Origin of the sequence: Methylophaga sp. UBA2689 (assembly GCA_002354555.1) — a bacterium.
Classification (GTDB): domain Bacteria; phylum Pseudomonadota; class Gammaproteobacteria; order Nitrosococcales; family Methylophagaceae; genus Methylophaga.
On the sequence record DELT01000106.1, the window covers coordinates 1 to 57,671 of the forward strand.

The 57,671-nt window shown below is 44.9% G+C and carries 53 protein-coding genes, 1 other RNA gene and 3 pseudogenes (1 of these 57 running past the window's edge); 25 read left to right on the plus strand and 32 right to left on the minus strand.

Annotated features, from left to right (window positions below):
• The 10 genes and pseudogenes from B3M51_RS13640 to dapA all read right to left on the minus strand — a co-directional run.
• Window positions 1-491 (minus strand): annotated as a pseudogene (locus tag B3M51_RS13640) (arginine decarboxylase); the annotation flags it as partial.
• A 109-nt stretch (window positions 492-600) separates the two neighbouring features.
• Complete coding sequence (locus B3M51_RS13645) at window positions 601-1,656, minus strand: succinylglutamate desuccinylase/aspartoacylase family protein (RefSeq protein WP_292482288.1); 1,056 nt, start codon at window positions 1,654-1,656, stop codon at window positions 601-603.
• Entirely contained in the window at window positions 1,656-2,561 is a 906-nt protein-coding gene (gene rimK / locus B3M51_RS13650; RefSeq protein ID WP_014706795.1) for a 30S ribosomal protein S6--L-glutamate ligase, read from the minus strand. The genes B3M51_RS13645 and rimK overlap by 1 nt, the downstream gene beginning before the upstream one ends.
• On the minus strand, window positions 2,558-3,055 hold the full coding sequence (locus B3M51_RS13655) for an ATP-dependent zinc protease (protein WP_292759934.1): 498 nt from the start codon (window positions 3,053-3,055) through the stop codon (window positions 2,558-2,560). The genes rimK and B3M51_RS13655 overlap by 4 nt, the downstream gene beginning before the upstream one ends.
• 197 nt (window positions 3,056-3,252) lie before the next feature.
• Entirely contained in the window at window positions 3,253-3,669 is a 417-nt protein-coding gene (locus B3M51_RS13660; RefSeq protein WP_292759936.1) for a pilin, read from the minus strand.
• Window positions 3,670-3,830: 161 nt separating this feature from the next.
• On the minus strand, window positions 3,831-5,282 hold the full coding sequence (locus B3M51_RS13665) for a PglL family O-oligosaccharyltransferase (protein WP_292759938.1): 1,452 nt from the start codon (window positions 5,280-5,282) through the stop codon (window positions 3,831-3,833).
• 632 nt (window positions 5,283-5,914) lie between these two features.
• On the minus strand, window positions 5,915-6,625 hold the full coding sequence (purC, locus tag B3M51_RS13670) for a phosphoribosylaminoimidazolesuccinocarboxamide synthase (protein ID WP_292759940.1): 711 nt from the start codon (window positions 6,623-6,625) through the stop codon (window positions 5,915-5,917).
• A 10-nt stretch (window positions 6,626-6,635) separates the two neighbouring features.
• The gene (locus B3M51_RS13675) at window positions 6,636-7,403 is read right to left on the minus strand and encodes an MBL fold metallo-hydrolase (protein WP_292759942.1); all 768 of its coding nucleotides are present in this window, start codon (window positions 7,401-7,403) and stop codon (window positions 6,636-6,638) included.
• Window positions 7,403-8,437, minus strand: a complete 1,035-nt coding sequence (bamC, locus tag B3M51_RS13680; RefSeq protein WP_292759944.1) for an outer membrane protein assembly factor BamC — start codon at window positions 8,435-8,437, stop codon at window positions 7,403-7,405. Before bamC ends, B3M51_RS13675 begins: the two co-directional genes overlap by 1 nt.
• 18 nt (window positions 8,438-8,455) lie before the next feature.
• Window positions 8,456-9,337: a 4-hydroxy-tetrahydrodipicolinate synthase gene (gene dapA, locus B3M51_RS13685; RefSeq protein WP_014706788.1), complete on the minus strand. Its 882-nt coding sequence runs from the start codon at window positions 9,335-9,337 to the stop codon at window positions 8,456-8,458.
• Between the two features lie 118 nt (window positions 9,338-9,455).
• Here dapA and bcp point away from each other — a divergent pair, with 118 nt between their 5' ends.
• Together bcp and B3M51_RS13695 are read left to right on the plus strand one after the other, a co-directional pair.
• Entirely contained in the window at window positions 9,456-9,923 is a 468-nt protein-coding gene (gene bcp / locus B3M51_RS13690) for a thioredoxin-dependent thiol peroxidase (protein WP_292759946.1), read from the plus strand.
• A gap of 219 nt (window positions 9,924-10,142) precedes the next feature.
• The gene (locus B3M51_RS13695; RefSeq protein ID WP_292759948.1) at window positions 10,143-12,287 is read left to right on the plus strand and encodes a methyl-accepting chemotaxis protein; all 2,145 of its coding nucleotides are present in this window, start codon (window positions 10,143-10,145) and stop codon (window positions 12,285-12,287) included.
• Between the two features lie 6 nt (window positions 12,288-12,293).
• Here the strand turns inward: B3M51_RS13695 and B3M51_RS13700 are convergent, their stop codons facing one another.
• Entirely contained in the window at window positions 12,294-13,886 is a 1,593-nt protein-coding gene (locus tag B3M51_RS13700) for a tetratricopeptide repeat protein (protein WP_292759950.1), read from the minus strand.
• A gap of 195 nt (window positions 13,887-14,081) precedes the next feature.
• On the opposite strand from B3M51_RS13700, the gene B3M51_RS13705 reads away from it, so the two are divergent.
• Window positions 14,082-15,107, plus strand: a complete 1,026-nt coding sequence (locus B3M51_RS13705; RefSeq protein ID WP_292759952.1) for a metal-dependent hydrolase — start codon at window positions 14,082-14,084, stop codon at window positions 15,105-15,107.
• Here B3M51_RS13705 and ald read toward each other — a convergent pair.
• The 4 genes from ald to B3M51_RS13725 all read right to left on the minus strand — a co-directional run bounded on the left by ald (window position 15,065) and on the right by B3M51_RS13725 (window position 19,226).
• Window positions 15,065-16,186, minus strand: coding sequence for an alanine dehydrogenase (gene ald / locus B3M51_RS13710; protein WP_414673458.1), 1,122 nt, complete (start codon window positions 16,184-16,186; stop codon window positions 15,065-15,067). The genes B3M51_RS13705 and ald overlap by 43 nt on opposite strands.
• 36 nt (window positions 16,187-16,222) lie before the next feature.
• Entirely contained in the window at window positions 16,223-17,590 is a 1,368-nt protein-coding gene (locus B3M51_RS13715; RefSeq protein ID WP_292759956.1) for an ATP-binding protein, read from the minus strand.
• The gene (locus B3M51_RS13720; RefSeq protein WP_292759958.1) at window positions 17,577-18,248 is read right to left on the minus strand and encodes a response regulator; all 672 of its coding nucleotides are present in this window, start codon (window positions 18,246-18,248) and stop codon (window positions 17,577-17,579) included. Before B3M51_RS13720 ends, B3M51_RS13715 begins: the two co-directional genes overlap by 14 nt.
• 264 nt (window positions 18,249-18,512) lie before the next feature.
• Window positions 18,513-19,226 carry a Crp/Fnr family transcriptional regulator gene (locus B3M51_RS13725; protein WP_292759960.1) on the minus strand — a complete coding sequence of 238 codons (714 nt, stop codon included), beginning with the start codon at window positions 19,224-19,226 and terminating at the stop codon, window positions 18,513-18,515.
• A 394-nt stretch (window positions 19,227-19,620) separates the two neighbouring features.
• Between B3M51_RS13725 and B3M51_RS13730 the strand changes: the two genes are divergently transcribed.
• Window positions 19,621-21,000, plus strand: coding sequence for a diguanylate cyclase domain-containing protein (locus B3M51_RS13730; protein WP_292759962.1), 1,380 nt, complete (start codon window positions 19,621-19,623; stop codon window positions 20,998-21,000).
• A 217-nt stretch (window positions 21,001-21,217) separates the two neighbouring features.
• On the opposite strand, the gene B3M51_RS13735 is transcribed toward B3M51_RS13730, so the two are convergent.
• The 3 genes from B3M51_RS13735 to B3M51_RS13745 form a co-directional block, all read right to left on the minus strand.
• Window positions 21,218-22,489 carry a Y-family DNA polymerase gene (locus B3M51_RS13735; protein WP_292759965.1) on the minus strand — a complete coding sequence of 424 codons (1,272 nt, stop codon included), beginning with the start codon at window positions 22,487-22,489 and terminating at the stop codon, window positions 21,218-21,220.
• 1 nt (window position 22,490) lies between these two features.
• On the minus strand, window positions 22,491-23,099 hold the full coding sequence (locus tag B3M51_RS13740; protein ID WP_292759967.1) for a LexA family protein: 609 nt from the start codon (window positions 23,097-23,099) through the stop codon (window positions 22,491-22,493).
• An 89-nt stretch (window positions 23,100-23,188) separates the two neighbouring features.
• Window positions 23,189-23,767 (minus strand): YqaA family protein, encoded by a 579-nt coding sequence (locus B3M51_RS13745; protein ID WP_292759969.1) that lies wholly within the window; start codon window positions 23,765-23,767, stop codon window positions 23,189-23,191.
• A 183-nt stretch (window positions 23,768-23,950) separates the two neighbouring features.
• Here B3M51_RS13745 and B3M51_RS13750 point away from each other — a divergent pair, with 183 nt between their 5' ends.
• Window positions 23,951-25,264 (plus strand): mechanosensitive ion channel family protein, encoded by a 1,314-nt coding sequence (locus tag B3M51_RS13750; RefSeq protein ID WP_292759971.1) that lies wholly within the window; start codon window positions 23,951-23,953, stop codon window positions 25,262-25,264.
• 9 nt (window positions 25,265-25,273) lie between these two features.
• On the opposite strand, the gene B3M51_RS13755 is transcribed toward B3M51_RS13750, so the two are convergent.
• Window positions 25,274-25,810 carry a hypothetical protein gene (locus B3M51_RS13755; RefSeq protein WP_292759973.1) on the minus strand — a complete coding sequence of 179 codons (537 nt, stop codon included), beginning with the start codon at window positions 25,808-25,810 and terminating at the stop codon, window positions 25,274-25,276.
• A 142-nt stretch (window positions 25,811-25,952) separates the two neighbouring features.
• Window positions 25,953-27,275, minus strand: coding sequence for a PQQ-dependent sugar dehydrogenase (locus B3M51_RS13760; protein WP_292759975.1), 1,323 nt, complete (start codon window positions 27,273-27,275; stop codon window positions 25,953-25,955).
• A 220-nt stretch (window positions 27,276-27,495) separates the two neighbouring features.
• Here B3M51_RS13760 and B3M51_RS13765 point away from each other — a divergent pair, with 220 nt between their 5' ends.
• Entirely contained in the window at window positions 27,496-27,813 is a 318-nt protein-coding gene (locus B3M51_RS13765) for an HPF/RaiA family ribosome-associated protein (RefSeq protein WP_292415248.1), read from the plus strand.
• A gap of 119 nt (window positions 27,814-27,932) precedes the next feature.
• Here B3M51_RS13765 and B3M51_RS13770 read toward each other — a convergent pair.
• The 5 genes and pseudogenes from B3M51_RS13770 to B3M51_RS13790 all read right to left on the minus strand — a co-directional run.
• A pseudogene (locus B3M51_RS13770) lies at window positions 27,933-28,067 on the minus strand (type I restriction-modification system subunit M N-terminal domain-containing protein); the annotation flags it as partial.
• Window positions 28,068-28,069: 2 nt separating this feature from the next.
• Window positions 28,070-29,032, minus strand: coding sequence for a DUF2971 domain-containing protein (locus tag B3M51_RS13775; protein WP_292759977.1), 963 nt, complete (start codon window positions 29,030-29,032; stop codon window positions 28,070-28,072).
• A 217-nt stretch (window positions 29,033-29,249) separates the two neighbouring features.
• Window positions 29,250-30,122, minus strand: coding sequence for a metallophosphoesterase family protein (locus tag B3M51_RS13780; RefSeq protein ID WP_292759979.1), 873 nt, complete (start codon window positions 30,120-30,122; stop codon window positions 29,250-29,252).
• Window positions 30,123-30,243: 121 nt separating this feature from the next.
• Window positions 30,244-31,269: an AraC family transcriptional regulator gene (locus tag B3M51_RS13785; protein ID WP_292759981.1), complete on the minus strand. Its 1,026-nt coding sequence runs from the start codon at window positions 31,267-31,269 to the stop codon at window positions 30,244-30,246.
• A 4-nt stretch (window positions 31,270-31,273) separates the two neighbouring features.
• Complete coding sequence (locus tag B3M51_RS13790; protein ID WP_292759983.1) at window positions 31,274-32,188, minus strand: GGDEF domain-containing protein; 915 nt, start codon at window positions 32,186-32,188, stop codon at window positions 31,274-31,276.
• 370 nt (window positions 32,189-32,558) lie between these two features.
• On the opposite strand from B3M51_RS13790, the gene B3M51_RS13795 reads away from it, so the two are divergent.
• From B3M51_RS13795 to B3M51_RS13825, 7 genes are all read left to right on the plus strand, one after another.
• Window positions 32,559-35,060: a TonB-dependent receptor gene (locus B3M51_RS13795; protein ID WP_292759985.1), complete on the plus strand. Its 2,502-nt coding sequence runs from the start codon at window positions 32,559-32,561 to the stop codon at window positions 35,058-35,060.
• Between the two features lie 82 nt (window positions 35,061-35,142).
• Complete coding sequence (locus B3M51_RS13800) at window positions 35,143-37,020, plus strand: phytase (RefSeq protein WP_292759987.1); 1,878 nt, start codon at window positions 35,143-35,145, stop codon at window positions 37,018-37,020.
• A gap of 10 nt (window positions 37,021-37,030) precedes the next feature.
• Window positions 37,031-37,732, plus strand: a complete 702-nt coding sequence (gene tolQ, locus B3M51_RS13805) for a protein TolQ (protein WP_292759989.1) — start codon at window positions 37,031-37,033, stop codon at window positions 37,730-37,732.
• Between the two features lie 7 nt (window positions 37,733-37,739).
• Complete coding sequence (gene tolR / locus B3M51_RS13810; protein WP_292759991.1) at window positions 37,740-38,189, plus strand: protein TolR; 450 nt, start codon at window positions 37,740-37,742, stop codon at window positions 38,187-38,189.
• On the plus strand, window positions 38,182-39,006 hold the full coding sequence (locus tag B3M51_RS13815; RefSeq protein WP_292759993.1) for an energy transducer TonB: 825 nt from the start codon (window positions 38,182-38,184) through the stop codon (window positions 39,004-39,006). Before tolR ends, B3M51_RS13815 begins: the two co-directional genes overlap by 8 nt.
• Before the next feature lie 14 nt (window positions 39,007-39,020).
• Window positions 39,021-40,994 (plus strand): PhoX family protein, encoded by a 1,974-nt coding sequence (locus tag B3M51_RS13820; RefSeq protein ID WP_292759995.1) that lies wholly within the window; start codon window positions 39,021-39,023, stop codon window positions 40,992-40,994.
• Window positions 40,995-41,100: 106 nt separating this feature from the next.
• Window positions 41,101-41,556 carry a hypothetical protein gene (locus B3M51_RS13825; protein ID WP_292759996.1) on the plus strand — a complete coding sequence of 152 codons (456 nt, stop codon included), beginning with the start codon at window positions 41,101-41,103 and terminating at the stop codon, window positions 41,554-41,556.
• A 12-nt stretch (window positions 41,557-41,568) separates the two neighbouring features.
• On the opposite strand, the pseudogene B3M51_RS14495 reads toward B3M51_RS13825, so the two are convergent.
• Window positions 41,569-41,685 (minus strand): annotated as a pseudogene (locus tag B3M51_RS14495) (AraC family transcriptional regulator CmrA); the annotation flags it as partial.
• 145 nt (window positions 41,686-41,830) lie between these two features.
• Between B3M51_RS14495 and msrB the strand changes: the two are divergent.
• The 3 genes from msrB (at window position 41,831) to B3M51_RS13840 (ending at window position 44,430) form a co-directional block, all read left to right on the plus strand.
• Window positions 41,831-42,292: a peptide-methionine (R)-S-oxide reductase MsrB gene (msrB, locus tag B3M51_RS13830; protein WP_292759998.1), complete on the plus strand. Its 462-nt coding sequence runs from the start codon at window positions 41,831-41,833 to the stop codon at window positions 42,290-42,292.
• Window positions 42,289-42,795 carry a peptide-methionine (S)-S-oxide reductase MsrA gene (gene msrA, locus B3M51_RS13835; RefSeq protein WP_292760000.1) on the plus strand — a complete coding sequence of 169 codons (507 nt, stop codon included), beginning with the start codon at window positions 42,289-42,291 and terminating at the stop codon, window positions 42,793-42,795. Before msrB ends, msrA begins: the two co-directional genes overlap by 4 nt.
• A 306-nt stretch (window positions 42,796-43,101) precedes the next feature.
• Window positions 43,102-44,430 (plus strand): APC family permease, encoded by a 1,329-nt coding sequence (locus B3M51_RS13840; protein ID WP_292760002.1) that lies wholly within the window; start codon window positions 43,102-43,104, stop codon window positions 44,428-44,430.
• Between the two features lie 406 nt (window positions 44,431-44,836).
• Here B3M51_RS13840 and ssrA read toward each other — a convergent pair.
• Both ssrA and smpB read right to left on the minus strand, forming a co-directional pair.
• Window positions 44,837-45,174: a transfer-messenger RNA gene (gene ssrA, locus B3M51_RS13845) on the minus strand.
• 64 nt (window positions 45,175-45,238) lie between these two features.
• Window positions 45,239-45,730, minus strand: coding sequence for an SsrA-binding protein SmpB (smpB, locus tag B3M51_RS13850; protein ID WP_292760004.1), 492 nt, complete (start codon window positions 45,728-45,730; stop codon window positions 45,239-45,241).
• 77 nt (window positions 45,731-45,807) lie between these two features.
• Here smpB and B3M51_RS13855 point away from each other — a divergent pair, with 77 nt between their 5' ends.
• The 3 genes from B3M51_RS13855 to B3M51_RS13865 are packed head-to-tail and all read left to right on the plus strand — an operon-like array spanning window position 45,808 to window position 47,970.
• Window positions 45,808-47,184: a sodium-dependent transporter gene (locus B3M51_RS13855; RefSeq protein WP_292760006.1), complete on the plus strand. Its 1,377-nt coding sequence runs from the start codon at window positions 45,808-45,810 to the stop codon at window positions 47,182-47,184.
• A gap of 32 nt (window positions 47,185-47,216) precedes the next feature.
• Window positions 47,217-47,657, plus strand: coding sequence for a type II toxin-antitoxin system RatA family toxin (locus tag B3M51_RS13860; protein WP_292357532.1), 441 nt, complete (start codon window positions 47,217-47,219; stop codon window positions 47,655-47,657).
• Complete coding sequence (locus B3M51_RS13865; RefSeq protein WP_292760008.1) at window positions 47,644-47,970, plus strand: RnfH family protein; 327 nt, start codon at window positions 47,644-47,646, stop codon at window positions 47,968-47,970. Before B3M51_RS13860 ends, B3M51_RS13865 begins: the two co-directional genes overlap by 14 nt.
• Here B3M51_RS13865 and B3M51_RS13870 read toward each other — a convergent pair.
• Window positions 47,967-48,779 (minus strand): ferritin-like domain-containing protein, encoded by an 813-nt coding sequence (locus B3M51_RS13870; protein ID WP_292760010.1) that lies wholly within the window; start codon window positions 48,777-48,779, stop codon window positions 47,967-47,969. The two genes, B3M51_RS13865 and B3M51_RS13870, sit on opposite strands and share 4 nt — an antisense overlap.
• Window positions 48,772-49,752, minus strand: coding sequence for an ABC transporter permease (locus B3M51_RS13875; protein WP_292760012.1), 981 nt, complete (start codon window positions 49,750-49,752; stop codon window positions 48,772-48,774). The genes B3M51_RS13870 and B3M51_RS13875 overlap by 8 nt, the downstream gene beginning before the upstream one ends.
• A 203-nt stretch (window positions 49,753-49,955) precedes the next feature.
• Between B3M51_RS13875 and B3M51_RS13880 the strand changes: the two genes are divergently transcribed.
• The 4 genes from B3M51_RS13880 (at window position 49,956) to B3M51_RS13895 (ending at window position 52,749) form a co-directional block, all read left to right on the plus strand.
• Window positions 49,956-50,315, plus strand: a complete 360-nt coding sequence (locus B3M51_RS13880) for a rhodanese-like domain-containing protein (RefSeq protein ID WP_292357538.1) — start codon at window positions 49,956-49,958, stop codon at window positions 50,313-50,315.
• 31 nt (window positions 50,316-50,346) lie between these two features.
• The gene (locus B3M51_RS13885) at window positions 50,347-51,096 is read left to right on the plus strand and encodes a hypothetical protein (RefSeq protein WP_292760014.1); all 750 of its coding nucleotides are present in this window, start codon (window positions 50,347-50,349) and stop codon (window positions 51,094-51,096) included.
• 77 nt (window positions 51,097-51,173) lie between these two features.
• Window positions 51,174-52,022: a DUF692 domain-containing protein gene (locus B3M51_RS13890; protein ID WP_292760016.1), complete on the plus strand. Its 849-nt coding sequence runs from the start codon at window positions 51,174-51,176 to the stop codon at window positions 52,020-52,022.
• Window positions 52,006-52,749 carry a DNA-binding domain-containing protein gene (locus B3M51_RS13895; protein ID WP_292482389.1) on the plus strand — a complete coding sequence of 248 codons (744 nt, stop codon included), beginning with the start codon at window positions 52,006-52,008 and terminating at the stop codon, window positions 52,747-52,749. The genes B3M51_RS13890 and B3M51_RS13895 overlap by 17 nt, the downstream gene beginning before the upstream one ends.
• A gap of 62 nt (window positions 52,750-52,811) precedes the next feature.
• Here the strand turns inward: B3M51_RS13895 and B3M51_RS13900 are convergent, their stop codons facing one another.
• Window positions 52,812-53,444, minus strand: a complete 633-nt coding sequence (locus B3M51_RS13900; protein WP_014707368.1) for a bifunctional 4-hydroxy-2-oxoglutarate aldolase/2-dehydro-3-deoxy-phosphogluconate aldolase — start codon at window positions 53,442-53,444, stop codon at window positions 52,812-52,814.
• Window positions 53,445-53,475: 31 nt separating this feature from the next.
• The gene (edd, locus tag B3M51_RS13905) at window positions 53,476-55,299 is read right to left on the minus strand and encodes a phosphogluconate dehydratase (RefSeq protein ID WP_292482391.1); all 1,824 of its coding nucleotides are present in this window, start codon (window positions 55,297-55,299) and stop codon (window positions 53,476-53,478) included.
• A gap of 428 nt (window positions 55,300-55,727) precedes the next feature.
• Here edd and trmB point away from each other — a divergent pair, with 428 nt between their 5' ends.
• Both trmB and B3M51_RS13915 read left to right on the plus strand, forming a co-directional pair.
• On the plus strand, window positions 55,728-56,414 hold the full coding sequence (gene trmB / locus B3M51_RS13910) for a tRNA (guanosine(46)-N7)-methyltransferase TrmB (RefSeq protein WP_292760019.1): 687 nt from the start codon (window positions 55,728-55,730) through the stop codon (window positions 56,412-56,414).
• A 79-nt stretch (window positions 56,415-56,493) separates the two neighbouring features.
• Window positions 56,494-57,671 carry the 5' portion of an OmpP1/FadL family transporter gene (locus B3M51_RS13915; RefSeq protein WP_292760021.1) on the plus strand. It continues 124 nt past the right edge of the window, so the window shows 1,178 of its 1,302 coding nt (coding positions 1-1,178); it begins with the start codon at window positions 56,494-56,496; the stop codon falls past the right edge of the window.

The following is a 57,671-nucleotide window of genomic DNA, read 5'->3' on the forward strand; positions in this document are numbered from 1 at the left end:
TTGCAGATAATCAGACTGTCATGATCACGTAATTGTGAAATAGCAATAATTAATTCGGCTTTACTGCCCGCTTCCAGACCATGATGATAACGACGACCATAATCGGCAATTTCTTCAATAACGTGGCATTGCTGATTTACCTTGATAGGGAATACGCCACGATAATCATTTTTGTAGCCCGCTGTTTTGATTGCCCGGGCAAAGGCTTCGTTCAATTGGGTAATACGCAGATCCAGCAGGTTTTCAATACGTAATACAGCGGGCATATCCAGGCCACGCTCTTTCATTCCATTAACAATATCGATTAATGGAACATGAATTGTCTTTTCACCAAATTGCAAACTGACGACCGCATTGCCATCGGCGGAAATATCAAAATAATCCGTCCCCCAATCACGCACACCATAAAGCTTACTGCTATGTTGCGCACTCCATTCTTCGGAGGCAACATCAGGTGAGTGTGTATCAAGGTTGGCATGGGTTTGTGTCATCAGTATGACCCCCTTTGGCTTCAGTTAAATCGCGGGATTGTCACTATTTTACGGATAAATTGCAAAAAAATTATGACAGTATCAATACGTAACGGATTGAATCATGGGCCTAGATAATTGGCTGCTCTTCCGGAGCGCTGGTATCAGTTGATGGATCCAGATTGGTATTGAACGCCTCAACACTGTCTGCAACTTCATCAGGACGGTTGAAACGCGCAATATGGAACAGCGCTTCACCCTCATTGACCAGAGGGATATTGGTTCTGCCGATGATGACACCACTACAGATTGCGAACACTTTGGTTTCCGATTTCTCATCACCATAAGGCGCCGCGACCATTCCCAGAATATCGCCTTTGGTCACATGGGCCCCCATGGGTACCAACATTCTGAAAATTCCGCTTTGTGGTGCTCTCACCCAACTGCTCGAACGCGCGACAAATGGTTCGACAGGTTTTAAATGTTTAGTACGGGATGCCGTCAACATGCCCAGCTTACGCATTACTGCCAATACGCCTCTGACACCAGCACGAATCGCCAGTTCATTAAACCGTAATGCTTCACCAGCCTCGTATACGATAACCGGCACATTGGCCTGCTGACAGGCATAACGCAAAGAACCTTCAATCAAGCCTGAATTTAAAATTACCGGGGCGTTAAAAGCTCTCGCCATTTCTTCGACTGCGGGATTCTCCAACGCTGCACGAATCTGTGGCAGGTTATCCCGGTGGATTGCAGCAGTATGTAAATCTACACCATGGGTACATTTATTCACCACCTCGCTCATAAACAGATTGGCGAGGCGTGCTGCCAGAGAACCTTCTTCAGAACCCGGAAAACAGCGATTTAAATCCCGGCGGTCCGGCAGATAACGTGTTTGATTTATGAAACCATATACGTTAACCACCGGGATGGTTATCAACGTCCCTTTAAGGCTTTTAAGCCGTTTACTTCGAACCAGCCGACGGATTATTTCCACGCCAACAATTTCATCGCCATGAACCGCACCAGAGACAAATAAAATAGGTCCTTCACGACGACCACGCATCACCTGCACCGGCATACTTAATGAGGTATGCATATACAAATCTGGCAGGGGTACATCAACTACTTTGTTCTGTCCGGGGCCAATTTTTTGCCCGGCAATAATCAACTCGTCAGGCATCAACCACGGCCTTTGGTTTTAGTCGTTCCCGAAACAGAATTCTTTTCAATAAAATCGATAATCAAACTGGCAATATCCTTACCGGTTGCTGACTCGATCCCTTCAAGCCCAGGCGACGAATTAACTTCCATCACTACAGGTCCATGATTGGACCGCAATAAATCCACACCACAGACATTCAGGCCCATGGTTTTGGCAGCTCTGACGGCTGTGGCCCGTTCTGCCGGTGTAATACGGATTAAATTGGCACTGCCGCCACGATGCAGATTGGAACGGAACTCGCCCTCTTTGCCCTGGCGTTTCATTGCGGCAACCACTTTCTCACCCACCACAAAACAGCGAATATCCGCACCGCCTGCTTCTTTAATAAATTCTTGAACCAGAATATTGGCTTTCATGCCCATAAAGGCTTCTATAACGCTCTCAGCCGCCCCGGCTGTCTCAGCAAGCACTACACCGATGCCCTGGGTACCTTCCAATAATTTAATCACCAGCGGAGCGCCACCAACCATCTTGATTAAATCATCAACATCATCTGGACGATGTGCAAACCCCGTTACCGGCAAACCAATACCGCGACGAGATAATAACTGCAGAGCGCGAAGTTTATCGCGTGAACGGCTGATAGCGACTGATTCATTCAGCGGATACACGTTCATCATTTCAAACTGGCGCAGTACAGCTGTACCGTAAAAAGTCACCGAAGCCCCGATCCGAGGGATCACCGCATCATAACCAGTCAGATTCTCACCCTTGTAATGCACTTCCGGTTTCATCGAGGTGATATTCATATAACAGCGCAACACATCCAGCACATCTACTTCATGACCTCGTGCCTCTGCTGCCTCGACCAGTCGGCGAGTTGAATACAACTTCGAATTACGGGACAAAATGGCTATTTTCATGCAGATTCTCCATCAAGCGCTTCATCTCTTGGCGCTTGGGTAGTGTCGTGGAATGCGGGGCTTGCTTGGTAGGACAATGCCGGATTAACCAATATATTACCAGTCGTCATGGCAGTACGTCCCAGTAACATTCGAAACAGCATGGTGTCACGATTGGTCAGGGTAATTTCAATCGGCCAGCTATGACCGCCAACGCTCAGTGGTGTCTCAATAACATAACGTTTTTCGGTGTGTCCACCCGAGTCAGTAACATTGCGTTCATCCTTAACCCGCGCCTCGCACCAGATTTCAGTCTCGGTATCCTGTTGATTGGGATGCACCCCAAATCTTACCCAAAGCTCACCATTCTTACCAACAGGCTCAACCGAAAATGCATGGATCGCCGAGGTTCTGGCCCCAGTATCCACCTTGGCTTTGATCTGATCGATGCCCAACTCGGGTAAGCTCAACCACTCTCGCCAACCAACGGTGATTATTTTTGAATGATTTTCCACGGGATCCCCCAATTAAGAGCTAATGGGGTAATTGAAAGCAATTTAGGAGTGTGTGTCAAAAAGGATTTTGGATATTACAGCTTAACGAAGTATTTTGAGTTGGTTATTAAATAGAACGAGAAAATTTGATTCTATTGAATTGTCAAAAACAAAAAAGCCCCGAACTATCGGGGCTTTTTTTTTGCTGTTTACAAGTTTTAGCACAAACCCGCTGCAACACACCCACCAGCTTTAGTCCATGTTACAGCTCCATTTGCCAAAACACCTTGCAACACATAAGTATCTGTATTAGGTACACCTGTGATAGATGGTACAGCAGTAATATTGGCTCCGTCAAAAGTAACACTAGCTACATTTGTACCACCCGCAGCACCAGTGATAGCAGACTGAACATCACCTGAAGAAGCAGGAACACATGATGCTAATGCTCCTTCTACTTGTGCACAGACTTCAACTGCTGTTTTAACACCAGAAGTTGCAAGCACAACTTCAGAGAATTTTGCTTTATTTGTGTATTGTTGATAAGCGGGCAAAGCGATTGCCGCCAAAATACCGATGATCGCGATTACGATCATTAACTCAATTAACGTGAAACCTTGTTGTGTTTTTTTCATATTTCTATCTCCGTAAGTAGACGACAAGCTTTGTGCTCGATATCAATGGAGCACTCTCTGTGCCAACTTATAATTATCTTAATAATCAATAACTTAAAACCATAACCTTTGTTTTCAATTTTCGTAAGTTACTAATCCACGTCAATTTGTGACGTTTTTTGTCAATTACTTGCTAAACAATCCTGATGTAGATCCTTTAAAACTTTATTTGCTGGGTAATAATCCAAACTTTTACGAATGGTCTGACAACGTCTATCAAGCTTTTCCAAAGAAAAATAACCATTGATGATGTCTTCAAAAAGTTTTAATTCTGGTTTTTTTTCCAGTTCTGATTCAAACCAATTAATAACCTGAACCAATTTTTCATCATCATTTCTTGCTATTGCATCGTGCAAGTGTGTACGCATAACAATTTGCTCTGAGTATGTTTTGTAATACAAATTGCTTAGCGCATGATTAAGGTTTTGAGGTTGCTGAGATTGTGACAAAAATTGATACAGCTGCTGTTGTGCCAGGGCGGTGTGTCCTAAAAAAAACACAGATATCGTTAAAATAAGAAGAGCTAATCCTCGAATTGATTTATTTGCTGCAAGACTAAGTGAATTTTGCTTAATCATGAGGTAATTATTGAGCAAAACAAACAGTAATGTCAGCCAAAGAAACCAGTGAAATGATGAAATATAAAAAGGGTGTTCCACCTGTGTATGAAAGGTGATCGGAAGTAACAAAGCAAGATAGGCAAGCAGTCGTTGATGTTTATATTTCGTTACAAACCACAACACACTGTACATCGCTATAAGGATGCCCAGCAAAGCCAATAATCCTCCTTCAATGGCCCATTGTAAAAGCTCATTATGTGGATGAGCTATATAACTTGGCATATTTGCCGTTGGATGTTGTTGATAAAAAGCAGAAGAAGCCAAACCAAATTTTTCCAGGAAACTCCCTATACCATGTCCTTTTATTGGTGCTTCAGTAAAAGCATCAAAAGAAATACGATAGATAGTCAGACGTTGATCTGAATATTGCGCTTCTACCATTTGGTAAGATTTATCAAATGTTTTATGTAACCCTTCTTTTGCTAACCAGCTGGCCACCATAATTAGCAATAAAGCAGAAACAATCGTTTTCCAGTTTTTACTGACTTGACTCCGATAGGCTATAAGTAACATTAGTAGTCCTAATACGCCTGATAACAGCCCGATTCTTGAACCTGTTGCCACCATCACATATGTCGCAATACTTATTGTGATTAGTAAAAAGACTTTTAAATAAAATCGCTTATAAGCAAACGGCCTTAAACAAAGATAAACTGAAATCAAGATGCCGGTCGTCAGGAAACTGGCCATTACATTGACCTGTTGAAAAACACCGGTAGCAGTCACTGTCGAGGTATGGGGGATCCAGTTCTGCAAAATCGGTAACTCAAATAACTGAATAACACCAACGAGACTTTGGATAAGGGTTGCCACAGTAATCAGCAACAAAATTCTGTCGGTATTTTTAAGTCGAAACTGAAACAGGCCAAACAGAAAAATCACCCCTAGCATCACATACACAATACGAAACAGCCAGGTAATTGGGTCCTGAACGCCAGCAAGTGCTGCAGCCAACAGAATTCCGACAGGCAAAGCCAGCAGACCTTTGTAATTTGCGGGAAGAATCAGCTTGTCCTGCCCACAGAAATACCAGACAGAATAGGCTATGACTAAGGTCGCGGCTGCCCATACCGTGATATTAAATGGCAGGTCAAAACCGGTACCACCAAGACTGGAGACTAGATAAAAGGGAGATACCAGAAAGAGTAATGCCAATAACCATTCAATTGGCTGCTGCGGCAATAACGGGTATTTTGAGAGATAACGCGACATAAGCTTCCCTGTTCCGGCGAATAAATAAAAAAAGATTATGTCGGCTGAGTGATCGAGTGGCAAGGCGCGTTGGATAGAAACAACGATTATTTCATATCCATTGGATTTATCCGCAGATGGTCGCAGATTAAAAGAATACAAACCACAGAGACACAGAGGGCACAGTTAAAAATATTGTAGGTCGGGTTAGCGTAGCGTAACCCGACATTAACAGTTTGTTGGGCTTCGCATGCTCAGCGCCAACCTACGGAATTTAACTGACCCCACCAACCTTATGATTTATGGGTTAATATTATGGCGCTAATAATCTGCGACCATCTGCGTAATCTGCGGATAAAAACTCTGTGCTCTCTGTGTCTCTGTGGTTATATCAACTACAAAGGCACACCAATCCGCTGAGCAACTTCTTCATAGGCTTCAATAACACCACCCAGCCCCTGACGGAAACGGTCTTTGTCGAGTTTTTTACGGGTTTCAGCATCCCATAAACGGCAACCATCCGGACTGAATTCATCACCAAGATAGACTTCGCCTTTGAACACACCAAATTCCAGTTTGTAATCCACCAGAATCATACCGGCATCGGCAAACAGTTTTTTCAGTACCTGATTCACTTCAAAAGTCAGTGCTTTCATCCGTTGAACCTGTTCATCAGTGGCCCAGCCAAAGGTGGCGATATGGTATTCATTAACCATGGGATCATGCAGGGCATCATTTTTCAGGAAAAACTCAAATACCGGCGGATTAAGCTCCATGCCATCCTCAACACCTAGCCGACGCACAAGACTGCCGGAAGCCACATTACGCACCACACATTCAACCGGGATCATGTTCATGTTCTTGACCAAAGCTTCATTGGCACTGAGCAGTTTTTCAAAATGCGTAGGAATACCTGCTGTAGCCAATTGCTCCATGATGAAGGCATTGAACTTGTTATTAATCTCACCTTTACGGCTTAACTGTTCAATACGTTCACCATCAAATGCCGATGTATCGTCCCGGAAACTGAGCACAACATAATCCTGGTCTTCGGTGGCAAAGACGCTTTTGGCTTTACCGGCATAAAGTTGCTGTAATTTTTGCATGGTTTTTCTCTTAGGCTTTTTTAAGTTCGCGCCAGTCAAATCCGGCATCCTGTTCAGCAATGCCAACCCAGTCTGGTGTGCAGTTCAGGGCATCGGCGAATAAAGGGCTGACCAATGCCGGGGAATTATTCTTTTCGCTGATATGCATGGCAACAATATGCTGCAAACGCGATGTATCAATTTTCGCAAGTAATTCGGCAGATTGCACGTTATTTAAGTGACCAAAACGTCCACCCACCCGCTGTTTCAAATATTCAGGATATCCACCCTGCTCCAGCATTGTCATATCATGGTTTGCTTCGAGAAGCAGTCCATCACATAACGTCAAAGCAGACTCAATTATTGGCGTGATAAAACCAACGTCGGTTAACAGCCCTAATCGAAAATCACCATTATGAAACACAAACTGGCTGGGTTCGCGCGCATCGTGCGGTACCGGAAACGGTGAGACTTCAATATCATTAACATTGAATTGCTCATGACAGCTGAACTCTTGAATATGCGGCATCACATCAATGGGTAAGCCTGCTGCTGTACCAGGTGTGGCATAAACCGGAATATTGAACTTCTGGGATAACACTCGTACGCCACCGATATGATCGGCATGCTCATGCGTCACCAGAATAGCAGTGAGATCCGAAGACGTCAGACCAACACGGCGCAGACGTTTTTCAGTTTCACGAGCAGAAAAACCACAATCCACCAGAATTGTGGTTTTCCCCTGTGAAATCAGTGTTGCATTGCCCCGGCTACCGCTGCCAAGTGATGCAAAACGCATTATTGAGTCAATTGTTCCTGAATCAGACCCAGTAAACGTTTTGCTGTTTCTGAAGAAGTACGAACCTGTTCAGAATCCAATACGGTTATTCGGGTATCTGAAGCATCTGAAATGAGTTTGATGTAGTAGTACTCTTCCGGAGCCACTTCATCGTCATCTTTCCAGAAAGCCATTCGACCAAAGAAGCCAGGCTCTTCTCTCTCAGCTTCGTTAAATGGATCCAGGTAACGCACGTAATATGTGCCACGTGAACGGTCACGATCTTCAACAGCAAAGCCGCGGCTATCCAACACCCGACCGACACGATCCCAAACGGTGGTGAATTCCTGCTCAACCAATAAGGCCTGTTGGCCTTCGGCTTCATCCAACAAAATTACCCGCGCTTCAGTTTGTTGTGCGGCTGAGCTTGGCAAAGAGGCTTCAGCACGTGCTTTATCCTGTTGATATAAACCACCAAGGTATTCAGCCAGCTGACGCAGCATAGCTTCATCTTTCTGATTGCTGCGATTGGTTTCATCTGTACCATTCACATAAACACGAGCCGAACGATTTACATCTCCGCGCTCCATTCGAACACGATAGGCATAGCCATCAACGTCAGGCTGAGTATCCATCAGACCAATACGCTGATCTTTACGATGAATATTCATATCGATATCAGCCCAGAAAGCTTCAATACGTTGCCATGTTTCATCCCGGTCTCCCGGCACTACCAAATGGCGATCATCACCCTCGCCCGATAAAGCAGGTTTGGATTCTGGAGTGATGTTATAACGCGCTGCTAAAGGATTGGTGCTGGCTTCTTCATATTCGGAATAGGTTGCTGAGCTTGGCTCATTGCCAGCTATTTGATCGTTGATTCGTGATGTGCTCAAGTCAGGTGGAATGTCCAACGGTGGCATTGTTTCTGCTTTGCGATACTTTTGAGTATTATCAGGAGCAACCTCATCCAGTGATGGCATTAGCCCACAACCTGAAATGCTTACTGCGACCAGCACACCACAGGCTTTCAACTTAAAACGATTTGTGTTCATTTAATTACATTCACTCACTTAGGGATTCAGAACACCGGCAGTGACCAGCGCCTCACGAACCGGTTGATGAAATTGTTCAGACAAAACTGTCATTGGTAAACGTATCCCCTCTGGTATAAGCCCCATTTCATGGAGAGCCCATTTAACCGGAATAGGATTGGATTCAGAAAATAACCGCTGATGCAGCAAAGATAATTTATCGTTAATTTCACGGGCATTATCAGCATCGCCATTCAATGCATATTCACACATCTGGCTCATCAAGGCAGGAGCCACATTGGCAGTCACTGAAATGACTCCACGACCGCCCGCCAGAATAAAATCAACGGTGTTGGCATCTTCGCCGGTATAAAGTTCGAAATTATCGTCGCACAAATCCTGAATTAACTTCACTCTTCTTACATCACCAGTCGCTTCTTTAATACCGATAATATTGCCGATTTTGGCCAGACGACCAATGGTTTCAGGTAATAAGTCACAAGCCGTGCGGCTGGGAACGTTATAGAGGATTTGCGGAATATCGACCGCTTCTGCAATCGCTTTGAAATGCAGATACAAACCTTCCTGAGTCGGTCGATTGTAATAAGGTGTAACCAACAGAACGGCCGCAACACCTAATTGTTTAGCGTAATGAGAGAGTTCAATGGCTTCTTCGGTAGAGTTGGCACCCGTACCGGCGATGACCGGAATTCGACCAGCAGCCTGCTCAACCACCTGACGAATCACATCTGTATGTTCGTCAATACTTAATGTAGCAGACTCACCTGTGGTGCCCACAGCCACAATGGCGCTACTGCCATTTTGAATATGAAAATCAACGAGCTTGCGCAGGCTTTCACCGTCTAACGAGCCATCTGCCCGCATGGGTGTTACCAGAGCTACCATACTGCCGCTGAACATATTCATCAGACTCCGCGAAAATAAACTGGCATGGTACTTTGCCAGCCAGTAGATGACAAGACCGGACTGCTTTGGGTAAGGTACTGCCAGCAGAATAATCACTAACGGAGAACGTTTAATGACCACAGTTAATTTACAGCAAACCGTACCGGATTTTGAATTGCCTTCCACTGGCGATAAAACCATCCGGCTTTCCGACTTACGTGGCAAGAATGTGCTTATCTATTTTTACCCCAAAGACAATACCCCAGGCTGCACATTGGAAGGTCAGAATTTCCGTGATCATATTGCGACGTTCAATGCTCACAACACACTGATATTTGGGATTTCCAGAGACAGCGTGCGTGTTCATGAAAACTTCAAGGAAAAACAGCAATTTCCCTTTGATTTACTCTCTGATGCTGATGAAACAGTCTGTAACTTGTTTGGTGTGATGCAGCTGAAGAAAAATTATGGTCGCGAATATATGGGGATTGTTCGTAGTACTTTTCTGATTGATACAGAAGGTAAGCTCATCAATGAATGGCGTAATGTCAAAGTAAAACAACATATTGATGAAGTGTTGGAAGCTGTCAAAAATCTATAATCTCAAACAAAAAAATATTGGTAATAAACTTTTAAAACAAGCATTTACTATACTCTTTTAAAGTGCACTAATAAAATCCGCTTTTGCCCTCTACCGCACTATCCCAGTGCGGTATTTTTTTGTCTTTAAAAATTAAGCCGTTGTTTTTATTTACCTTCGCATAATGGTTTAGATATTGCCTACTACTTTTGGAGTATTCCTAATGAGAGTGTAATTTCTATGTCTTTAAAAAGTCTGTCAATGAACTTAAGTGCTACCGAACGGCGCTGGCTTCCCTGGTTTGGCCAGACGGGAAAACTTGCCATGGGATGGAGCTGTTACCTCAATCAAGATACCTACGCCGAGGTGGAGCATACTTTCGAAGGTATCGCGGCGACCCGCGTCAAACTGCTGCAGCAATGGACCAACTCTCAATGGAATCAGCTCAATCTGCTTGCTGAACAATTACCCGCTTCCCTCAGTGATATTGATAGTACACCGCTTGAACAACGACTGAACTCTGCGAAAAATTTTTCCGAGTTATTTATTATTGATAACGCCGGCCGCGTCATCCAATCGACCTATACAGCGCATATTGGCCAGCATGATCTGCAAGCCAATGCCGTTGAGCAAGGTTTGAAACAACCTTTTTTGCATGGTCCCTATACCGATCCATTAACACTTAAGATTGGTCCATCAATTTCAAAATTTCATGATGAAGTAACATTAATGTTTTATCTGCCACTAATGAATGATGATCATGTAGTTGGTGCTTTATGTGGCCGTGTACCAAATGATGTTGTGGGGGATTTGATTCAACGCGAAGCGGGTCATGTTTATCCCGAATCCGGAGACAACTATATTTTTATGGTTGAATCCCGTTTTGATCCGATGATTCAGCAAGGAGTCGCACTATCCCGCTCGCGATTTGAAGATAACACCTTCTCCCATGGCGAAAATCTTAAGTCCGGAATAAACACTAAGTGGGGCGTGGTAAAAGTTAATCGGCATACTGAGTTCGAAATTCGTTTTACTGATCCGGCTACCAACCAATTGCATCCGGGCGTGCGAGAAACCATACGCAATGGCGAAAACCTGTTTGTTACTTACCCGGGTTATTCAGATTACCGGCATATTCCTGTAATCGGCAAAGGTGTAACTTTTCAACTAACAGGCTCCCCAGATCGTTGGGGAATGATGTGTGAAGGCGATCTGGAAGAAGTTTACCGTCGCCGGTCAGTGAATGTCAGCTTATTGAAGAGCTTTATCATAGGTATGACTTCCTTGGCAGGGGTGAACAGCGCTTTACACTATTTCACTTTGTTGCCTCAATTTGCTATCGACATGGTATCCATCTGCATGATTATTATCATTGCGTTAATCATGCGTAAGTTCAGTACCAAAAGACTTGCAGATCGAATGAATAAAATGACAAGGGTTATTCAGGAAATTGCCGAGGGTGAAGGTAATCTTCGTCAACGTTTGAATACTGAAACAATGGTGGCCGATGAAACAGGTGATATGGGTCGCTGGATTAACAGTTTTATCGACAATCTGGATGGCATCGTCGGACAGGTTATTTTTTCCAGCCAGGACGTGTATCAAACCAATAAATCCATGTTAGATACCAATCGTGAAGCCTATCAAGTTTCAGCGGAAGTTACCGATGCTATAAGTAAAATGCTCAATCTGCTGAAAGAGCAAATTGAAGATATCGGTGAGGCCAACCAAACTGCTGAAACGATGAAATTGGAAATGGAACGTGTCGTGGAAGACGCTCGGATTCAATTTGAAAGTGCCCGGAAAGGCACCCAGGAGATTCGTAACGTTGTTGAGAACACCGCTAATTCAGTCAAGTCGCTCAATGAGCGTACTACTGAAATAGGCAAAATCATCAACGTTATCACTGAAATCACCAATCAAACCAATATGCTGGCCTTAAATGCTGCTATTGAAGCGGCCCGTGCCGGTGAGCATGGCAGAGGGTTTTCAGTAGTCGCCGATGAAGTACGCAATCTTGCCTCACGCACAGCGAATTCTGCAGATGAAATTCAACGCATGATTGAAGGCATGCAACACGAAACACAGGAAGCCATGCGGTTTATGGAAGCTGGAGTAGAAAACGTCGATAGAAGCCTAAAAATGACTGAGCAGGCTTCTAATGATAATGGCGAGTTGCATATTCTGGTCGAACAGATGTTCTCCACTATCAAACAGCTGGCAAATAACAGTCATGTACATGGGGATACTGCACGACAGGTCGGCGTCTCTGCAGAGCAATTAAAATCTGCTGTCAGTGCTCTGCAGTCCCGCTCAACAATGGTGCGAAGTACGGCCCAGACGTTATCACAACTGGTTGGTGTATTTCAGGTCAGTCCCCGTTAAAGTTGTTCAGGCTGGTTTCAGATCGAAAGCGATGCAGATCCGATCCTCATCAGAGGTAAACGGAATCGTGCGATGAAATACTGATGATGGAAACATGACAATATCCCCAACTTCAGGTGCAATGGTTTTGCTGGGGAAGTTGTCATGTTGTTTGGGATAATCATCCCCATGGGTGCTGAGCTCAATACTGCCCTCATCGGGATGCGTTTTTTGCTTTGGAACCGCCAGGTACAATGCTCCGCTTACCCAACCTTCCTCATGAATATGTGAGGTTAAATGCCCGCCGGTCTTCATTTTGACATACCAGGAACTGGCAAACACGGTTTGCTTGGGAAAGCCTTTGGCAAAAATACCGCTTTCACCTTTGAGATTAACGCGATAATCATCTATGGCTCGAGCGACCAGTTTGGCAATTTGCTGAAAGCTGGCCTCAGAGCGTTTAAACAAATTTCCTGCAGACTGAACACCATGATGCAGGCGGCCCTGACTTTTTTCTTCAATATCGGCCTGTTCGATATCCGCCAGCAGTTGTTTGAGTAATTCGCTATCGCCTTTTAATTCCGGCACCTGCACATGACAAACCAGATCCAACGGATTTTTACAGAAATTATAGTCATTCACCGTGCCAAAGTTTTCGGCGTAATGGCCGGCTAGTGTCGCCAGAAATGGCGAACTGTGGCGGGCTTTTTTCAGTTGATCCAAGCCCTCTTTGAATTCCTCAAAGCGCTCGGTTTTATACAGGCAATATAAAGAACGTTCCTGCCAATCCGCGTACTGTGATTGTTGAAAATAACGTAAAGCCTGCGGCAAATCACCACTATCATAGAGATACACCGCCAGACTGTAATTTGCCAAAGGTAAACTGGGATCCAGCTCCAATGCGCGTTTGTAGGCAGCAACCGATTCGTCATAGCGTCCCTGATCACGCAAAACTTCACCGATATTACTGTGCACTTCGGCATAATCAGGTTTTAATTCCAGTGCCTGATTATAGGCAGCAATGGCATCGGCCAGTTTCCCCTGATTTTTAAGTGCCGTGCCAAGATTAAAATACAATTTGGCATCCTGTGAAATTGATAATGCACGCTGATAAACCGCTACCGACTCTTCCAAACGGCCTTGTTCCTGTAAACAGACCCCAAGGTTGGCAATGGCTTCCAGGAAATTTGGCTGTTGATCAATGGCTTTTTGATAATACTGACCAGCCTCTTCAAAACGGTTTTGTGATTGCAATGCATATCCCAGGTTATACAAGGCATCTGTCAATTCAGGTTTCAGTCTCAATACTTTTTTATAGCTGTTAATCGCTTCATCAATACGATTCAAATTGGTCAATAAAATACCCATGTTGAAGTAAATCTCGGGTACATTAGGGTCAATCTCAGTAGCTTTACGGAACACACTAACGGCATCTTTAAATTTATTTTGCGCTGCTAAGGCATTGCCATAAAGGTTTAATACCGGAAAAGAACGCGGATAGGATTTAAGCAATTTTTTTGCTGCCGATTCAGCAAAACCTACTTGCCCGGTGTTCAGGGCTTGAATAATGGGTTGTAAATCGGCCTGTCCCGGCATTGGGCTTGGCGTTGGGTGTTTCATAACTGAGATTCCACTAAATCAGGAGATATTTCCTGCAATTTACAGGACTAATTCCTATCAGTGCAAGATATCTTCCCAAAATTTTTATACCGAGCAAATTTAAGCCAGAATCTATTTATCTTTCGGGCCTAATAACCGAACCATAATCCCCTGATCAGGTCTGCTTAACAGTCAAAATAAGGAGTTATTACATTCATGGATACGATTACGCAGGCGTTACTTGGCAGCGCAGTGGCTTACAGCGTTGCAGGACGCAAAGCGCCCAGAGCTTCTGTTTTGTATGGTGCAGCGTTCGGCATCTTGCCAGACCTTGATGTATTCATCCAATATGCTAATGACTTGGACACCATGACCTTCCACCGTAGCTGGACCCATTCATGGATTGTGCACAGTTTGCTTGCACCGTTAGTGGCCTTGCTAATGAGTAAACTGGATAAGCGACTGAATTTTCGGCGATGGCTAGCTTTGATCTGGTTGGTGTGGATTACCCATAGCGGACTGGATGCGATGACCGTTTATGGAACGCAGCTATTCTGGCCTTTTATGCCACCACCTGCGTCGATTGGCAGTATATTTATTATCGACCCGCTCTACAGTCTGCCACTCGCTGCAGGCTTCCTCGGAATACTTCTGGCTGCCGGAAAACGGCTGAGCCATGCAGTCATGCTCGGGAGTCTTATCTTCAGCACAACTTACCTTGGCTGGAGTTATGCTGCTCAATACTGGATAACCCAACAAACAGAACAGGCATTACAAGACCAGCAGATTGATTATCAGCATATTAAAATCACTCCAGCACCTTTAAATACCCTGTTATGGCGCATTGTGGTGGTTGATGAAGATGTTTATTACGAAGGTTTTCGTTCGATATTTGACGGCGACACCGCGTTTTCATTTACTCAATTCGACCGCGGCATGGAACTGAAGAAACTTTTGCCCGAGCAAACCTATATCGAAAGAATAAACTGGTTTACTCAAGACAATTTCAAGCTTGGACAACTGGACAATATGCTTGTGGCTACGGATCTTCGCATGGGCATGGAACCCAATTATTTTTTCCGCTTTAAACTTGCTGACATTCAGGATGATGAAATTATTCCTATAGCCCCACAACAATTGGGCATGTCACGTAATGCCAAAGCGGGATTACTCTGGGTATGGCGGCGTATCTGGAATCCTTATGCAGAACCTATCATGGCGAGAGGCTCTGTAAATGGCTGAGATTGCGCACTGGCTACAGCTTGGTGGGTTATCTGCCCTTGGTAGATATTCAGCCCATTGCGTAAATGTCTGTCATTCCGAAGCGCAGATTTAATACCTTCTCCCGCCAGTTTTCGAATTAATGGCAAGGTAGCATTGGTTAGTGCCTGCGTTGAGGTTCGAGCAACTGCTCCCGGCATATTGGCGACACAGTAATGCACAATACCTTGTTCAATATAGGTTGGCTGTTCATGGGTAGTAGGATGTGATGAGGCAAAACATCCACCTTGATCAATTGACACATCCACCAGCACCGAACCGGTTCTCATCATGGCAAGATGATGTTGTTCAATAATTTTTGGCGCCGTCGCCCCAGGCACTAAAACGGCACCAATTATCATATCGGCACACTGCACCACCGTATCAATAGTCTCAGCATGGGCATAAAGCGTTTTCAATCGTGGTCCAAATTGCAGATCCAACTGTTGTAATCTGGATAAATTGTTATCCAGCACCGTGACATCTGCACCAAAACCCATCGCCATTCTGGCCGCATTGGTGCCCACTACCCCGCCACCCAAAATCACAATACTGGCAGGTGCAACTCCCGGCACACCTGCCGGTAAAATACCCAGGCCACCCTCATGAATTAATAAAGCTTGAGCCCCTGCCTGTATCGACATACGACCAGCCACTTCGCTCATGGGAGCCAGCAACGGTAAACCTCCCTGATCGTCGGTTACTGTTTCGTAAGCAATGCAGGTAGCACCGGTATCCTGTAACCCTGCGGTCAATTGACGGTCCGGAGCTAGATGCAGATAGGTAAATAAGCTATGCCGGTCAGTTAACTGCTGTATTTCAGTTGGTTGAGGTTCTTTGACTTTAATGATCAATTCCGCGTTGGTAAATACTGCTCTAGCATCTTCTGCGATTTGAGCTCCAGCTTGTTGATAATCTTCATCACTGAATCCAATAGCTGCTCCGGCTGCCCGTTGTACCCAAATTTGATGGCCACCTTTACAAAGCTCACGCACCCCAGCCGGGGTCAGTCCGACACGGTGTTCCTGAATTTTGATTTCCTTCAGCACCCCAATCTGCATCATCACTCCTCAACCTAAGGCCTTTTAAAGAAACGTTTAAACAACATTAGAACTGGATGGCAACGGAATTCTGATGGTCACCCGTAACCCGGATGTTCCATTAGCAATCTGCAACTCGCCCTTAAAACGCCGAACAATGGCGTCTACTATAGCCAGCCCAAGGCCGCTGCCATCACTATGATGGCCATGAACAAATCTTCGGGTCAGTTCAGAAAGCAATTTTTCCGAGACACCGGGCCCCTCATCTTCTACTGTCCAGCATAATTGATCTTCATCTAAATTAACTGAGAGGGTAACTACGCTATTCTCTGGCGCATGACGAATAGCATTTTCCAGCAAATTACGTAATGCGGCCGAAAGTAAGATTGCTGAAGCATGGATCTTTTCATCCACTCCATCATTACAACGCAACGTGACTTGGTGCTGTCTTGCCAGATGTTGCACATCACTCAATGCCATATTATTAATTTCAGCCACCGGCAAACGGGTGCTTTCAGCTAACTGGCCGTCCCCTTCTACCCTGGCGAGTAATAAAAGCTGATCCAATGTCCGTTGCAACCGGTCAGTGGCTTTTTCGGCCTGCACCAGGGCATGCATGGCCTTGCCCCCTTGCGTCAGTCTCGCGACCTGCAACTGGGTTTTAATTCCAGCTAATGGGGTACGTAATTCATGCGCCACATCACCGGTAAACCGACGTTCCCGTAGCAAAGACTGCTGCATCCGTTGCAACAGACGATTGATCTCATCCACCAGCGGGCGCACTTCGGCCGGTCGTTGTTCCCAGACTAACGAGGTAAGATCTTCGGTATTACGTCTGGCCATATTCTGAGTCAAGCTATGCAATGGTTTAAACCCTTGCAAAATACCAAACCAGACGACGGTCAAAGTGCCCGCCAGAATAAGGAAAAACGGTAGTCCAGCGGCAATCACCACCGAACGCATTAACGTATCTCTGGTTTCCAACCGTTCAGCAGTCGTAATGGTTAATCCACCCTGAGATAGATTAAACACCCGCCAGTGTTCTCCGTCCTGCGTACGGTTTTGGTAGCCCTGTTGAGTTGTGGTCATTGCGCTTTCGGGCGCGTCATGAGATACCGCAATAATATCTCCAGCAACACTGGACACCTTACATGCAAGTGTTGCAGGTAAATTGAGATCTTCAGCCGGATCAAATAAAGCATTGCGTTGACCGCCATTTACCAATGGATCCAAATCATATTGCGACATTAAAGACATCAGCATTTTGGCGGAAGCAGCAAGACGGTTATCCAGAGTATTCTGCATTTCCTTTTGCACACTCATCAGCAACCATGGAGCTAATAGCAGCCACATCAACAGCACCGCAATACCAATACGCCATAATAACTGCCAGCGTAAATAGTCTTTGGCTTTAGCCGGGCTCATTGACCGCTCCCAGTCGATACCCCATACCCCGAACCGTTTCTATCCAGTCATCCCCCAGTTTGCGACGTAAATTATGGATATGTACGGCTACAGCATTACTCTCAATGCCTTCGGCCCAGCCATAAAGTCGATCCTGCAACTGTGCAGCGGTAACCACACGACCGGGTTGTTGCAACAGGGTTTCCAATACTGTGATTTCGCGACGCGACAGGTTTAGAGGTTTATTATTCAAAGAAACTTGTAAGGTGGCGGGATCAAATTGCAGGCTACCATGCTGAATGGTCTGGGTGGCACGTCCGGCCGCACGACGGCTTAAAGAATGTAATCGGGCGGCAAGCTCAGTGAGGTCAAACGGCTTACTCATATAATCATCCGCTCCAGCCTGCAAGCCGCTGACGCGATCCGGCACGGCATCACGTGCCGTTAAAATTAATACCGGTAAATTATTTCCCCGTTCTCGCCAACGACTAAGCAAATGCATGCCATCTTCGTCGGGCAACCCCAGATCGAGAATAACAGCATCAAAACTGGCGGTTGCCATGGCCGTTTCAGCTCCACCGGCATTCATTACCCACTCGGCCTGAATGCCTAATGCAGTGAGACCGGCCTGTATGCCCTCACCCATTAATGCATCATCTTCCACAATCAATACATACATCGGTCAATACCCGAAATAAAAACGCTATGTTGGTTTAACTGAATTAAGATAACGTTAACATTGTCTTGATTCTTGTGCTGCAGCAAACACTGCTCTGGAACGCTATTCCAGCAGACGGAGTTATCAACTTCGTAAGCAATGCAAGATTTGTATCTCTGAGGGGATAACTCAAAAGCCACAGGCGATAAACGGGTGGAACTGTACGATAGCAGAACTCAATCTGGCCGTTGAGTTTGCAAACGTTTGATTGACCAAGTGTTATTTCTATTTACATGCATCCATTATCCGATCTGTTTCATCGACGACGGTTCGATAGCATTCACAGACACGCTTTTCCAAGCCTTCCCGGTCCAGCACGGTAATTCTGCCGCGAGAATAACGGATCAATCCTTCCCGCTGAAGTGCTCCAGCGGCCTCGGTCACGCCTTCCCGACGTACACCCAGCATATTAGCGATAAGTTCCTGGGTCATGTTCAGCTGATTATTAGGTAAACGATCGATATTTAATAACAGCCAACGGCATAACTGTTGATTGAGTGTGTGATGACGATTACAAACGGCGGTTTGTGAAATCTGCGCCATGAGTGCCTGTGCGTAACAAAGCAACAGATGCTGAAATTGTCCGTTTCGTGCAAATTCTTTCTTTAGGATATGTCCGGAAAGTCGATATGCATAGCCTGCACTTTGCACCACAGCCCAATTAGAGGAGACTTCGGTCCCCATAAACAATGGCACCCCGGCAATGCCTTCTTTTCCTATTAACCCCAGTTCGGTGGTCGCACCGTTATGCATCACATGTAGCAGTGACACAATCACGGAGGTCGGGAAATAGGCGTAATCGATTTGCTTGAAGGGAGTATAGATAGGTTCTTCAAGTGACATTTCTACTAAATGCAGATGTGGTGCTAATTGCATTCGTTCTGCTGCAGGTAACGCGGCTAATAGTTGGTTTTCAGTTGGGTCGTGCTTTAAGCTCATTATTTCGCCAAATTGATCATACTGAAAGGCGGTTTTTTTGAGCTTTTTGTAGCCACAACTTTTTATCGTTAGTGATTCAACTCAACAATCCTTTGGTCGTTATTAACGCATAAACAATTGTCGGTTGTTTGTACGGATCCGCACATAACTCGTGTATCAATCACACTACACTCATTTACTAAGGTTTATTGGTTTTTCTGATTTATCCGAAACCAATTGATCTCAAATTCTTATATAGCTACACCTCCCCCCACACTAAATAACACTCTTTGAAAGGACCATGCATGATTATTAGCCGAATCATCCTTTGTGAAACTTCTGTTTTATTTGGCAACACCACAATTAATGTTGATGAAACACAATTTTTTCCGGATTTTTATCAAGGAGGAGCTAAATGATGGGAACACTGAACAGACGAGCTACTGATAAACCGTTTATGGGCCAGGTTCCGCCCCAGGATAGTGTTGAGAACTTTGGCTTTGGGGATTTAAAAAATTTATGTGATGGTTTCCCTCTCGGAATAGTCTTATGTGATGATGAAAATCGTTGTCTCTATTCAAACCGGGCATTCCAGAAAATTATAGACTGTGATGCCGAAGAAATTCTGGGCCATAACTGGCGACATAGTATCCATGAAGAAGACCGGCAGGAACTGGACGGCAGCTGGATATCATCTATAGTGAATCGGACATTTCTGCAGCAGGATGTTCGCTTGATCCGTGCTGATGATAAGGTTATCTGGGTGCGAATTCGTGCCATGATAATGGAGGATCCGAGCAAACATTCCTTTAGTAGCAGTTTGCTTATGTTTGAAGACCTTTCGAAGAAGCAGGCCATGCAAACATCTTTAGCGGAGATGGAAAAAACTTTGCTCGAAGAAAAGCAACGCTGCAGTATTACATTGGATCATATCGGTGATGGGGTCATTACCACAGACCTGGATGGCAATGTTGTGACCATCAATATTGAAGCCGAACAATTAACAGTATGGGATCGCCAGGAAGCTATTGGTAAACCCGCATCTGCGGTGTTTAATGTAATTGACAGTGAAACACGGGAAAAAACCAATCCCGCCATCATCGCCATCAATGAAAATCGTTGTGTGACCCTGTCTATGGGGAGTGTGTTAATCACTCACGATGGTAATGAAATTGAAATTGAAGACTCGGCTTTCCCGCTACATAATCAGCAGGATGAAATGATTGGTGCCGCGATTATATTTCACCATATTTCCAAATCATCGACGGTGATGGAAAAAACCAGCCGGTTAGCCTGGTATGACCATCTGACCGGTTTGCCTAACCTTGCCATGTTCAACGAATGCATATCGCAATCGATCAGCATGGCACAAAGGCATTCCAAACGTGTTGCATTGCTGTTTCTTGATATGGATGATTTCAAAGCGGTCAACGATACGTTCGGTCATATGTTTGGCGATAAAATACTGCAATCTGTCGCGGTCCGGCTAACAGATTGTGTCCGCACTTCAGACACTGTGTGTCGCCGTAGTGGTGACGAATTTTTGATCTTGCTCGGTGAAATAGAACACGCTGATGACGCTATCCTTGTTGCACAGGAAATACTCAAATCCATAGCAATGCCCCATAAGGTCCAGGGTCAGACGTTATCTATCGCTGCCAGTATTGGTATTAGTGTTTTTCCGGAAGATGCCCAGAATGTCACGTCGTTGATGAAATCTGCCGATACCGCCATGTATACGGCCAAACAAAGTGGGCCGAATCGTTATTATTGTTCCGGATCACTCTCTTCTTGAGAAGTCAGAATATAATACGCCAATATTGATTGAGCCCTGCAATAGCCTGTGATTTATATAATATTCTAAGTTAAACCCAGCCAATAAATTCAAAAAAAGGCCCCGTCATCACTGACGGGGCTTTTGCTATTTTCTGTGCTGTTTCTGGTAATTAATTTTTACCAACCTGACTACCAATCATCACCTACCGCTTTTTTAGTTTTTAAAAATCTATTAATTAGCTGACTGACAGTAAATCCATCCACTTTGTCGTATAACTCGGGCTTTTATGCTCCTGTTTCATTTTCCAAGGCCGTTTAAATCCCTGATTGGCCAGTTGCAATGTGTCTCTGCCCATCGTGTTATTAATCACATCCATCACCGTCATCAACTTTGCGGATTCAGGCTCCTGATTCGGAGCAAACAAGTCCTGCTGCTGCCCACTTTTCGGTTGCAGTTCGGTGAGCATAATGCCGGCTTTGGCATAGTTAAATCCGGGTTGATACATTTTTTTCAATGCACTCAGCGCATGTTTGACCAATACACGCGTGTCATCAGAGGCCATCGGCAACGCTACCATCAGACTATTGCCATAAAAAGCGTCCCCGCTGCGATAAGGACTGCAACGGATATACACCTGAATCATCCGCGCCACCGAGTACTGTCGACGCAGTTTTACAGCCGCACGACTGGTATACAGACTGATGGATTCTGCCAGACTGTTCATATCCGTCACTGGAATGCCAAAACTTCTCGAACTCAAGATCTGCTTTTTGTCACTGATGGCATATTCCAGCTCCAGACAACTGATACCATTAAGTTCACGTACGGTTTTTTCCATCACTACACTGTATTGACGACGCAGTGTTTCAGCATTGGCCTGTTTTAAATCCAAAACGCTGTGAATACCCTGTGCTTTTAACTTTACGGCCAGTTTGCGACCAACGCCCCACACTTCACCGACATCCAACTCCGCCAGCAAACGGTTAAGCTGGCTTGGACTCAGCTGATTAAAATCACAGACCCCATCAAATTCAGCCCGTTTTTTAGCACAGTGATTCGCCAGTTTCGCCAGGGTTTTACTGGCACCGATGCCAACACTGACCGGAAGTCCTGTCCATTTGGCCACCCGATGAAGGATCTGTTGACCGTATTGCAACAAATCAAGATGCTGGAAGCCGGTGAGATCCAGAAAACATTCATCTATTGAATAGACTTCCTGATCGGGCGAAAACTGATTAAGAATACGCATCACCCGATTGCTCATATCCGCATACAACGCATAGTTGGATGATAACGCGATGATCTGCTGCTCATTCGCTATTTGCTGAAACTTGAACCACGGTGCTCCCATCGGAATATGCAGTTTGGCCTCATTGCTTCTCGCCACTGCACAGCCATCATTATTGCTGAGCACCACCACCGGCTTACCGGCTAGTTTTGGATTGAATACCCGCTCGCAGGACACATAGAAATTGTTTACATCAATCAGTGCGATACTACGTGACATGTTATTTAAAACGCCGAAACGAACCGGTCACCACACCCCATATTTCAAACTGCATACCATCCTTGATTTCAATCGGCTTATATTCGCCTGACTGATTGGATGGGAGTAATCGTGGGCCACCCTGCTGGGTTTTAGCGAGCAACTTGATGGTAAATTCGCCATCGACTACCGCCAGCACAATATCGCCGATACTGGCATTTTTGGCACGGTCTACCACCGCTTTGTCGCCCGGCAATAAACCACTATCAATCATCGAATAGCCTTGAATGGTGACAAAAAATGTCGCTTCTTCGTCATCAATCAGAAATTCATTGGGATCCAGCCGTTTTTCGACATGTTCATCTGCAGGCGAAGGAAAACCCGCTGCCACTTTGGAACTGAATAATGGCCAGCTACGTTTAGCGGGTGCAACGAGTGGACGTTCAAATACCATTGGCTGGTCGTGCAATGGAGAAGATTGCCTGCGTCGATAAGCTGCCAGAAAATCAGTGATCGCAGGCTTTTGACTCTTAGGAATCCGCATCACAGTCGTCGGTTCTTTGATCACAGAGCCTTTTTTACGTCCGGCACCGACGCGCCGACCACCATGCGTATTTGAGCGAGTTGTCATAAATCACTTGATTAATTGAAACAGTTAATCAAGTGTACGAATCGCTTCCCTATCACGCAAGGAAAAATTCACTATCCCGTGATAAAAAATTAACTACCAAACAACAGCACGCTCCAGATAAGGGCAATCAATACAAGAATAAAAACCGACGCACCGATTTTGTGTTCTTCAAACATTTTTTGTGCCTGATTACCAAACAGACACACCAACAGACCCAGACCGAAATAACGCAGACCACGAGAAATGGCGGTCGCCAGCATATACAGGAAAAATGAATAGCCCGTCACACCCGCAGCCAACATGGCAATCTGAAATGGAATCGGCGTAACTCCGACAGTCAATACATACCAGAAACCGTGTAAATGAATTTGTTGCCGAATAGTTTCAAACTGCTCGGGCGTCGACAGCAGAGCAATCATTTGCTCGCCGATCAGGCCAAACACAAAGTAGCCAATCACATACCCCAGCGCCGCACCAAGGATACAGCCCAGTAACGCCATGCCACTAATAGCCCAGAGCAGCTTCCGGCGGGCCTGCATCAGTGGAATCAAAATAGTTTCCAGTGGGATGGGGACGATCAGTGACTCCATAAAAGAAGCGAAAGCGACACCCCACAACATATGTTTTGAGTGCACTAAACGAGAGCCCAATTGCTTGAATCTATTCAAACTGATTTATTTCCTTATTTAAGGTCAGTATGCTCAACGCAAGAACATACAAAACAAGTAATATCCAAATAACAAGCCGCTATCCTCATTGAAAACACTGCAGCTGTAAATAACCTGTGTTGATAAAGCAGAGACGATTGTTGTCATGGCGAGTTACCTGAAAAATCCCGGCAGGAGATACAAATGAATTACCGCTTTCTTTTACTGATAACCACGCTGCTATGGATGCCCGCGATCTACAGTGAAGAGTTAGTTGATGCAGGTGCAGAAATACAGGTAACGAATGCACCGGATGATCAAGCCATCGAAAATCGGTTGACCGACATTTTGAACGTTATCGAAAGCTATGAAGACGTTGAGGTCACGGTTGATTCCGGAGTGGTTATCCTCAGTGGTAACGTTTCCAGTGCCCGTGCCGGACGTGATCTGGTGGCGCTTGCCAGTCGGGTCGAGGGCGTTATTTATGTGCAAAACCGGCTCAATGAGCTAATGGATATTTCCACCCGCGTACAACCCACGACACAAAAAATCGAAGCAATGCTTTCTTCATTGATTCGCAGTCTGCCTATATTTCTGGTGGCTATCATCACTATCATTTTCTTTTGGCTGCTCGGTCGCTGGGTCGGTAACCGCGGTGTATGGTTGAGTCGTATAGGGCTTTCCGAGCTCGCCACCGATCTGGGTGGACGCATTATGCGAATCCTGATTGTTGGCACTGGCTTCCTAATTGCGTTGCAGATCCTGGATGCAACAGCGCTGGTGGGTGCACTGCTCGGTGTGGCAGGTGTATTTGGCCTCGCCGTAGGTTTTGCATTTCGCAATATTGTCGAAAACTATCTGGCTGGTGTACTGCTCAGTGCACGCAATCCATTCAAAATTGGTGATTCTATTCAGATAGCTGAATTCACCGGTAACGTCGTTCGACTGACTTCCCGTGATACCGTGCTGATGACTGGCGATGGCAACCATTTACGTATTCCTAACAGCACGATGATTACGTCGGTGATGATCAATTACACTCGTAATCCCTTACGTCGTTTTGAATTTACACTGGCTATCTCTGCCGATATCGATCTGGTCAAGGCTCGCCGCCTCGGCTTAGGGACTCTGCAAAATATGCAGGGACTGCTGGCTGAGCCGGGCCCACAAGTGCTGATTGCAGAGATACGGGAAGATATTGTCGATCTGCATTTTTTGGCCTGGATTAATCAACACGAAAGTGATTTTGCCAAAGCCCGCAGTGAAGCTATTCGCCTGATAAAAATCGGTTTTGATGAAGCCGGTATTACATTTCATCAACCGGTGCATCGACTTCAGCTGATAAATGATGAAACGAAGCTGGAGCCAGAAACCGCTGATGCATTACCGGATACAGAATCCGCTTTACCAAACGTTTCGGCTGAAGCATCGACTGTGGATATTGCAACTGACCCTACAATGTCCAGACAAGTGGCTCATGAACTTAATACATCGGACGAGGAAAACCTGCTTAAATAACGAAGCACATCAAGCGGTTGAAATCAGCGGATATTCATGCTCTGCATAAAAGTTCTGATACACAATCTCTATCCGCAGTCGATCACCCGCCTCAATAAACTGTAATGGCTGACTGACATCATCAATCCACTGCTGAGCCTGTTCCGCTTTGATAAAACTGCAGATGTCACCCACCGGCCAATGGAAATACACTTCGCGTTGTTTCTTTTCGGCCAACACCACTGGGTCAGTGGTATCAGGAAGTGGAATATACGAACTGAAAATCTCTAATCCGCCCTGTTGCTCGGGATCATTTGCATTATATTCCAGAGAAATATCCCAGCCCCGGACTAACCCATCATCGGCATCGCCACGCTCAAAACTGAATCCATACATCGCCAGAATATCATCGTCGATTTCCGGCAATTTCTGCAACGCGTCCTGCACAGCTTTAATCGCAGTTTTATCCTGCTCAGTAAGGTTTTCCAGACTCAGTAGCCAATCGCCAAGATTGATGGCTGCCTGAATAATAGGAGGATGCGTTTTGTCGAGCAGAATATGTGGCATATGTTTGGACTATCAATAATTAAAGCCGAAACATGATATCAAACTGGGTGTAATAACCCCATTTATGTTCCCACGCAGCAGCATGGGAACGAGATCCAGTTCTGGTTCCCACGGTCCTTCGTGGGAAACCAGCTCAAACCAATTAATCCTCTGAGGGCGTTACCCGCCAGATAGTGTTACCAACATCATCAGCCACCAGCAAACCACCTTGACTATCAACGACAACACCGACCGGGCGTCCCATTGCATCACCACTGCCATCCACAAACCCAGTCAGGATTTCCTCTGGCAAGCCATCGGGTTCACCATTACTGAAAGGCACAAAAATCACTTTATAGCCACTTAACGGTTTTCTATTCCAAGAGCCATGTTGCCCAACAAAGGCCCCATTGTGATATTTTTCCGCCAGCAAATCTGCTTCATAAAATGCCAGACCCAAGGACGCTGTATGGGAGCCTAATGCGTAATCTGGCTTTATGGCTTGTTCCACTAATTCAGGACGTTGAGGTTCAACTCTGAAATCAACATTCTGTCCATAATAACTATAAGGCCAGCCATAGAAACCACCCTCTTTAACGGAGGTCATGTAATCCGGCACCAGATCACTACCAAATTCATCGCGTTCATTCACCGTGGTCCAAAGCTCACCGGTTTGTGGCTGCCAATCCAACCCATTGGGATTCCGTAAACCGGATGCAAAGAGACGTTTTTCACCGGTTTCTAAGTTAACTTCCAAAATAGCCGCACGGTTTTCTTCTGCTTCCATCCCGTTTTCGGCAATATTGCTGTTTGAGCCGACCGTGGCATAAAGCATTGTGCCATCTTCACTAGCAATAATATTCTTAGTCCAATGATGATTAATCGGTCCACCTGGAAGATCTGTCACATGCTCTGGTTCAGCCGTTATTTGGGTCTGCCCTTCTTGGTAAGGAAAACGAACTATCTCATTGGCATTAGCAACATAAAAATCATTGCCAATTAACTCCATACCAAATGGTGAATGCAAATCATCTAAGAAAACATGGCGTGTTTCAGCTACGCCATCATTATCCCTGTCACGCAGTAACGTAATACGATCTGCACTTGGTACGGCTGCACCGGCTTTTTTTAAGACCATCCCTTTAATCCAGGATTTAATGCCGGGATCCGGGCTTTCACCTTTCGGTGCATTTGTTTCCGCCACTAACACATCGCCATTAGGTAATACATATAACCAACGGGGATGATCTAAGTCCACGGCAAAACGATTGACCATCAGCCCTTCAGCAGCAATCGGTTTACCGTCAATCGGCCATCCTTCAGCGGGAGCTATATTCATCGTGGGGATAAGCGGAGTTTCGGGGGCGGCTAACACAGGATCAGGTCCGAAATCAGCTTGTGGGGGGATTTTGGAGGTATCGCCACAACCATTGAGGCTGATGGCCAAAACGCCAATCGCGGCACTGAACTTATAAGGATGCTGCATAGTGTGCTCCTGTAAGTGAAAAATAAGATTTAACTCCATTTTGGGAGAATTAATACTTGAGTCTAACAGTAGTGTCCTAACCAATGGTTTGCTTTGAGTTAAAGGTCGTTAAAGAAGTTGCCTTTATAGTGATTTGATCATTCCAGTTGAGACAGTGGAATGTTTAATAATTGTCATTGTCTTAAGATAGCAAAGTTTTATTTCACTCAATGGAGGTTGCATGCAAATTCAGGTTAATACCGATCGCCACATTCCAGGCGATGACACGCTCACCGACTCTATTCGTGAGGAACTACAACATTCTCTCAAACGATTCGATGACCACGTTACTCGTGTCGAAGTACATCTAAGTGATCAAAACAGTGAAAATCGTGGCGGTGCCGATGATATCCGTTGCCTGATTGAAGCCCGGATAGAAGGTCATCAACCCAATGTGGTTACCCATGATGCCGCGACCATCAAACAAGCGTTTACCGGCGCGACCGATAAAATGAAACGCGTATTAACTACAACAATTGAGCGTATGCAGTCACGCTAAGTTTTCTATCGAATACTGGTTCCCACGGTCCTTCGTGGGAACCAACGTCATCACTATATGACACTCTCACAGAATAGTGTGGGAACCAGTCCTGAAAATATCACTTGAATTCAAGTGCTCAGATCACAGATACGTTTGTAGAAAAGTATTGGAAAGATATAGTTCTTGTAATCTGCCGCATCTATTGGACCTGTAATAATGTGAGCGGCATGCCATAGATTTGCTTCAAGATCTTTTGAATTAATTAACGTCATTATTATTTTTTATGTCTGAATGGTATTGATGATGGAACGATTTTATCTACTAAACTAGGCTTTCCTAGTTGTTCAACCATACGCTTTAATGTTAACGCTGCAATTGCTGAGGATGTTGTGGGTCCAAGAATAATTTTGTGTATCAACTTCTCCAACTCGACCTTGCCTCCTAATAACTCAGGAATATCATTGAGTTTTAATTTCAGTTTAGGCTGGAGACCATCATCAGTGGCGTGGTAGCTCAACATTGATTTAAGTAGTTCAGTCTCGTCACGGTCGCTCAAATAAACGACACGCCACTCAGACTCTTCTTTGAAACCATCGTGTTTTGTAAAGAGTGAAAACACAGTTAAACGTTGAATCCAGTAATAGGCTAGCGTAGAGAGATTCTGGTCATTTTTTTCTGCAACTTTTAGAGATCTGGAAAACTCGTCAAGCTTGGTATTTATCCAATCGATCCTCTTTTCAACGCTGGCGTAAACAACTGGGGCAATAATAAACGGAGATTCTTCGTAATAATTTATGACTTTAGTATCGATAACTAGTGATATACCGTTTCCATTCTGCCCATAACCGCGCCACATTGATAACACACCGTCTTCATCAGTAGAGTCGTGATTGCTAAAACACATCACATAAGTGTTGAAGGCATGCTTTTCTCCAAACTTTAACAAGTAAAGTTCAAAGTAATTTGTTAACTTCGAATACGTCTCTTCTGATCCACAAGCTTCACGTATTCCCTCGTGCTCTCTAAAACATCGTGCTCCTTCGCGCATACCGAAGATGAGCTCTTCCCAATCGTTCATTTCAAGTGGGTTAGAAAACCAGAGCTCATCATTACGTATTATATTTTCGAAAGTACTGATGGAAGTGTAGTGTGCAAGGAATGGTCGCTTCGATGGAAAAAGCTCATTTTCATCAAGATCTGCCCAGAGGTTCTTATACGCTTCCTGAATCGGAACCATAATTGTGAGTATGTCGTCTAATTACAAAGAGCGTCCTATCATAAATTCATTGAGGCACTATGCATAGGAAAGAAGCCATTTACTAAAAAAGGCGTTAAAAATACTCAGGTAGTTTGATGTTGGGGTACCAAATGCTCAAATTACATTTCGTCTCGAAAATTAGCTTGATAACCTTCTGAAATGATAAAACCCAAATTTAAGAATGTAACTTTGCTGGTTAGAGCGTAAAGCGATATTGATAATCGGCTAATGGCTCTAGATTACCCGTTTGATAGGTATCCACCACAACCGTACCTTCCTGCATGACACTAAAAACCCGATACATTGCTTGATGGTGGCTTTCATCTGGAATTTTGGTGCGCTCTAACGCTGGGATATGTATGTAATGCACGCCGTTTAATTCTAATGAATGGTTTACCCGTGGCATATCCATATGTAAATCGCCTGAGATTACGGCACGTACATTCGGCTGGCTAATGACTTCTGTAACAAAGCCTGGGTGACTGATGCCTTTATCCGGATTTTCTTTAAAGACACCTTGTTGGGCACCATGCACCACCAACATCACCGGTTTGGGTGCCAGACGGGCGACTTCATTTTTTAACCAGGCAATACCATCATCGTTAAAGTCGCGGCCAAAATCTGGCGAGGCTAATACCAGCGCAACACTGTCAAATTCCAGTGTATATCGCGTATTGTCGATGGTAGTTTTACCCTGGTTCCACATGTTGGCAAAGCTTAAAAATCGCTCGGTGGAACTACCGTGTTCTTCGTTACCCATAATAGGATAAAACGGTAAATTCAAAGCTTGTAATATCGGCGTGGCCTGTTCGTATTGCAGCATAGTGCCTTTGTGGGCGATATCCCCTACTCCTATTGCTAACTCAAGCTCCAGGCTTGGAATAAGCTGATTGATATCAGCTATCGCATCAGCCATATTTGGAAACTTGGCTTCAGGCTTGGGTTCTGCATCACCTAATACAACGAAGCGTAATGCTGTGTTGTTGTCTGACTCGCTGCTATAGGCCATATTGAGGGCCAGACTCATCAACAGGACAATACTTAGTAGTAATTTGGACAGTAATTTCATTATTTTCCTTGTAATAGTGATTAAAACAGTTGATTTAAAATTGCCTTCACGCTGAGCGGTTGCATAACGAGCACACGTTTAAAATGGATAGAGTTGGATTGGCTTAGATCCGATTGGTCGTTCAGAACAAGGTATAAGGCGACAGCCCCGTCCAGCGTTTAAAGGCACGGCGGTAGTTATTCATATCATTGAATCTAAGGTATTCGGCGATTTGCTGGTTATTGAAGTGTTTGACCTGAAACAGATAAATGGCGGTATTTTTTCGTGCCAGGTCGATTTGCTGCTGGAAAGTCGTGTGGTGTTTTTTCAATTTTCGTTTCATTGACGCGGGGCTGATGCCAAATGCGGCTGAGACTTTTTCCAAATTAAGCGGTTGTCGGATATGCGTTTGAATATAGTCATAAAGCTGATCAATAAAACTTTGCGGGCTATGCAGCGATAACAACTGTTTATGGGTTTCTTTGAGTGCGCCGTGAATACTGATCTGTGAGGCGTTTGGCCAAGGTTTATCGAGAAACTCAATAGGTAACCGCATACAATTCATTTGCTGATTAAATGTCAGATCCTGTCCCAGGTTGACCCAATATTGCTCGATATAGGTAGGTTCTGAGTAAGTGAATTCAAAATTCCACGGCATTTTCTCTTTCGATAACCAGGACACCATTGAGATAAAAGCCGTCATGTGCGCTTCAATCAGAAACTGCTGTTGTTCATCGCTGCCGGTTGCGTCTTGCCAGAATATAAATAGCTCTTGTTCATTTGCATAAAAGCGTGGGGTAAATAACGGCGATAAAATGGCGTGAAAGTCACAGATGATCTCTATCGCCTGACGCAGGTTACTCACCAGTTGTAATGCCTGACTCGCGGCACCGAAGCAGCCCGGCCATAAGCGTTGACCATATAAGAAACTGGTGTCATCGGCATTAACAAGTTTGCGGCAATTACTGATTAAGGTCAGGTATTGATCCGGGCTGATGCGCTTTTCAGCTAATCTGAAATCTTCAAGCTGGATACGGGTGCTTCTCAACAGTTGTCGACTATCCACCTCACGTGACAAGGCAAACTCAACCAGTACAGCTGGCTGATGATGTGTGGCAATGCACGCCGTGTCTATTTCATAACCAAGCGTTTTGATCAGCGGTGTCATTTGCTTAGAGGGCGTTTGACGGTTGTTGTTTGGTTTTGCTGATCTCAAGATTCAAACGTTTAATCAGCGAATCAGAATCATCGGTTCTGGCCATGGTGGTGACCGCCGTGGCTGAAAGATACACGCGTTGATGATGTTGTCTGGTTCGGTAGGCAAAACTGGCGACAGCATTTTGTAAATCCATGCTCATCTGTTGCGCTTCATATTCAGAGGTATTGTGTAGCAACACCACAAATCGATCACCGGCTAAGCGACAAATCAGATCTTCATCTCGCAGATTAAGTACTAACAACTGACAGATAAGCTGCAAAATATGATCGCTTTCTTCTGGACCATAGAGACGGTTGATCATATTAAAGTTATCTAAATCAATGGCAATTAAGGCGAGTGGTTGCTGGAGCTTTTTACTTTCAGCCAATGAGAGTTTTAATAGTTTCTTTAAATAAGCCGCACCGCCCACTGGAATCAGTTTGTCGAACAAACGGTGCTCACGAAAATAACGTTCACGTTTCACCATCTGCGCACTGATGGCGATTTCTTCCTGGTGCCAGTGATAGATACCAATACTCAGCAGCACTAAAGCAATAGGGATAGGTAGGCTTTCTAACCAGTTATGCCAGATAAGCGTCGACGGCATACGGATAAACTCATCTACCACATCCATAGACCATGAAAACACAATGGCACATAAGCCGAGCGCCAGTAATTGAGTCACTCTGCCTGCCGGTCGGCTGCGTAATAATAAGCCCAGCCAGAATAAGGCTAGAATGACCATTCCTCCTTCAGAAAAGACGTCCAGCCAGCTAATTTCAACAGTGGGTTTCAGGTCTCCCCACACACTAATAATCATTACACCAATGCCAATCGCTATAGCGAGGCCATAAGAATAACAAGTCTGTAAAAAAGCTCTTTTTTTCATTGATTTAGCCGACTTTTAAAAAGGTGTTGTAAGGTTGTTTTCGGCGAAACTACGCTAGAAAAATGACAACTTGATTACATCTTCACCAGTCAAATCAGCTCACAAAAAGTTAAATTATTTTTCAAAATTAATGCTGATGCTTTTGACCAAATGCAACTTAACTGACTGAATTAATAGGATATTTACTTCTTTAAAATAGCTTTCCTAATGTTTTAATACGCTATATTCCTCAGTCATATGAGCTCTAAACAGCCCTAGAAACACCTATAAGTTATTGATTTTTAGTATTTTTATTTTTAGCTGTCATCGATCTGTCATTTACCGTCCATAGACTTGCCGCCATCCACCACTATGACGACAAGGGTATTTTATGAGAGTGACAGTTGATACAGCAGAGCGGCCGAGTCATAAACTCAGTCTGATTGCTTTAAGCATAGCGAGCGTTTTCAGTAATGGCGTTCATGCAACCGATGAAATCAATATGGAAAAGGTGCAGGTTTTCGGTCAAGCGGTGCAGATTGATAAAGCTCTGAATGAACAACGTAATTCAAACAGTATTGAAAGCGTGGTTCACGCCGATGGTATTGGGCAATTACCGGATGATAATGCTGCTGAAGCTTTGCAACGTTTGCCCGGCGTTTCAGTTGAAAATGACCAGGGTGAAGGCCGTTTTGTCACGGTGCGTGGGCTGGCACCGGAGTTAAATGCTGTCACGATTAATGGCACCAATATCCCTTCACCTGAAGATGGCACACGGGCCGTGGCGTTGGATGTGTTACCCAGCGAACTGATTCAGTCACTCTCTGTAGTGAAAACGCTGACACCGGATATGGATGCCAACTCTCTTGGCGGCACGGTCAATGTCAGAAGTTTATCGGCGTTTGATCATGATGGTTTGTTTTATACCCTCTCTGCTGAAGGCAGCTATGACGATAATACCGACCAAACCAGCCCCAAAGGTTCTGGTGCATTCAGTAATATTTTTAGTGTAGGCGAAGGCGTTGATAACTTTGGCGTTGCCGCTGCTCTGAGCTGGCAAAAACGGGATTTTGGTTCTGATAACGTTGAAACGGGTGGTGCTTGGGATTTTGAAGGTAGCCCTCGTTTAGCAGAGCTCGAACAGCGTGATTACGATATCACCCGTGAACGGCTGGGTCTGGGGGTTAACTTTGACTATAAAGCCGATATCCATACCAACTATTATTTAAGAACGTTATTTAGCCAGTTTACCGATACAGAAACGCGTAATGGCGCGGGCATAGAATTTGACGATCCCCTCCTCCCAAATGAATCAGGTGACGATGCAGAAGGTTACCGTGAGCTAAAAGATCGTAAAGAAACACAAGAAATCCAGTCTTATGTATTTGGTGGAGAAAAAACCATCGACTTGTGGACGATCAATGGACAAGTGGGTTACAGCCGCGCCAGTGAAGATTCACCCGGTCATATTGCCGGCGCCAAATTTGTTGGCGATTTTGATGGTGTCGGCTATAGCAGTACCTCTAAACCCACGCTGAATGCTGGTGCAGATTATTATGATCCCAACAGTTTTGAATTGGATAGCGTGGAATGGGAAGAGCAAAAAACCACCGATACTGAAAAAAACATCAAGTTTGATCTTGCCAGAGATTTTGATTTTCAAGGCTATGCATCACAAGTCAAATTTGGTGGCAAATTATCACGTCGTGAAAAAGATAATGATTTAGAAGCCTGGGAATTTGAAGATTTCGGTACAAATGACACCAATTTGGCGGCATATAGCGCTGGAAATGTAGATTATAGTTTGAATCAATTTGGTAACGGCATCAGCAGCTCGGCGGTTGAGGCGTTACTGAACAAATTAAATAAAGCCGATAACGTTAATGAAGAAGAATCACGTATTAATGATTATGTGATGAATGAAGACATTAACGCGGCTTATGTGATGAATACCCTGGATCTGGATGACTGGACTATCATCGCTGGCCTGCGTTATGAAGGCACTCGCTTTAAGGCTAAAGGTACCGGAATAAGAGATGGTGATTACCAAAGCATTTCGAGTAAAAACAGCTACAACCATTGGTTGCCTGGTTTGCATGGCACTTATTATTTAGATGATAAAACACAAATTCGTGCGGCCTGGACCAATAGTGTTGTTCGGCCTACCTTTGAAGCACTTGCTCCAGGGTTCTCAATCGAAAGTGGCGACAGTGCCAGCTTTGGTAATCCTGACTTAGATCCGATGACCTCTAAAAACCTGGATCTCGGCATTGAACATTATATGGGTCGAGCCGGTGCGGTTTCAGCCTATGTTTTCTATAAAGATATTTCCGACTTTGTGTATAACACCGATGTTTCCGGCACTGGCTTATTCGCCGACTTTGATGAAGCGGTAACATTTGCCAATGGTGATTCAGCCGAGGTCTACGGCATCGAACTCGCCTACTCTCAAAAGCTCAGTTGGTTACCCGCACCCTGGAATGGCCTGTTAGTGGGTGCTAATGCGACCTTCAGTCAATCCGATGCTGAAATAGAAGGACTTGGACAAACACGTAGCATCGATCTTCCGGGTCAATCAAAACAAGTGGGTAATCTGATGATCGGTTGGGAAAACGACAAGCTGAGCATGCGTTTATCAACCAACTATAAATCGTCTTATTTATCCGAAGTGGCTGCCATTGATGATGAAGCACTGGATCAATATGTTGATTCACAAGTATTTTTGGATTTCGGCGCCAGCTATTTCTTGACTAAAAATGCTCAAATCAGCCTGGAAGTGAAAAATATCACTGACGAAAGTTTCTATGTCTACAACCGCAGCAGTTCATATAACGCGCAATATGAAGAATACGGTCCGACCATCAAGCTTGGTTTTACGTTAACCAATTTCTAAAACCATCTTGATTATCAACTTTAAAGTGAAGCAAATGAAAAAAAACCAATTCAAGCTAAAACTGACCGCACTGGCTTCTTGCATGCTGACAGCCCCTTTTAACGTCATAGCAAACGCTGAGCTGCTATCAGTTTCAAATAATAATGAGCAAATTGAAGCTGCCCAACTGTTAATGAAACATCAGATGATGCCTAAGGCCGATAGCCTGCTGTCTTATGAACATAAGGGCATTGTCATTGAAGATAAACAAGGCCAGCAACTCAGCCTGTTAAAAGGTAACTTTGGCAGTATAGACCACCGATTTATTCATAAAGGGCTGTTGCTTGCTACGGTAGATGTGGATCGTCAGCAAGCCATGGTGGCGATATTTGATAAAACCACCCAACAGTGGAATCAACCCGTTTATATACCGCAACCGGCCTTTAAAATTGATGGTGTCTGCCTGTATCAGGATGAAGCCCATAATGGCTTTATGTTTCTGGTTGGCGAAGAAGGCCATGGTGAGCAATGGTTGGTTTCTGATGCTAACACTTCAGTGGCGCAGCCTAAATTAATCCGTCGCTTGAGCACGCCACCCAACAGTGAATATTGTCAGGTCGATGATCAACAATCAGTGATGTATACCAATGAAGAAAACGTTGGGATCTGGGCCTACCAGGCACATCCTGAGGCAGACCTTATCCGTAATCCTGTCGCATTAATGCAACCCTTTGGACAGTTATCACAAAGTGCAGCAGGAATGGCATTGGTACCTGGTGGTTTACTGGTACTTGATTCAGAAGCTAAGACTTTACATGCCTATCAAAATAACGATGGCGTTTGGCATTCGCTTGCAAGCTACCCATTAACAAACCTCTCTGATCCAGAAAATATCAGTGCTCGACTAAACGATAAGCAATTAACCATTCGCATTAAACATGATGACGGTATGGCGACATTCAGCTTGCCCTGGAATTATCAGGACACCGCTCAAGCAGCGACGATTCCGGTGATAAAACCTCAACTACAAACTGAGCCTGTGCCAAGTTTAGGTGATGCAGCTGATGATCCGGCCATCTGGGTTCATCCTAAAAATCCTCAACAAAGTCGAGTTTTAGGCACCGATAAACAAGGTGGTTTAGTGGTGTATGACTTGAAAGGGAAAACGCAACAACACCTGGCGGTAGGTCGGGTTAACAATGTCGATGTGCGATCGGGTTTTAACTTAAACGGTCAAAAAATTGATTTAGCTGTCGCCAGTAATCGTGACCACAACTCATTACATGTGTTTGCCATTGACCCCGCCTCGGGAGTCGTCAGTGAGTTAGGCCAAGTGCCGACGGCAAGTCAGGATATCTACGGCTTGTGTATGTATAAAAATCATGCGGGTGATATTTACACCATTGTGAATGATAAAGACGGTCGTTTTTTCCAATATCGCATTCAGGATAACCACGGCAAGATTGATGCTGAACTGGTGCGTGAATTTAGCTTGAGATCCCAACCCGAAGGCTGTGTCGCGGACGATAAAAACCATCGTTTGTTTGTCGGTGAAGAAAATAAAGCGGTATGGGCCTTGGATGCCAGATCTAATAAAGCAGCCACATTAACTGAAGTCATGTCAGTCAGTGAACATCTCAAAGCTGATATTGAAGGTCTGAGCTTATATCAAACCCAAGGTGAGGATTATCTGGTCATATCCAGTCAGGGTAATGATAGTTACGTCGTGCTCGATGCCCTCCCCCCATTTGCTTACCGAGGTGTTTTCCGGGTGGGCTTTAATACGGATTTAGGGATTGATGGTGTTTCTGAAACCGATGGACTGGATGTGACCAGCGTCAATCTGGGTGAACCCTGGCATCTAGGCATGTTGGTGGTGCAGGACGGACGCAACCGGATGCCGGTAGAAAATCAAAATTTCAAATATGTGCCGTGGTCAGATATCGCTGACCAACTGGGCCTTTCAGCGACTAAGAAATAAGGAGTCACTCATGGAATCTACAATGCATGAAATGACCATGTGGGGCTTGGTGAGTGATGCCAGCCTGCTGGTAAAAATCGTGATGATTATTCTGGTTTTAGCTTCTATGGTGAGTTGGTATTTGATTATCTGGCGATCCAAGGTACTGGGCTGTCTGGAAAAACAAAACCGTCAATTCCAGCTACAGTTCAGACAAACAGCAGATATCACGAAACTGGATTCGGCAGCGAATAATCAGTCTGTTTACCAGGCACTTCCGGCTATTTATCAAGCAGGTTGGCTGGAGTATGAAAAATATCAACAACTGAATGCTGTGCCACAAGATGAAATTGTCGAAAATGTCGAGCGGGCAATGCTGGTTAATATTGGTGAACAGGAAGTTGAATTAGAAAAAGGACTTTCTTATTTAGCCACTATCGGTTCAGTCAGCCCTTATATCGGTCTGTTTGGTACGGTGTGGGGCATCATGAATTCATTTATTGGCTTATCTCAAGTTGAACAAGCCACGTTAAATACTGTTGCACCCGGTATTGCTGAGGCGCTTATCGCCACAGCGATTGGCTTGTTCGCTGCAATACCCGCTGTTGTTGCCTACAATCAATTGAGCAAACGTGCTGGCGCATTAAGTACCCGTTATTATCATTTTGGTAATGAATTTATCACCCGATTACAGCGGGTTATGCATCGCACTCCATTAGCTAAAGTCGCGTGAATTCATCATGTTAAGAAAACCTGTTACCAAACACGCCCTCAAAGCTGAAATGAATGTGGTGCCCTATATCGATGTGATGCTGGTGCTGCTGGTCATATTTATGGTCACTGCACCCTTGCTGGTACAAGGCGTCAAACTTGAACTGCCTAAAGTTGCAGCCAAAGCGTTACCCACGGATAGTCAAAAAACCATTTTGAGTTTATCGGTCGTGGCTGACGGCAGTTATTACTGGAATGTGGGGTCTGAGGTAGATATCAAATCACGCTCAGATCAGGCGGTCACGTTGGACGAAATGGTGATGAAAATTGATCAGATCAGGCTGCAGCATCCTGATTTACTTTTCTTCATTCGCGGTGATAAAGCAACTGATTATGCGTCTGTCGTCAAAGCCATTGCGGCTTTACAACAAGTCGGCATAGAAGATGTAGGGCTGATCACGGAGTCGCCTGATGACTGATGCAGGATTCTATGATGATCGTTTTTTAACGCCACCAGCAGAGGATGATGGAGTAAAAACATCGACATTATTACTGGTCGGTTTATTTCATCTGGCAATGGCCGGATTGTTATTGAACTCATGGACACCTGCTCAGCAGGATGAGCCAAAACTGAGTACGATTAAAATTCAAATGTTAAGGCTGTCAAAGCCTGCCCCTGAAATCAAACCGGTTGAGCCGGTTCCGCTGACTATCCCGGAACCGACTCAACCTGTGTTTGATCCCCCACCCGTGGTGCAAAAACCTGAACCAACACCCGTGGTTCAGAATGAACTGGCTTTTAAACGGGTTGAAGAAAAGCCAATACCTGAAAAAGTTACACCAAAACCTATTAACCAAAAGCAGGCTGAGCCAGAAAAACAGATCGTCGAAAAGACTATCCAACAACCTGAAAAACCTTCTAAACCAGCCTTAGCGCAGCAAACCAAAACGACCGCTAGCGCTGCGAGGACACCGGTTAAGCAGGATGTGATCGCCAGCGCTGAAGCTAGTGAGCCATTTTCGGTTGAGCGCTATAAACCAATAGAAAAACAGGCTCCAGAATATCCTCGTGGCGCATTACGAAAAGGCCTGGAAGGTGATTGCACGGTGCGTTATACCGTCAATACCCAAGGTAAAGTGGAAACACCTGAAGTCCTGGAAAACTGCCACCCATTGTTTAAAAAGCCGTCTTTAGAAGCCGCCAAAACCTTTCGATACTCACCCAGAATGGTGAATGGAAATGCGGTAGCAGTGAATAACGTACTTAATACTTTTGAATATCGTATCAACCAATGAAAAATAAACTTTCTATGAATAAGCCTTGCGTTTCCGACTTTCATCAACAGATGTCAGCACATGATGATATCGCCATTAATAACAGTGCCGAACCCAATTTAAATCAAGTAGTGTTGTCTCGGCGTCAAATGCTCAAAGGCAGTTTAAATGCTGCGGCATTGGGCTTCTTTGGACTCAATTTATCGTCAAATCTGGTATTTGCTGCAGGCAAAAACAATCTGAATATCCCCTTTATTGGCTTTAACAGCATCCAGCCTCAAACTGATCCTGGGTTTGATCGTGTTGTTGTGGCTGATGGCTATCAGGCAAAACCATTTTTTTCCTGGGGAGATCCGGTGGTCACCGGTGCAACAGAATGGCAGGCGGACGCCACAAACAGCTGGCAGGAACAATTAAAACAGGCCGGTCAAAATCATGATGGCATGCATTTTTTTGCTTTTCCAGACGACAATAATCGCGGTTTGTTGGTGATTAACCATGAGTATGTCAATCCGACGCTACATAAGGACGGAATTACTTTTGTCGATGGTAAACGTCGTTTAGATGATGTTAAAAAAGAACAGGCTGCCCATGGCGTCAGTGTGATTGAAGTGAAAAAAGATTCACAAGGTCAATGGCAACGCGTCTACCCTTCTGTTTATAACCGTCGTATTTCAGCGATGACAGCAATGCAAGTAAGCGGACCATTGGCAGGTCATGACTTGTTAAAAACTGTCGATGATCCTGCTGCGATGGAAATCATCGGCACCCTGAACAATTGTTCGAATGGTTTTACCCCATGGGGCACTTATCTGGCTTGTGAAGAAAACTGGCATAACTATTTTGTAAATCAGGATGTGGCCGATTATCAGTCTCGTACCTCACATCGTCGCTATGGATTATCAACGGGTAAAGAAGCTAAAAAATACGGCTGGAATACGATTGATAATCGGTTTGATGCGACGCCCAATAAAACCCTTCCCCATCAAGGTTTTGTTAACGAACCAAATCGCTTTGGCTGGGTGGTGGAAATAGACCCTTTTAATCCTGACAGTAAACCGATAAAACGTACTGCTTTTGGTCGATTCTGTCGTGAGTGTGTCGCGCCAGCCATAGCTGAAAATGGGCAAATGGCTTTTTACTCGGGTGATGATACCCGTGGTGAATATATCTATAAGTTTGTGCCAGAACAGCGCTTTGATAAAACTCAACCTGAAAAACATCGAGACATGCTCGACCGTGGCACGTTGTATGTTGCCCGTTTTAATAATGATGGTTCAGGTCGCTGGTTGCCATTAGTGCATGGTCACTCAGGTTTAACCGCAGAAAATGGCTTTCCCAGCCAGGCGGAAGTATTGGTGAATGCACGTGCTGCAGCAGATCAATTAGGCGCAACGCCTATGGATAGACCTGAATGGGCAACGGTGAATCCACATAATCTCGATGTCTACGTCACGTTAACCAATAATCACCTGCGTGGCACAGAATTCGTTCTCAATGCCGCCAATCCCCGTCCCGATAATCGTCATGGACAGATTATCAAGATACAGGAAGATCAGGCCAATCCAGCGGCTATAACCTTTCAATGGGAATTATTTGTGGTGGCGGGTGAAAAATCCGGTTCACAGAATGCTGATGGCAAGCGGGTTGCTGAGCATTTAGTTGGTAATATCGAGGGCGATATCTTCTCTTCGCCCGATGGCTTAGGCTTCGATCAGGATGGCCGTTTGTGGATTCTGACGGATTACGATGATGACGATCCTGTGATGGAAAACATGGGCTGTAATCAAATGTTATGTGCCAACCCCGAAACTCGGGAAATTAAACGATTTATGGTTGGCCCCAGGGGGTGTGAAATTACCGGGATTACCTGGAGCCCGGACTATACAGCGATGTGGGTAAACATTCAGCATCCTGGGCTGAGCTATCCAGCCAGTGATGGCAGAACCCGTCCGCGCTCTACTACGGTACTTATTACCAAAGATGATGGTGGCGTAATCGGTCGCTAACCATGAGAATGGCGCCCTGTAGATAATTTTGTATTTGAGTGATGCATCGGTATGCTTGCAAGGATTCTATTTATCCTTAAACCTCAAAAAGACACCGGGCAGCATAATGAATAAAAAGTTACTTTTCGTCATCGGCATAATTCTGTTCGTTGCTATTATCATGATAGCTTCGCGTTTAATAAATACACCTTCACCTTACCTAACCTCTGACAATGATCAGGAACTGCCTACCGAGGCATCGATCGAGGAAGGTTTTATGGAGGCTGAAAAATTAATTAATTCCAGAGCGCCCATCAAAATTGATGACGAAACCCAGCTTAATAAGGCTTTAGCCGGTCCCGGTGATTTGATGACTTATTATTATTCATTAACCAATATCACTATAGACGATGTGAATCCGACGGCAGTACTTGAGGATATCAAACCCAAATTACTCGCCAGCCTCTGCAGGAATGCTGATATGCAGCCTGTTCTAAAGGCGGGTGCGAAACTTGTTTATGTCTATTCCGATAAAAATAATGAAGATGTTGGCCGTATTGAGGTAGTTGAAGCTGATTGTTAGTGGTTAATTTAATCAGGCAATTGGTCGCTCGCTTAGGAGAAGCATCATATCCCGTTTTGGTGGATGTCCAAACATACGGACATATTCACGACTGAATTGTGATGGGCTTTCATACCCCACCTGATATGCAGTGCTGGCAGCATCCAGCAAAAGCTTATTGAACTGTCTGGTTGCTCAATTAATTAATCCAAACACTCTTGTGAACAAACAGCACTGTAATTTGCCTATAGTGTTTATAAAACGTCCAAGCTAATAAGCAAAGAGGCTAACTCCAATGAAAGATTATAAAAAATCGACCAATATCGTTGAACAACTCACACCTGAACAACATTACGTAACCCAGCAATGTGGTACTGAACCGCCATTCGACAATGCCTATTGGGATAATCACGAAGCCGGACTTTATGTGGATGTTGTCTCTGGTGAGCCCTTATTTGCTTCGGTTGATAAGTTTGATAGCGGAACCGGCTGGCCAAGTTTTACCCGTCCAGTGCAGAATGAAAATGTGAACGAAAATTTTGATGAAAGCCTGGGCATGCGCCGTGTAGAAGTTCGCTCAGTGCATGGCGATAGTCATTTAGGTCATGTTTTCCCTGATGGCCCTGAAGAAGCCGGTGGCATGCGTTATTGCATCAACTCAGCATCCCTGCGGTTTATTCCCGTTGAAGAGCTTGAAGCAGAAGGTTACGACGAGTTTAAAAATCTGTTTTCAGAAACCTTAGGTGAAACAAAATGAGCGAGACAAATACTGAACGTGCTGTACTGGCCGGTGGCTGTTTCTGGGGTATGCAGGATTTACTTCGTAAATTACCAGGCGTTATCTCATCGCGGGTCGGCTACACCGGCGGGGATATTCCAAATGCCACTTATCCAAACCATGGCACACATGCTGAAGGCATTGAAATAATCTTTAATCCTGAGCAGATTACTTACAGACAGTTACTGGAGTTTTTCTTTCAGATCCATGATCCAACCACGCCAAATCAACAAGGCAATGATCGGGGCATGAGTTACCGTTCAGCGATCTATTACACCAACGATGAGCAAGCCGAAATTGCCAAGCAGACGATTGAAGATGTAAACCAATCTGGATTATGGCCCGGCAAAGTTGTTACCGAAGTAGAACCTGTCGGTGATTTCTGGGAAGCAGAACCCGAACATCAGGATTATCTGCAACATTATCCAACGGGCTATACCTGTCATTACATTCGACCCAAATGGAAGTTGCCAGCGAAATAAATTTCACCTAAGGTAATCATACGAGTTAAATCTTGTCATTCGAGTTCGAATGACAACGGGCAGATATTTTCTTATCACTTGTGCGTTTACCAAGTGAGCATGACATCTATTAACATTATCTAACATCGGTTAATTTTTTTGATCCTTAGATTTTGACTTATCTGTTTTGCCTTATAAAAAATCAGCTGACTTAATCAATAAAATGTTTCTACAGTCTATTTTAGTTCAGTTAGCTTAAGCATTTAGCTCTTTCTTAATTCTAATAAAAACCGTTAACTCATCAGCACCCATTTTAAGGAGCGATCAGTGGCAGAGAATTCAGGAGAGAATAAAAAAGCGAGTTATCAAAAAAACAGCCTGACTTTATGGGGCGCTGTATCAATGGGAACCGGGGTGATGATCGGTGCCGGGATATTCGCCCTGACCGGTCAGATCGCAGAACTTGCCCATGAGTGGTTTCCTCTCGCCTTTTTAGTGGCCGCGATCGTAGCCGGATTCAGTGCTTATACCTACGTCAAAATGTCTAATGCTTATCCTTCAGCGGGTGGTATCGCCATGTTTTTGGAAAAAGCTTATGGCAAAACTACCATGACCGGTGCCTGTGCCCTCTTAATGTATTTCTCCATGGTCATCAATGAAAGTCTGGTGGCTCGAACCTTTGGTACCTATACACTACAATTATTTGATGTTGGTCCAGGTAGTTGGCTCGTCCCTGCCCTCGGCGTAGGACTGCTATTTTTTGCCTTTATAATCAACATTCTCAGCAATAAATTTATTCAATCATTTGCTTTTTTTATGGCCTTTATCAAGATTGCTGGGCTAGTCTTATTAGCTGGTGGTGGACTCTATGCCTCTGGTTTCAATTTCGAAAGCATCTCTGTTTCTCCTTCAGAAACCACTTTTAGTGGTTTTTTGGCAGCCGTAGCACTGGGTATTCTTGCCTATAAAGGATTTACCACCATTACCAATAGTGGCGGGGAAATTAAGGAACCGCATAAAAATGTGGGCCGCGCTATCATCATTTCTATTTGTATTTGCGTCGTACTCTACTTGCTTGTAACGCTCGCGGTCGGTGGCAATCTCTCTATTCAAGAAATTGTAGAAGCTAAAGACTATTCCTTGGCTGAAGCAGCCCGTCCAGCCTTTGGGCAATGGGGATTATGGATAACCGTGGCATTTGCGATCGCCGCCACAGTATCAGGTGTCATTGCCAGCGTATTTGCCGTTTCTCGTATGTTGGCTATGTTAACGGATATGAAACTGGTCCCCCATCGCCATTTCGGTATGCCCGGTAGTGTGCAAAAACATACGTTGGTCTACACAATCGTCTTTGCCATGCTACTGACTATATTCTTTGACTTAAGCCGCATTGCCTCGCTAGGCGCTATTTTCTACATCATTATGGATATTGCCATTCATTGGGGCGTCTATCGTAGGCTTCGTCATGATATTGAAGCCAATGGTGCGATATTGATTACAGCCATATGCCTGGATGTCATCGTCTTAGGAGCGTTTATCTGGATAAAAATACAACAAGATATGCTGGTGATCTGGGCATCGCTAATTGGCTTAGCCATAATTTTTATAGGTGAACGTTTGTTTATTGGTAATCATAGACAACAACAGGAAACATAAGTCTCGCAAATTTACTTTATTCGACTATGACAAATAGCTCATTTTGTAATTGAAAAAGATAACGATCTGGTTCATCAGTTATAAACAAAAAAACCACCCGAAGGTGGTTGTTTTGTATATATGGTGGAGGCGGCGGGACAGTGACTCCTGAATTTTCATTCAGGCCTGGACTATTCCTTCATCTGATATCGCTATCAGATGGAGAGCGTTTGTGAGTATCGGTTTTATCTTCTACCCACCCTAGTATTCCATTGAGATGACTCTCGTTAGGAACCTATGAGTCTCTAGCCGGCTTACTGGTTTCCCATTGACCGGACGGCGTTGGCATAGAACCCCTGTTCCTTAGCGTTCACCGTATGAGCTCTCTTTTTCCAACGGGGATCACTCCCCGTGGCGACCATTTTACTAATCGAACCCGCGTCCGCGAATCCTCTGCCTTCAGCTCTACATGCTTATTTCATCTATTAATTTAACTTCAAGCTACCCGATGAACAGGGAAAACATGAAGCGATCTTGTTAGGTTTTAGTCAATCAGTACCAAGCATACGTCAAGACGATCTTGTGAGAGTCGACGCCCGATACCAGACGCACAAGCACGGATCTGGTCGGACGGCATTCACTGGTTATTAAGCAGCTAGTGCGTAGTTGTTATCGTTAGCAACTATATTTTTCCAATCTTTTTTACGAGAAGAACTGGAGTACTCGGCATGCACCTTAGGTTTCGTAACCCACGTCGAAGCCAGGTCGCCCCCAAAGGTCTGTTGTACGTTAGTCATTATACGGATTTTAAAGTTCCGTGACGATCTCTTTAGATATTTTTAAACAGTCTTTCTTTATCGCGCTGCCAATCACGTTCTTTCATGGTAGCGCGCTTGTCGTGCATTTGCTTGCCTTTAGCCAGCGCAATTTCGACCTTGGCTTTGCCCCGCTTCCAATACATCGCGAGAGGGATCAATGTATAACCTTTGCGCTCAACTGCGCCAATCAGCTTATTTAACTCGTTACGATTGAGCAGCAGTTTACGGTCGCGTTGTGGTTCTGGAACGACGTGGGTAGAAGCTGTTTTCAATGCGGTAACCAATGCATTGGCTAACCACGCTTCGCCATGACGAATCAGCACGTAGCTATCACTCAGCTGTGCTTTGCCTTCACGTAAGCTTTTGACTTCCCATCCCTCCAGCACCAGACCCGCCTCGAATTTTTCTTCTATAAAAAATTCATGACGTGCTTTCCGGTTACGGGCAATAGTGTTATCTGTGTTTTGTGGTTTTTTCTTGGTGGCCATCGCGGCATTATACATGGGCAGATTGCTGCTTGGCTTGAGCATTTTAGGAAATTCGCCCAGAATCGAGACTATTTATTTTTAATGAGTGTGATATGAGTAGACCGTTAAAATCGGTTCATGGTGAGTGGACATCACGCTGGGCCTTCATTCTCGCTGCAACGGGGGCGGCTGTTGGCCTCGGAAATATCTGGAAATTTCCTTATATTGCTGGTGAATATGGCGGCGGCGCATTTGTTCTGGTTTATCTTGCCTGTATCTTTGCCATCGGTGTTCCCATCATGATGGCGGAAATTCTGATTGGTCGACGTGGTCGTCAAAACCCTTTTAACAGTCTGGCAAGCCTAGCTGAAGAAGAAAAAGCTTCTTCCCTGTGGAAATATCTTGGTTTCGCTGGCGTTTTGGCCGGCTTTTTAATCCTTTCCTATTACAGTGTGATTGCTGGTCAGGCAATGGCTTATGTTCCACGTTTATTGTTTGGAGTATTTGAGGGCGTGACATCCGATGGTGCGCGTAACCTGCACCTGGCACTAGTGAAAGATCCTGAAAAGCTTTTGGCCTGGCATACCATTTTTATGATGTTAACGATGTTGATTGTCAGCCGTGGTGTCCAGCGTGGTTTGGAAAAATCGGTACGCTTTTTAATGCCCTCTTTATTTATAATCCTGCTGATTTTGGTCGGTTATGCATATCAAACCGGGGTCTATTTTGATCAAGCGGTAAACTTTCTGTTCAAACCGGACTTTTCCAGGCTGACCACCGAAGGAATTCTAACGGCGATGGGCCACGCGTTTTTCACGTTAAGTCTTGGTATGGGTGCCATTATGGTTTATGGCTCGTATCTACCTCAGAAAGCCTCAATTTTTAAAGTTTCACTGGCAATTTCGTTTATGGATACAGCTGTTGCGATTCTGGCTGGATTAGCAATTTTCCCATTGGTGTTTGCCAACGAAATGTCTCCTGGCGCCGGGCCAAGTCTGATTTTCGAAACGCTGCCTATTGCCTTTGGGCACATGGAGAATGGCGCATTTTTTGGTGCCATGTTCTTTTTGCTTCTGGTTTTTGCAGCACTGAGTTCAGCGATTGCATTGGTTGAGCCTGTGGTCACCTGGCTGGTGGAAAACTTTGAGATAAAACGGCTTAATGCCTGCATCTGGGTGGGTATATTGGTCTGGCTGTTAGGGCTGTTAAGTCTGTTCTCATTTAATGTGTTGAAAGACTGGACTTGGCTTGATATGACAGCCTTTGAGTTGCTGGATTATCTGACTGCCAATATTATGTTGCCTTTGGGCGGCATGCTCATTGCGATATTTGCCGGATGGGTCATGTCGCAACGCAGTACTCAGGAAGAGTTGGGGATTAAATCCCACCTGATTTATCACGAATGGCGCTTTTTGGTTCGTTATGTCACACCAATAGCGATTTTTGTTGTATTCGTGAGTTTGACAGGTGTTCTGGATTTCATCTTTTGATTACATTCATTAGAGGTCAATAGAAATACTCAATGACAACTATTACGCGCAGTTCACTGGTGATGTATTCGCCGGACCAGATGTTTGATCTGGTCAATGATGTGGAAGCTTACCCAAGTTTTCTTCCCTGGTGTCGTGACAGTAAAATTATCAGTAAAAATGATAAGGTGATTTGTGCCACGCTGGATATTGCTAAAGGGGGGATTCATCATGAATTTTCTACCCGCAATACCCTGCAACATGGTGAATCCATCCGTATTGAGCTGATTGATGGTCCATTTCGTCATTTAGAAGGATTCTGGCAGTTCAGCCCGATTGGGGATAATGAAGGTTGCCGGGTACAGCTGGATATGGATTTTGAATTTTCCACCCGTCTGCTGGATTTGGCATTGGGTCCGGTCTTCACCCAGATATCCGGTTCCTTAGTTGAAGCTTTTTGTGTACGCGCCAGAGAAATTTATGGAACACGCTAATTCTGAATTAATAACGGTAGAAGTGGCCTACGCCCTGCCAGATGAGCAGGTGATTTTGTCATTGGAAGTTCCGGATGACACTACTGTGGAGCAAGCCGTTAAACGCTCCGGTATTCTGGAACGTTATCCACAAATCAATCTTGAAACAGATAAAGTCGGGATTTTCGGCAAAATCTGTAAATTGAATGCCACGCTCAGTCCAAAGGATCGCATTGAAATTTATCGGCCATTGATTGCAGATCCCAAAGAATCACGTCGGCAAAAAGCGGAGATGGAAAAGAAAAACAAAGCTGCTGAAGCGGCCAATGATTAATTCTGCTCAGCAGACTCTAACCAATCCAGTTCGGCATCGCTAAAACCCGCTTGTTTGCGTGCTTCAATATGAAATGGCCCGCGTATCTCACCATTAAAGTAGGTTTTTAATAAGGTCGTGAATGTGTGGGTGGGTTCCAGATCACGCTGTTCACAAAGATAATTAAACCAACGCGTGCCAATTGCCACATGGCCGATTTCTTCACGCAATATCACTTCGAGAATCTCTACCGCTGCCAAATCACCACTGCCACGCAGTTTATTCATCATGCCAGGTGTTACATCCAATCCTCTTGCCTCTAATACCCTTGGTACCAGTGCCATGCGGGTTAATGGATCGTGATGGGTTTTCTGTGCCATTTCCCATAAACCATCATGTGCCGGAAAATCTCCATAGGCATACCCTGCCTGCTGTAAATGTGCAGAGAGCATTGAAAAATGTTTGGCTTCCTCATCGGCAACCTGCAACCAGTCACGATAAAAATCATCTGGCATATTGGCAAAACGAGCGATGGCATCCAACGCTAAATTAATGGCATTAAACTCGATATGGCAAATGGCGTGAATCAACGTGGTATGACCGGTCTGCTGATTATTACGTCGCCGGGGTAAGTCACGTGGCGAGACCAGGTCGGGCTTATCCGGCCTGCCTGGGATCGCTGGAACATCCAATGGCTGATGCTGAATGACATAACCTTGTTCGCGGCATTCAACAGCCATTTTCCGTGTCTGCAGCGCTTTATCAGCGGCATCATTAATCAAAAGACATTGTAAAGCGCGGATGCGTATATCAATATTTGAATCAGCCATCCATTCGTACCCGTGGATCAACAAAAGTGTAGGAAATATCGGTCAGTAACAGACCTACGATATATAAGACTGAGCCAAGAAACACCATGGCTCGCACAATGGCAAAATCCTGGGCATGAATAGCATCAATGGTATAGCTACCCAAGCCTGGAATACCAAAGAATGACTCCAGAATCAGACTGCCCATAAACAGGGTTGGTATTACCACTACCGCACCAGTCAGAATTGGAATCATCGCGTTTTTCAACACATGTTGAAACAAAACCCGTACTTCTGATAAACCTTTTGCTCGGGCTGTGCGAACGTAATCCTTGGAAATTTCTTCCAGAAATAAAGTACGGTACCAGCGCGAGCCCGAGCCAATACCTGAAACAATACCAATCGCTACCGGTAAAATCAGGAATTTTATCGTGCTGAATCCCTCACCGAAGCCCGAGATGGGTACCAACTGCATGACTTTGCCGATGACAAACTGCCCGGCGATAATATAAAACAGACTGGATATCGACATTAAAACGACACATAGCACTACCCCGCCGAGATCAACATAGGTAGCTCGAAAAAATACCATCATCAACGCAAAGGTAATATTGACCAGCAAACCAACAATAAATACCGGAATGGCAATCGCCAGACTGGGCCACATGCGGGTTTTGATATCGTCACCAATATCTCGTCCATCATCGGCCTGACCAAATTCAAAGCTGAATAGCGCCAGCGATTTATCGAAAAAAATGGTATCGGTGAATTTTTCGAAACCGTCAGCGGATTCATTCCACAGCAAATCCCGATCGTAACCGCGTTCCTGTTTCCAGGTCGTAATCGCCTGTTCGGTAATGTAACGTTCGCCCAATTGCATTCGCGCCATATCATCTGGCGTATTCACCATAAAAAACAATGCAAAAGTCAGTGCATTAACACCCAGCAGTATAGGAAAGGCATACAGGATACGGCGAATAATATAGGCCAGCATAATTGTCTCAGGCACTGATATAACATTCTGGATTAGGTCATAACGGATTATGGCTTTGGCAGATGTTGGTTCAGCTGGGTTACAAAATTAAAGGAAAAACATTGTAACAGCGCAACCCGCAATTGGGTTATCAAGCAATTGGTTTCTTTGACAACTATTAATGATTACTATGGTCACAGATTTAAATCATTCAGGAGTATCGCATGGCAAAAACAGCATCGGATCTGGTACAGGCAGCAAAGGCATCCATACAGCAAATCAGTGTTTCCCAGTCACAGCAAATGCTGGATGATGACAGCATTGCTCTGGATGTACGTGAGCCTGAAGAGTTCGCTAAGGGTCATATCGCTGATGCCAGACATATTCCACGCGGCATGCTGGAGTTTTCAATAGAGACGCATCCGGATTTTCAGGATAAAACGCGTCCTATCGTGGTGTATTGCAAATCAGGCGGTCGCAGTGCATTGGCAACAGCAACCTTGCAACAGCTTGGTTTTACCAATGTCTATTCAATGATTGGGGGCTATGATGCCTGGTCTGCGGCATCGAATGATGCTGATTGATTAAATAACACAGGTCTGGAGGGGGAAAGACATGTATACACGCTTTTGGGTAATTATCGCGCTAATGATGGTCAGCCTGTCTGCAATTGCTGCAGAAACAGAGATCATGGTCAGAGCGAAAGCGGTTGATTCGAAGTTCATTGGCACCAGTGTCGGCGGTATCCGCGCCATTGTTGAAGATGCTGAAACAGGTGAAATTCTCGATGAAGGATGGATTAACGGTGGCACTGGCGATACAGCTGTGCTTATCGAAAACCCGTTAAAACGTGGCGAACGGCAGACAGATGATAAAACTGCCGGTTTTTTAGCAAAAGTGGATATTGATGCGCCAAGATTACTGCGATTCAAATTAATCGGACCTTATGGTTATCAGCAGGCTTATCAGGAAGCCAGTGTGACCAGTTGGGTGGTGCCTGGAAAGGATATTCTGGGTGATGGCATTATCATTACTATGACTGGCTTTATTGTAGATGCCTGGACCCGGGTTCTGGAGAATGGTCAGGTGGATATTTATACCAAAGCTTCATTGCTTTGCGGTTGCCCTATCACTAAAGACGGCCATTGGCAGGCAGATAATTATGAAGCCAAAGCTATTCTGATGCGTGATGAAGAAACGATTGATGAAGTAACACTGAACTTTACCGGCCCAGCTGGCATGTTCAGTGGTAAAACCACGATTACCGAACCCGGCCACTACAAAGCGGTAGTCTATTTATTTGATGCAAAAACCGGAAACGTGGGTGTGGATCGCGCTATGTTTGAAATTCCAGACAAGGAATAACCCGATTGGCAATGCAGTTGTAACAAATCGCAGCGCTATGAGTCTCTTTAACTAACGTTATGAATAAGAGTTTCAGCATGAGATCACAAGGTTATGCAGTTAATGGAGCTGGTCTGGGTTTAAGACGCAGTTTCATTGATGAAATTATGCAGCTGGACCACCCGCCTATCGACTTTATTGAGGTCGCACCGGAAAACTGGATGGAAATGGGCGGTCGGCTGGGCAAAAAACTGCGGGCATTTAGTGAACGCTTTCCGATGCTGTGTCATGGGCTTTCGTTATCACTTGGCAGCCCTGCTCCGCTGGATGAAGCATTTGTAAAACGTATCAAACAATTTCTGGAACAGCATCAGGTTCGTCTCTACAGTGAGCACCTGAGCTATTGCAGTGATGAGGGTCACCTTTACGATTTGATGCCCATACCGTTCACTGACGAAGCTGTTAAGCATGTCGCTGACCGTATTCTTCGGGTTCAGGATATTCTGCAACGCCGACTGGTTATCGAGAATGTCTCCTACTACGCGGCACCGGGTCGACAGATAGAAGAAATTGAATTTATCAATTCGATACTGGAAAAAGCCGATTGTGAGCTGTTACTTGATGTGAATAACGTCTATGTAAACAGTATTAATCACGGTTATGACGCTAAGGCTTATATTGACGCGATTAACAGTAAACGTATTGCTTACATGCATATTGCCGGTCACTATAATGAAGCCGAAGATCTTATTATCGATACCCATGGCGCAGATGTAATTGATCCGGTTTGGCAACTGCTTGAACATACTTACCAGCAGAATGGAGTGATTCCGACATTACTCGAACGGGATTTTAATATCCCTGCTCTGAGCACGCTGTTTGAAGAAGTCGCTCACATTCGAGATATCCAATCACAATATCGATCTGAACATGCAGCAAGCGCCTGATTTTAAAACTACCCAGCAGCAGTTCACCGCCCATCTGCGTGATCCAAGTTCTGTTCCCGAGCCTGCCGATGTTGAATCGCGGCGCATGGCGATTTATCGGCGACTGATTTATAACAATATTGAAAGCTTCTTAAGCACGGCCTGTCCGGTATTGAAACAAATTCTGGGCGAAACAGCCTGGCATCAACTGGCACGTGATTTTATCCGTGAGCATCGGTGCAGTTCACCCTTATTTAATGATATTGCCCGCGAGTTTGTTCACTATCTCGAACAACATCCGCAGCAGTATCAAACCATGCCTTATATTGCTGAGCTTGCCCATTACGAATGGGCAGAGTTGGCTCTGGGAATTGCCAATGCGGATTTTGTGAAGCGTGAAGTGAGTGAACAGCAAGATATCCTGCAACTCTCTCTGCAACGCTCTCCCCTAAGCTGGACCTTTGCCTATGATTACCCCGTGCATCAAATCGCGCCGGATAATCTGCCTGATAAAGCTGCCGAAACGCCGTTTTTTCTGTTGTTATATCGAAATGCTGATGATCAGGTGAAGTTTATTGAGCTTAATCCCGTTAGTGCACGGTTACTTGATCTATTAAATGAGGGTCAGACTGGCCAGCAAGCCGCTGAAGCTATTGCTGAGGTGTTGCAGCATCCTAACCCAGAAGTGGTGACACAAGGGGCAAAACAGTTGATAGAGGACTGGCTGGAACGCGGCATAGTGATCTAAGAACATAAAAAAACCGGGCTGATAAACCAGCCCGGTTTTAATCTAACCAAACCCAGTGAGTTTTAGTTAGTGGCAAGCTCAATGGCTTCAGCCGCTAAACGGGTGATTTCATCCCAGTTTTCCGCTTCTACCAGATTCGCTGCGCACATCCATGAACCGCCTACGCAACCTACATTAGGTAAGCTGTAGTAGTTTTTCACATTCTTCTGACTGACACCGCCGGTTGGGCAGAACAGAATTTGTGGAATTGGTGCACCAATAGATTTCAGCATGGGTACACCACCAGCCGCTTCAGCCGGGAAGAATTTCATTGCGGTAATGCCTCGCTCTAACAAGCGCATGGCTTCACTAGGATTGGCTACACCCGGTAATAAAGGTACACCCGTTTTTAATGCCGCTTCAATCAATGTGTCTGTGGTACCAGGACTGACAATAAATTCTGCACCCGCATCAATCGCTGCATTTAACGTTTCGATGTTGATAATGGTGCCTGCACCGACAATCGCATCTGGCACTTCAGCTTTGATACGACGGATGGACTCAAGCGCTGCATCAGTACGCAGCGTGATTTCCAATACTTTCAGGCCGCCTTTGACCAACGCATTGGCCAATGGCACTGCATGTTCAACATTATTAATAACCATCACCGGGACAATCGGTGAAACTTGCATAATTTCGTGAATCGTTTTGCTCATAAAAAATAGATATCCCTAATTCTGGTGAAGATTATTCAACGTTGAACATATTGATAGCGCCTTCTTCAGCTGAAGAAACGCCTGCCCGGAAACTGTCAAACAATTCGCGACCGCTACCGTAATGATGTTCAGTATTAGCCATCATGCAAGACAGACGGGCGTTAAATTCTTCATCATCTACCAGCACATTCATAATGCCTCTTTCGGTATCAAGATGAATAATATCGCCATCTTTGATTCGGGTCAGTGGACCACCTTCTGCAGATTCAGGACACATTTGAATGGCAGACGGTACTTTACCCGACGCACCAGACATACGACCGTCAGTGACAAGCGCCACTTTAAATCCACGATCCTGTAGTACACCCAGTGGTGAACTGAGTTTATGCAGTTCCGGCATACCATTGGATTTTGGTCCCTGGAAGCGTAATACCACTATAACGTCTCTTTCCAGTTCGCCATTTTTGAATGCAGCAACGGCATCGTCCTGATCGTCAAATACTAAAGCAGGTGCTTCTACAACACGATGCTCAACATCTACCGCAGAAACTTTCGATACACCACGTCCGAGATTACCTTTAATCAGATGTACACCACCTGACTTGGCAAATGGTTGTTCAACCGTGCCAATAACTTCTTTATCCAGAGATTCTTTTGGACCTTCCTGCCAAATCAGTTTGCCATCAATGATTTTTGGCTCGCGGCTGTATTGTTTCAAGCCTTTTTCATTACCAACCGTAATGATGTCTTCGTGTAACAAGCCCTGTGATAATAATTCCTGAATTAACACGCCCATACCACCAGCGGCCTGGAAGTGATTCACATCGGCACTGCCGTTTGGATAGACACGGCTTAATAAAGGAATGATTTGCGACAGACGATCAAAATCATCCCAGTTGATTAAGATACCGGCAGCCCGGGCAACTGCAACAATGTGCATGGTATGGTTCGTTGAACCACCCGTCGCCAGCAGACCAATAATCGCATTAAGAATCGCTTTTTCATCGATCATATGACCGATTGGACGGTAATCGTTGCCCAGCGCGGTAAATTTCAATACCTGACGGGCTGCTTCTTTCGTTAATTCATCACGTAACGGGGTATTAGGATTGATAAACGTTCCACCCGGCAAATGCAGCCCCATGATTTCAACCATCATCTGGTTGCTGTTGGCCGTACCGTAGAAGGTACAGGTACCTGGACTATGGTAAGACTCTGACTCTGCTTTAAGCAGTTCTTCGCGACCTACCTTGCCTTCAGCAAACAATTGGCGGATACGAACTTTTTCTTTATTCGGCAGACCACTAGGCATTGGACCTGCTGGCACAAAGATGGTCGGTAAATGACCGAAGCTCAATGCGCCAATTAACAAGCCAGGTACGATCTTGTCACAGACACCCAGCATCATTGCGGCATCGAACATATTATGACTTAGGCCGACAGCTGTGGACATTGCGATGACATCACGGCTGAACAGCGACAAGTCCATACCCGGATAACCCTGGGTAATACCATCACACATCGCCGGGACACCACCAGCAAACTGGGCAACCCCACCAGCTTCGTTGGCAGCCTCTTTGATAAGCGGCGGAAAGTCCTTATACGGTTGATGTGCAGAAAGCATATCGTTATAAGCTGAAATAATGCCGATATTGGCTTTTTTGTCACCAGCCAGATCGCTTTTTTCAGTTGCTGCACAAGCAGCAAAACCGTGAGCCAGATTACCACAGCCAAGCGTCAGACGATGAGGACCCTGCCCTGCAGCTTCGTCAACACGAGCAAGATAAGCCGTGCGAGTTTTTTTACTTCTTTCGATCACTTCGTTGGTGAGCGAGTCTAAAACTGGATGAACCATAAAGTTAAGTCTCTCTTTCGTTTACTTGTACTATCGAAGTAGCGGGATTTGAGGCCGCTTGATTGCAGCGGCGTTTATCCATCAGATCTAATATTCAGACAGCGCATTATAGTCCTTATCACTCTTTTTCGCACTGTTTCTGGGCTTATATCATCTTAATGCTCAAATACCTGCTTTTGGTTTTTTGGTTGTCGTACCGCATCAATAGCAGAAAAATACTGGGTTAGCTGTTTAATAATTTGTGATTTATATGACAACTTCCCAACGCTAAAATCTGCACACCATTGGCATTTAGACCATTAACTTTTACAAACTGCGACAGTTAAATACATCGCCATAAGGATTTTCCAGTAGTGCTTCGGTATGATGTCACGCTGTTTTTCATCGACATATCGATGAGTTACCACTTAATTGTAAAGGTGAATTAAATGACCGAAGGTAAACGCCTCCGTCAGGTAAAAAGCTTTGTGAAACGTGAGGGTCGCTTAACCCCCGGTCAACAAAAAGCACTGGATGTTTTATGGCCTAAGTTTGGCATTGAAGCCGATAACCAACCTATTGATATGCAAACTCTGTTTGGGCGTAAAGCTCCAGTGGTGTTTGAAATCGGATTTGGGAATGGCGCATCGCTGATTGAAATGGCCATACAACAACCGGAGAACGACTTCATCGGGGTGGAGGTGCATCGACCAGGTGTGGGACAACTACTAAAAGCTATCGAAGAGAATAATTTAACTAATGTGCGGGTGGCCTGCACGGATGCAGTGGAATTACTCAAAAATCAAGTTGCGGATAATGCTTTGCATCGAGTGCAACTCTACTTCCCGGATCCATGGCATAAAAAACGTCATCATAAACGTCGAATTATCCAGCCAGCTTTTGTTGACGTCCTGGCACAAAAAATTCAGTCGGGCGGTTTTCTGCATATGGCAACCGACTGGCAGGATTATGCAGAACAAATGTTGCAGGATCTTTCAGCAAGTCATGATTTTATCAATACCAGCACATCAGATGATTTTATTCCACGGCCGGACTACCGTCCCTTAACCAAGTTTGAACAACGAGGTCATCGACTGGGACATGGAGTATGGGATTTATTATTTCAACGTCGATAATTGTTACAAACTTGCTTCATTTGCATGCATAAGCTAGTTTTGCCTTATTAATAACTAACTCTTACCAGGTAACGCTGCCATGACCATGTCCCGAACAACCCAATTTGGTTTTTATCTTTTATTTGGGGCAGCCAGTAATTCTGCAGCCGCAGCGGGTTACGCCCTGATAGAACAAAGCATTACGGGGTTGGGTCGAGCCTTTTCAGGCAGTGCTGCAGTAGCGGATGATGCCAGTACTATTTTTTTCAATCCGGCTGGCATGACAAATTTATCCCGTAAAGAAATGAATATGGGGCTCAATCTGATAGCACCCCGAGCAGAGTTCTCTGATCGCGGTTCTAATGTCGATGGCACTCCCTTAACAGGTGGAGATGGCAGCAATGCCGGTGAACTGGCCGCAGTCCCTAATTTTTATTACGCTCATCCGTTAAATGACAAGACTGTCGTAGGAATTGGTGTTGGCGCGCCTTTCGGTCTGGTGACCGATTATGGCGATAACTGGCAGGGGCGTTATCATGCGATTCGTTCGGATCTGCTTACGGTTAATATTAATCCCAGTATTGCTTTTAAAGCGACTGAAAAACTGTCATTGGGCTTTGGCGTAAATCTGCAATATATCGATCTGGAGCTCTCCCAGGCAGCTAACTTTGGTTCTTTTCAAGCTAACTCCCAAGGCAACGATGGACGAGTAAAAGTCACTGCCGATGACTGGAGCTGGGGTTATAACCTGGGCATGACCTATCAGTTTACTGAAGCAACACGCATGGGCTTAAGTTATCGTTCAAAAATAACACATGACTTAACCGGTGAAGGCAAATTTCGCATACCGGAAGATGTGAGTGCTCCAGCAACAGCCGTAGGCTTTCAGGATGGAAATGTTGGCGGTCGGGTAACCTTGCCTGAATCGGCATCAATCGCTCTGGTTCACCAATTAAATTCACAATGGTCGGTTATGGCCGATGCCAGTTGGACTCGATGGAGCCGTTTTGAAGAGTTGCAGATTAATTCTGACGTTTCCAGGCTAAATACGCTTAAAGAAGAAGACTGGGAAAACTCTATGCGTTACGGGCTGGGCGTGGAATATAAAGCTAATGACCGATGGTCCTGGCGGGCGGGCGTCGCCTATGATGAAACACCGATCCCCAATGCTCAACGTCGAACTCCTCGAATTCCTGACAGTGATCGTACTTGGTTGGCCTTGGGGGGAAGTTATCACTACAGCGATAATATAATTTTGGATGCCGCCTATACTCATAT

Excerpts from the sequence above, each read along its gene's own strand:
- B3M51_RS13775 (WP_292759977.1), bottom strand. The coding sequence starts at position 29,032 with ATGGTTCCGATTCAGGAAGCGTATAAGAACCTCTGGGCAGATCTTGAT.
- B3M51_RS13895 (WP_292482389.1), top strand. The coding sequence starts at position 52,006 with ATGCAGCAAGCGCCTGATTTTAAAACTACCCAGCAGCAGTTCACCGCC.
- B3M51_RS13705 (WP_292759952.1), top strand. The coding sequence starts at position 14,082 with ATGGATACGATTACGCAGGCGTTACTTGGCAGCGCAGTGGCTTACAGC.
- bcp (WP_292759946.1), top strand. The coding sequence starts at position 9,456 with ATGACCACAGTTAATTTACAGCAAACCGTACCGGATTTTGAATTGCCT.
- smpB (WP_292760004.1), bottom strand. The coding sequence starts at position 45,730 with ATGTATAATGCCGCGATGGCCACCAAGAAAAAACCACAAAACACAGAT.
- B3M51_RS13785 (WP_292759981.1), bottom strand. The coding sequence starts at position 31,269 with ATGACACCGCTGATCAAAACGCTTGGTTATGAAATAGACACGGCGTGC.
- B3M51_RS13855 (WP_292760006.1), top strand. The coding sequence starts at position 45,808 with ATGAGTAGACCGTTAAAATCGGTTCATGGTGAGTGGACATCACGCTGG.
- trmB (WP_292760019.1), top strand. The coding sequence starts at position 55,728 with ATGACCGAAGGTAAACGCCTCCGTCAGGTAAAAAGCTTTGTGAAACGT.
- B3M51_RS13890 (WP_292760016.1), top strand. The coding sequence starts at position 51,174 with ATGAGATCACAAGGTTATGCAGTTAATGGAGCTGGTCTGGGTTTAAGA.
- B3M51_RS13820 (WP_292759995.1), top strand. The coding sequence starts at position 39,021 with ATGAATAAGCCTTGCGTTTCCGACTTTCATCAACAGATGTCAGCACAT.
- B3M51_RS13720 (WP_292759958.1), bottom strand. The coding sequence starts at position 18,248 with ATGTATGTATTGATTGTGGAAGATGATGCATTAATGGGTGAGGGCATA.
- B3M51_RS13765 (WP_292415248.1), top strand. The coding sequence starts at position 27,496 with ATGCAAATTCAGGTTAATACCGATCGCCACATTCCAGGCGATGACACG.
- edd (WP_292482391.1), bottom strand. The coding sequence starts at position 55,299 with ATGGTTCATCCAGTTTTAGACTCGCTCACCAACGAAGTGATCGAAAGA.
- B3M51_RS13760 (WP_292759975.1), bottom strand. The coding sequence starts at position 27,275 with ATGCAGCATCCTTATAAGTTCAGTGCCGCGATTGGCGTTTTGGCCATC.
- B3M51_RS13800 (WP_292759987.1), top strand. The coding sequence starts at position 35,143 with ATGCTGACAGCCCCTTTTAACGTCATAGCAAACGCTGAGCTGCTATCA.
- dapA (WP_014706788.1), bottom strand. The coding sequence starts at position 9,337 with ATGTTCAGCGGCAGTATGGTAGCTCTGGTAACACCCATGCGGGCAGAT.
- B3M51_RS13740 (WP_292759967.1), bottom strand. The coding sequence starts at position 23,099 with ATGACAACTCGCTCAAATACGCATGGTGGTCGGCGCGTCGGTGCCGGA.
- B3M51_RS13725 (WP_292759960.1), bottom strand. The coding sequence starts at position 19,226 with ATGAGCTTAAAGCACGACCCAACTGAAAACCAACTATTAGCCGCGTTA.
- B3M51_RS13660 (WP_292759936.1), bottom strand. The coding sequence starts at position 3,669 with ATGAAAAAAACACAACAAGGTTTCACGTTAATTGAGTTAATGATCGTA.
- B3M51_RS13750 (WP_292759971.1), top strand. The coding sequence starts at position 23,951 with ATGAATTACCGCTTTCTTTTACTGATAACCACGCTGCTATGGATGCCC.
- B3M51_RS13645 (WP_292482288.1), bottom strand. The coding sequence starts at position 1,656 with ATGCCTGACGAGTTGATTATTGCCGGGCAAAAAATTGGCCCCGGACAG.
- B3M51_RS13870 (WP_292760010.1), bottom strand. The coding sequence starts at position 48,779 with ATGGCTGATTCAAATATTGATATACGCATCCGCGCTTTACAATGTCTT.
- B3M51_RS13715 (WP_292759956.1), bottom strand. The coding sequence starts at position 17,590 with ATGAGCCCGGCTAAAGCCAAAGACTATTTACGCTGGCAGTTATTATGG.
- B3M51_RS13825 (WP_292759996.1), top strand. The coding sequence starts at position 41,101 with ATGAATAAAAAGTTACTTTTCGTCATCGGCATAATTCTGTTCGTTGCT.
- B3M51_RS13730 (WP_292759962.1), top strand. The coding sequence starts at position 19,621 with ATGATGGGAACACTGAACAGACGAGCTACTGATAAACCGTTTATGGGC.
- B3M51_RS13885 (WP_292760014.1), top strand. The coding sequence starts at position 50,347 with ATGTATACACGCTTTTGGGTAATTATCGCGCTAATGATGGTCAGCCTG.
- B3M51_RS13875 (WP_292760012.1), bottom strand. The coding sequence starts at position 49,752 with ATGCTGGCCTATATTATTCGCCGTATCCTGTATGCCTTTCCTATACTG.
- B3M51_RS13790 (WP_292759983.1), bottom strand. The coding sequence starts at position 32,188 with ATGAAAAAAAGAGCTTTTTTACAGACTTGTTATTCTTATGGCCTCGCT.
- B3M51_RS13880 (WP_292357538.1), top strand. The coding sequence starts at position 49,956 with ATGGCAAAAACAGCATCGGATCTGGTACAGGCAGCAAAGGCATCCATA.
- B3M51_RS13675 (WP_292759942.1), bottom strand. The coding sequence starts at position 7,403 with ATGCGTTTTGCATCACTTGGCAGCGGTAGCCGGGGCAATGCAACACTG.
- B3M51_RS13780 (WP_292759979.1), bottom strand. The coding sequence starts at position 30,122 with ATGAAATTACTGTCCAAATTACTACTAAGTATTGTCCTGTTGATGAGT.
- B3M51_RS13815 (WP_292759993.1), top strand. The coding sequence starts at position 38,182 with ATGACTGATGCAGGATTCTATGATGATCGTTTTTTAACGCCACCAGCA.
- msrB (WP_292759998.1), top strand. The coding sequence starts at position 41,831 with ATGAAAGATTATAAAAAATCGACCAATATCGTTGAACAACTCACACCT.
- B3M51_RS13700 (WP_292759950.1), bottom strand. The coding sequence starts at position 13,886 with ATGAAACACCCAACGCCAAGCCCAATGCCGGGACAGGCCGATTTACAA.
- msrA (WP_292760000.1), top strand. The coding sequence starts at position 42,289 with ATGAGCGAGACAAATACTGAACGTGCTGTACTGGCCGGTGGCTGTTTC.
- B3M51_RS13900 (WP_014707368.1), bottom strand. The coding sequence starts at position 53,444 with ATGAGCAAAACGATTCACGAAATTATGCAAGTTTCACCGATTGTCCCG.
- purC (WP_292759940.1), bottom strand. The coding sequence starts at position 6,625 with ATGCAAAAATTACAGCAACTTTATGCCGGTAAAGCCAAAAGCGTCTTT.
- ald (WP_414673458.1), bottom strand. The coding sequence starts at position 16,186 with ATGCAGATTGGGGTGCTGAAGGAAATCAAAATTCAGGAACACCGTGTC.
- B3M51_RS13860 (WP_292357532.1), top strand. The coding sequence starts at position 47,217 with ATGACAACTATTACGCGCAGTTCACTGGTGATGTATTCGCCGGACCAG.
- bamC (WP_292759944.1), bottom strand. The coding sequence starts at position 8,437 with ATGAACACAAATCGTTTTAAGTTGAAAGCCTGTGGTGTGCTGGTCGCA.
- rimK (WP_014706795.1), bottom strand. The coding sequence starts at position 2,561 with ATGAAAATAGCCATTTTGTCCCGTAATTCGAAGTTGTATTCAACTCGC.
- B3M51_RS13755 (WP_292759973.1), bottom strand. The coding sequence starts at position 25,810 with ATGCCACATATTCTGCTCGACAAAACGCATCCTCCTATTATTCAGGCA.
- tolQ (WP_292759989.1), top strand. The coding sequence starts at position 37,031 with ATGGAATCTACAATGCATGAAATGACCATGTGGGGCTTGGTGAGTGAT.
- B3M51_RS13695 (WP_292759948.1), top strand. The coding sequence starts at position 10,143 with ATGTCTTTAAAAAGTCTGTCAATGAACTTAAGTGCTACCGAACGGCGC.
- B3M51_RS13865 (WP_292760008.1), top strand. The coding sequence starts at position 47,644 with ATGGAACACGCTAATTCTGAATTAATAACGGTAGAAGTGGCCTACGCC.
- B3M51_RS13795 (WP_292759985.1), top strand. The coding sequence starts at position 32,559 with ATGAGAGTGACAGTTGATACAGCAGAGCGGCCGAGTCATAAACTCAGT.
- tolR (WP_292759991.1), top strand. The coding sequence starts at position 37,740 with ATGTTAAGAAAACCTGTTACCAAACACGCCCTCAAAGCTGAAATGAAT.
- B3M51_RS13735 (WP_292759965.1), bottom strand. The coding sequence starts at position 22,489 with ATGTCACGTAGTATCGCACTGATTGATGTAAACAATTTCTATGTGTCC.